Genomic DNA, 57,671 nt, shown 5'->3' on the forward strand with positions numbered 1-57,671 from the left:
AATATCGAGCGCCTGCACCCCGGCACCGGTGAACCAGGTGAACACCGAACCTGCCTTCGTTGCAGGCAGATTGGGTGACTCCTGCTCGGGGGACACAGACGAAGCCAGGTCGAATTCGGATATCCGCGACGCCGAGTTGTCGTACAGTCCCACCCGATCGGGTGCGCCGTTCTCGGCTGGAAGATAAAGCGCTACAACGCTTTCGGTGACGGCAATGATATGTCCGGCACTAGCAGAATCGGGCCCGGGAACGAGCTCGGGCACCACCGTCGACCCGTACTCCTCGGGTTCATTCGCGTCCTTGGGAGCAGGGTTGATCAGAGACAAGCGCGCAGCAGCTTCGCCCGGGCATTGCTCCAGCACGGCGGTCCGCGAGTTCGTCGACGCCGAGGACAGCAGCGTGCACCCGGTTCTCGGCTGACTGCCCGGATTGACCGGGGCATCGACGCGACCGTATTCGAGGGTGCGCACCATGTCCGATCGCCACAGCTCCATGCGGGTGTTGCCCCTCGACGTCACGTAGGTGCCGTCGGACGACAGGCGAACCGCATCGTCGGCATCGGACGTGCGCTGCGCCTTGCGCTGTCCTGTGGATCCGTCGAGTTCGGTCACCTGGGAGCAACCGCGGTCGTCACGGTAGACCGCGATTGCGGTGTTCCATGCTGCGACCACCGAGCACAGCGGGAGATCGCGCGTGTACGACCAAGACTGTTCACCCGACCGCGGATCGCGGCCGAGGACGGAGCCGCCGTCGGCAGTCACCACCGTGGATCCCGCGACGACGGGAGCCGGGGTACGCGTCGAGTCCGTTGCTGCGCTCGGCGCACGCCACAGCTCGATCAGCGCGGTGGGTACCGATGCGGCCGGTTCCGGCAGAGGTAGCGGCTCCGCTGCCGACACCGACGTGGTACCGCGGGCGTCGCCGGTCAACCAGGCAACGCTCGCGGCCACGACCACCACCACTGCAATGACGGCGGCGACGACGAGGTCGTTTCTTGTCCGACGTTCTGGAGCCAACACGAAGGAAGACTATTCCGAAGCGCCCGCAGTCGACGGTCCGGCATCGGCCGAGGATCCGCTGGAGCGACGGCGCCTGCGGCGGCGTGGGGCAGTCTTGGTGGCCGTGTCTGCGGATGCCGCATCGGCCGTATCGGCTTGTCCAACAACTGAAGTGGCGGCAGAGTCGGAATCGTTCGACGCCGAGGCGGAGCCTGTGGTGTTGTCGCCGCCCTGCCCTGCGCGAGTGCGACGGCGACTGCGTGAGCGGCGGGGCTTGGTCGCCGACGACGCGTCGGTGGCAGGAGCTCCCGCAGCGGTCTCGCCGTCTTCCTCCACCTTCTCCGGGGCACGCGAGGGCGCTGTGCGTACGGTGCCGGTGGCGTCGGTGGCGATACCGAGGTCGGTGAACAGGTGCGGTGAGCTCGAGTACGTCTCGACCGGATCCGGCATACCGAGATCGAGCGCCTTGTCGATCAGCTGCCAGCGGGGGATGTCGTCCCAGTCGACCAGAGTGACTGCGATGCCGGTGCGTCCGGCACGGCCGGTGCGACCGATGCGGTGCACGTATGTCTTCTCGTCCTCGGGGCACTGGTAGTTGATGACGTGGGTGACGTCGTCGATGTCGATTCCGCGTGCTGCGACATCGGTGGCGACGAGGACGTCGATCTTGCCGGTGCGGAACGCCTTGAGAGCCTTCTCGCGCTGGACCTGACCGAGGTCACCGTGCACGGCACCGACCGAGTAGCCGCGCTCGGCCAGCTCGTCGGCGACCTTCTGGGCGGTGCGCTTGGTACGAGTGAACACCATCGTCGCGCCGCGACCCTCGGCCTTGAGGACCTTGGCGACCATCTCGACCTTGTCGAGTGCGTGCGCCCGGTAGACGTGCTGAGCGGTGCGGTCGTGGACGGCGGACGACTCCGCTTCCTCGGCCCGGATGTGCGTCGGCTGCGTCAGGAACGTGCGAGCCAGCGTGATGATCGGGCCGGGCATCGTGGCGGAGAACAGCATCGTCTGACGCTTGTCGGGGACCATGCCCAGGATGCGTTCGATGTCGGGCAGGAACCCGAGGTCGAGCATCTCGTCGGCTTCGTCGAGAACCAGCACGCCGACCTTGCCGAGGATCAGGTGATTCTGCTTGGCGAGATCGAGCAGACGACCGGGAGTTCCGACGACGACATCGACCCCGTTCTGCAGCGCGCTGATCTGAGCCTCGTACGGGCGGCCACCGTAGATGGAGAGCACCTTGACGGGGCCGTTGGCACCGCTGAGGTACTTCGAGGCGTTCTCGAGGTCGGAGCTGACCTGGACGCACAGTTCACGGGTCGGAACGATGATCAGAGCACGTGGGGTGCCGTCGAGCGGTGAGGTACCGGAGTTCTCGGTGGCGAGCCGGTGCAGCAGTGGAACACCGAAGCCGAACGTCTTGCCCATGCCGGTACGAGCCTGACCGATGAGGTCGTCGCCCGCGATGGCGAGCGGCAGCGTCAGCTCCTGGATGGCGAAGGTGCGCTCGATTCCCATCTCGGACAGAGCGCGAACGATGGCTGCGTCGACGTTCAGTTCCGCGAACGTGGGAGGTACGTGGGTGTCGTCCAGCTGGGCCGACAACGTCGTGTCGCCGGTCTCGGATTCTTGGTCGATGACTATCTTGCTCAGGGGACTGGCCTTCCTCGTGTTCGAACGCGCGCACAAGGAAGGGCACAGGCCTATTGCCGGCCGAAGTCGATGCCCTCAATCCGATGTGATGTCGCCGTCAGCCTCAGCGCGGCCACGGACTGCGATGTCCGCTGCGGCGAAGCTGTCGAGGCGACCCGGATCAGGTGCGCACACATTATCGATGACCGTCACGTGTTCTTCGGTCCGTTCCATCGGTCCGCGAGCGACGATCGAGCACCATGGTAGCTTGCCGAACCGAATTCACCATCGTCGGCCGGTCACGGCAGGTACGACGCGTGCCGAGGCGGGGTGTGGCGCGCGGGACTACGATTGCCACCCATGGGAGCTCACTCGCCGGAGTCGTCGTCGTCCGTAGATGCATCCACCACGCTCGTCGAGCCGGCCGAGCCGGCCATCGCGCACGATCACCCGGGAGTTCCGGACTTGTTCGCAGTCCTCGCCTACGGCGAGATCTCGGCTTTCTATCGCCTGGCCGAGGATGCGCGAATGGCTCCGTCGATGGAGGGTCGCGTGGCTCTGGCCAGCATGGCGGCGGCGGAGATGAGCCACTTCGAAACACTCGAACGAGCGTTGTCCGTTCGGGGTCTCGACGTGTACGCCTCGATGGCTCCGTTCGTGCGTGCTCTGGACGAATATCACGCATCCACCACCCCCTCGACGTGGCTGGAGTCCCTGGTCAAGGCCTACGTGGGTGACGGAATCGCAGCGGACTTCTACCGTCAGATCGCGCACACCCTCGATCCCGACGTCGCGGAGATCGTGCGCGACGTGCTGGCCGAGACCGGACATTCGGAGTTCGTCGTCCACGAAGTATCCGAGCGGGTTCGGGCGAGCTCGCAGGACAAGGCGCGGCTGATGCTGTGGGGTCGCCGTCTGCTCGGCGAAGCCATCACCCAGGCGCAGTTCGTGCTCGCACAACGCGAGTCGTTGACCGATCTCGTCATCACCGCCTCGGGCGACCTCAACGGGGTGGTCGCACTGTTCGATCGGATGCAGGAACAGCACTCGGAGCGAATGTCCTCGCTCGGGCTGGACTGACACCTTCCACTCCGGTGCTGGATGACCGCTCAGGTCCGTGTTCGCTGACAGCACAGGGCGTCGGGCGGCTGGGCCGACCCCGCTGCACTAGCCTGGCGTGAGCAGAGTTGTCGAGAGTTCGGAGGTTGACCGTGGAGGTCAAGATCGGTGTTTCGGAGAGTTCCCGTGAGCTCGTCGTGAACAGCACGCAGTCCCCGGCCGAGGTCGAAGCGCTCGTATCGACCGCTTTCGCCGGTAAGGACGGAGTGCTGTCGTTGGAGGACGAGAAGGGACGCAAGTACTTGATCCAGGCCGCCAAGGTGTCGTACGTCGAGATCGGTCCGTCCGATGCTCGGAAGGTCGGATTCGCGACCTCCTGAGACCGCCGGGATACACCACACGCCCCTCACTCGACGTCGAGTGAGGGGCGTGTGGTGTAAGCGAACAGAAATTTCTACGGGGCTTGCAACGGCACGTGGGACAGACCGCCCCAGGCCAGCGACACGGTGGTGTCGACCGCGTCTTCCTTCGATATGGGCCGGTCGGCTTCCAGCCAGTATCGGGCGGTGAACTGGCTCGCTCCGACCAGACCGACGGCGAGCACCCGTGCCCGGTACGGATCGAGTCCGGAGTCGTGAGCGACCAGATCGAAGACGGCGTCGACACACGCTTCGGTCGCCTGCTCGACGCGTGAGTTGACCTGAGGGTCGCCCATCAGATCGGACTCGAACACCAGCCGGAAGCCCTGAGTGTCGGTATCTACGAAGTCGTAGAACGCCAGCACCGCGGCGCGTACGCGCTGTCGGTTGTCGGTGGTCGAGCGAAGGGCCTGGCGAACGCCCGCGATCAGCGTGTCGACGTAGCTCTGCAGTACCGCCAGGTAGAGCTCGAGCTTTCCGGGGAAGTGCTGATACAGGACCGGTTTGCTGACACCCGCGCATTCGGCGATCTCGTCCATTCCGGACGCGTGATATCCGCGAGTCACGAATATTTCGCTCGCAGCGGCGAGCAGCTGCGCCCGACGGGCATCGCGCGGCAGCCGTGCGCTGCGTCGATTGCCGGTGGTCGCCGGCCGGTCCGAGGACCTCCGGTCGTCGAGATCTGTCATCAGTTCCGTTCCCATCCGCGTCGCCGACTGCGCTCGTCTTGGTTCGACAGCGAGCGATCCGTCGTGAACTTCCGGCGGGTGGCCATCGGTTCGGATCACTCGTAGCGCAGATCACGGGCAACGATACGCGTGGCGTCCCGCACGGTCGGGATCCTGGGGGACCGGACGCGAATTGCGTCGAAGTCGGATCACGTCCGACGGTTTGTTTGTACGATGTTTCCGTACCGAGAACCCGATAGTTCCAGTCTCGTTGTCGGCGTGCCGAACGGCGAGCGGTGAGGATTGTGAGATCGTGATCGAGTGACTGACCGAGGCGGGCCGCGTACTCGCGGTGGTGTGCAGTCGGGCGGCGTCGACGACGAGTACGACGATCGGTCGGACGATTTTCCACGCACGGTGGGTAGCCGCGGATCTCATCAACCACTGCGCGCGCAGTGGGATCCGACGCAGCGTGAAGTAAAGCAACGCACGCCACGACCTGACCGCGACGTCCGCAAACAGAGCAAGATCGGAAAGTTCGCCTCGACGTACGGCTGGCGGGCATATGCGGTCCCCATCCTGATCGTGGTCACTGCGCTCGTGATTTTCGACGCCGTGCGCACCGGCGACCCGGTCACCGGCAACGTTGCGCAGTCCACCAACGCCGATCCCGGGTTCGGCACTCTGAGCTCCGATACGACGTCGGGGACCGGAGTCATCGGTGTCCCGCCACAGGCGGACGGCAATTTCGCATCGTCGATCTCCTCGGGTGAACTACCGGACGGCGGCCCCTTCGCGGTCCAAGGTGCCGGAACGTGGCACACCGTGGCCGGTTCCACCGAACAGGTGGGCCAGGGGACCGAGCGGGTGTTCACGTACACGGTCGAGGTGGAGGACGGTGTCGACACGGTCGGATTCGGCGGCGACGAGTCGTTCGGCCGTCTGGTGGACCAGACGCTCGCCAATCCCAAGAGTTGGACGAACGACCCGCGATTCGCGTTTCGGCGAATCGATCAGGGTGACCCCGATTTCAGGATCTCTCTGACGTCGCAGATGTCGATCCGGCAGGCGTGCGGTTACGACATTCAACTCGAGGTCTCCTGCTACAACCCGGGCATCGAACGAGTCGTTCTGAACGAGCCGAGATGGGTTCGCGGAGCGATCTCGTTCCAGGGCGACATCGGTTCGTACCGCCAGTATCAGATCAACCACGAGGTCGGCCACGCAATCGGCTACCAGCAGCATCAGCCGTGCGAGGCCGACGGTGGCCTGGCACCGGTGATGATGCAACAGACCTTCGGCACGTCCAACGACGACATCGCGCGCTTGGATCCGGAAGGCGTCGTACCCATGGACGGCAAGACATGTCGATTCAATCCGTGGCCGTACCCGCGAGCGTGAATCGGCTGGGTTTCGGCGTAGCCGGGGATTAGATTCGAACACGGCGATCGGGATCACCGGCCGTCGTGTCGAGTCGAGGAGCGTCGCTGCACCGTGGTCCACCTACCGCCGCTGGTCGAACCTGCGGGCGAGCTGACGCCCGAGGACGTCGCGCGATACAGCCGTCATCTGATCATTCCCAGCGTGGGCATGGATGGTCAGAAGCGCCTGCGCAACGCCCGTGTACTCGTCATCGGTGCCGGGGGACTGGGTTCACCTGCATTGCTCTATCTGGCAGCCGCTGGTGTCGGGACTCTGGGAATCGTCGAATTCGACGAGGTCGAACTGTCCAACTTGCAACGACAGATCATCCACGGCCGATCCGACGTGGGTCGTTCGAAAGCCGACAGTGCCAGGGACTCGATACTCGAGCTCAACGACGGAGTCGAGGTGACGCTGCACCGTGTTCGGCTCGACTCGTCCAACGCGGTCGAGCTGTTCGCGCACTACGACCTCGTGCTCGATGGAACCGACAACTTCGCTACTCGATACCTCGTGAACGACGCGGCCGCGCTGGTGGGCATCCCGTACGTGTGGGGTTCGATCTATCGGTTCGAAGGCCAGGTGTCGGTGTTCTGGGATGCAGCGCCTGGGGGAGTCGGTATCAACTATCGCGACCTGTACCCCGAGGCTCCGCCGCCGGGAATGGTGCCGTCGTGTGCAGAAGGTGGCGTACTGGGAGTGCTGTGCGCTTCGATCGGTTCGATTATGGTGACCGAGGCCATCAAGTTGATCACCGGAATCGGCGAGACGCTGTTGGGTCGATTGATGATCTACGACGCACTGGCGATGAACTACAGAACGGTGCGGTTGACCCGCGATCCGCATCGAACTCCGATCACCGAGTTGATCGACTACGAGGCATTCTGCGGAGTTGTCTCGGCTGCCGAACCCGCCGGCGAGGTAGTTACTCCTGTGCAGCTGCGGGCGATGATGGAGTCCGGGCGCGAGGTAGCTCTGATCGACGTGCGTGAACCGGTCGAGTGGGACATCGTTCGCATCGACGGCGCACGCCTGATTCCCAAGGATCGAATCCTCTCCGGTGCGGCCATGGCCGAGCTGCCGCAGCACGTGCCGATCGTGCTCTACTGCAAAACCGGTATCAGGTCCGCAGAGGTGCTCGATGCAGTGGTCGGTGCCGGTTTTTCCGACGCGTCCCATCTGCAAGGCGGAATAGTGGAGTGGGCCAAGCAAATCGACCCCGGTTTGCCTATCTACTGAGGCGGTGCGCGTGTGCGCGTCGTCCGCAGTGGCGCAGCGATCGGCGGTAGCGTGGCCAGCGTGAGCTCTGTCGAACCCCCTCAGCACGTGATCTCTACGTTCGGGCTGCGCGATGTCGAGCCGGCACCCCTCGGAGCGGACTGGGACGGAGGGTGGCGTTTGGGTGATGTCGTGCTGTCTCCGGTAGCAGACCACGCCCGCGCAGCCTGGTCGGCCAAGGTGCGTGAGACGTTGACGGTCGACGGAGTTCGTCTCGCTCGCCCTGTTCGGTCCACCGACGGTCGGTACGTCGTGTCTGGCTGGCGTGCAGACACGTTCGTCGCCGGCGAACCCGAGCCCCGGCACGACGAGGTGGTCTCGTTGTCGTTGCGTCTGCACTCGGCGACGGCGCAACTCGAGCGTCCTCGCTTCTTGGTTCAGCCACCCGTTGCGCCGTGGGCGGATGTGGACGTGTTCGTCGCGGCCGACAGAGCCGCGTGGGAAGCCGTCCCGCTCCGGTCGGCGCGCGGTGCAGGCGCACCCGAGCCGTCCTCCAGTGACGGCAAAAGCAGTCTCGAATTGGTCAAACAACTTGCGACACTGCGCAAACCCGTCGAGTCGCCGGATCAACTGGTACACGGTGACCTGTTCGGAACGGTGCTGTTCTCGGGCAGCGACGCACCCGGAATAAGCGACATCACCCCGTATTGGCGGCCGGCACCGTGGGCTGCCGGCGTGGCGGTGGTGGATGCGCTGTCCTGGGGGGACGCCGACGACGGCTTGGTGGGTCGCTGGGACGATCTACCCGAGTGGCCACAGATGTTGCTGCGCGCGTTGATGTTTCGTCTCGCCGTTCACGCGCTTCATCCGCGTTCGACGTCGGAGGCCTTTCCTGGTCTGGCTCGAACAGCGGACCTGGTGCGCCTCATTCTGTGAATTCCGCTGCGCCGGCCGGTTGTTCGGACAGTTCGTGGAACAGTGATCGGGCAGCATCCGTCGCTCGAGCGGCGTCACCGTCGATGACTGCCTCGACCAGCGCGGTGTGCTCGGCCACGTAGTCGTCGTCGTGGTCGAGGAAATGATCCGTCATCGCCTCGTGGATGACCGGAAGCAGCGAGTCGTAGAACTCCAGATAGATAGCGTTGTGGCTTGCTGCGACGATGGCGCGATGCAGCTGCGCGTCGATCCGGACGGCGTCCGCGAGAGGAGCCTCGTTCGACCACGCCGCGTTGCGATCCTCGAGTGCGCTCAGCATGACTCGTATATCTTCGTGGTCGCGTCGATCCGCGGCGAGCGCGGCCGCAGTGACTTCGAGTGTCTCGCGGAGTTCGGTGACGTCACGGTGCCGGGCATCGGAGAAGTACTTACCCAGGGTGCCGCCGACGTCCGAGCAGGTCATGACGAACGTGCCCGAACCCTGCCTTCGCTCGACCATGCCGGCGTGTACGAGAGCCTGGACCGCTTCGCGAACGGTGTTTCGACCGGTGCCGGTGATTTCGCAGAGTTCCGGCTCGGTGGGGATGCGGGTGCCCACCGGCCATCTCCGCGACGTGATCTCGTCGCGCAGCTGAGCGGTGACCTGGGTGATCAGGCTCGATCGCTGGACCTGCCGCACGTGGGCTCCTCGGGCTGTGAATGTTTTGCCGTCGATAGTAATGCTTTGCACCCGATGATCCGGTCATCCTATGATTACGTGGTGAGTGCGCCAACCGTGTCCGAGACCACCCCGACCGGCATTTCGCTCGTCCGCGGCCGCATATTGGTGTTCGCCGCCATCGTCCTTTCTGCCCTGACGTTGCGCGCTGCGGTGACGTCGATCAGTCCGCTGTTCGGCAGGATCGGCACCGACCTCCACTTCGGCTCCACGGTGATCGGCGTCGTCGGTATGTTGCCGCCGGCGATGTTCGCCGTGTTCGGATTGGCGACGCCGTTTCTCGCCAAGCGCACCGGCCTCGAGCGAGCTGCGCTGCTGGCCATGGGACTCACCACCCTCGGTATGGCCACTCGGGCGTTTGCACCGAACACCGTCTCGTTGCTCGTGCTGTCCGCAATCGCCCTCGCGGGCATGGGGATCGGGAATGTCGTCATCCCGCCTCTGGTGAAGCGGTACTTCTCGGATCGACTCGCGTTGGTCAGCACCATCTACATCTGTGTCATGCAGGTCAGCACCATGGTTCCGCCTCTGCTGGCCGTGCCTGTGGCCGACGCTCATGGTTGGCGCGTGTCCATCGGCGTCTGGGCTGTCGTCGGACTGGCCGCGGCATTGCCGTGGCTCGGAGTGGTGGTGGCCCGACGCGGCCGCGACGCAGACGACGTGTCGGGCGAGGCCGGATCGGCGGCGGTCCATGTCGAACCGGCCGGTCGAATCCACCGGTCCCCGCTGGCGTGGGGGATGGTGATGATGTTTGCGATGACGTCGCTGATCACGTACTCGATGCTCACCTGGCTGCCGACACTGCTGATCGACTCGGGAATCGGTGAAGGGTTGGCCGGCGCTTCGGTCGCCGCTTTCGGCGCGATGGGCTTGGTCACGTCGTTGGCTACTCCGACTCTCTGCGCGAAGATGCGCAATCCGTTCGGCCTCGTCGTCGTCGCCGCGGTCTGCTATTTCGGCGGCTTCTCCGGTCTGCACTGGTCCCCTTCGGCCGGAACCGTGCTGTGGGTGTGCCTGATAGGGCTCGGCACGATGACTTTTCCGATGTCGCTGACGCTGATCAACCTCAGAACCCGTTCTGCGGTGGGTTCGTCCTCGTTGTCGGGGTTCACCCAGGGGCTGGGTTATGTGGTGTCCTCGACCGGACCGATCCTGTTCGGTGTGTTGCACACCGCATCCGGTGGATGGGGTCTGCCGTTGGCTCTGCTGACCGGATGTGTGGCTGTTCTCCTGGTCGGAGGATTCCTGTGCTGTCGACCGAGAATGCTCGAAGACACCTGGTGACCCGTCCCGGCCGTTGATGCTTCATCTCACGTTCGTCCGCAACCGCGCGTGAGACCAAGTTAATCAGCGAGTCACCGCAGGCAGCGCCGCGGCAACATGGCTTTTCTATGTTCGGTCCACACACCGATCAGGAGGCCACCCGTGACCAGCCTTTCTCGTAGCGCTTCGGCAGACGCCGACTCAGCGACCACCGCGTCCGTTCCCCCCGGAACCGTTCCGGTTTCCGTGAACCATCACATTGCGCACTGGAATTCCGAGGACGTCGAGGCCTGGGAGGCCGGTGGCAAGCAGATTGCCAAGCGCAACCTGATCTGGTCGGTCATCGCCGAGCACGTCGGGTTCTCGATCTGGTCCATCTGGTCGGTGATGGTGCTGTTCATGCCGCTGTCGGTCTACGGCATCGACGCGGCGGGAAAATTCTTTCTCGTGGCCGTCCCCACTCTCGTCGGTGCCATCCTGCGGATTCCGTACACCTTCGCCACCGCCAAGTTCGGTGGGCGTAACTGGACCATCTTCAGCGCCTTGGTGCTGCTGATCCCCACCGTGTTGACGATGTACTTCATGCTCAATCCGGCGTCGTACACCACGTACATCATCGTGGCGGCGTTCGCCGGCCTCGGCGGCGGCAACTTCGCATCCTCCATGACAAACATCAATGCGTTCTATCCCCAGCGTGAAAAGGGATGGGCGCTCGGTCTCAACGCGGGCGGCGGCAACATCGGTGTCCCCGTCATCCAGCTCATCGGCTTGTTGGTCATCGCTACCATCGGCAACACCGCACCCGAGATCGTCTGTGCCGTGTACCTCGTGTTCATCGCGATCGCCGCCGTCGGTGCCGCGTTGTACATGGACAACCTCGACAACCAGAAGACCAACGGCCGCTCCATGATCGACGTGCTGAAGTTCTCCGATGCGTGGTGGATCGCCTTCCTCTACATCGGAACCTTCGGGTCGTTCATCGGCTTCAGTTTCGCGTTCGGTCAGGTGTTGCAGATCAACTTCCTCGCCGGACTCACCGACGGGGCCCCGGCAACCCCCGCGCTGCAAGCGCAGGCTTCGCTGCAGGCCGCTCAGATCGCCTTTCTCGGTCCCTTGCTGGGATCGCTGTCGCGGCCGTTCGGCGGCAAGCTTGCCGACAAGATCGGCGGCGGCAAGATCACCCTGTACACGTTCGTGGCCATGACCTTCTCCACAGGAATTCTGGTAGCGGCCGGCACCTGGGACGATTCGACGCCTGGGGCTGCCAGCGGCACGGTCATGGTGCTCTTCGTCATCGGATTCATCGCGCTCTTCTTGCTCTCGGGCTTGGGTAACGGGTCGGTCTACAAGATGATTCCTGCCATCTTCGCTGCGAAATCGTCTGAGCTGCAGGGAATGACGGTCGACGAGCAGCAACACTGGTCGCGCAAGATGTCCGGAGCCCTCATCGGCATTGCCGGTGCGATCGGAGCTCTCGGCGGCGTCGGAATCAACTTGGTTCTGCGGGCGTCGTACTCCGGCACTGCAAAGTCCGCGACCACCGCGTTCTGGGTGTTCCTCGGCTTCTACATCGTGTGCGCGATCGTCACCTGGGCGATCTACCTGCGCAAAACCAACTCTGCCGACGCCGACGCACCGGTAGCCGTCTGACGCCCCATTGCAGGCGCACTCGAAACACTCTGCACGGCAACGAATATCGGAAGGACCCGCAATGAAGAACGCGGTAGTGGTAGGTCACGGAATGGTCGGACACCGATTCGTCGAGGCGTTGCGTGCGCGCGACGATGCGTCCGAGTGGAAGGTGACGGTGCTCTGCGAGGAGGCCCTTGCCGCGTACGACCGAGTCGGTCTGTCGTCCTACGTCGGCGCCTGGGACCACAAGGAACTGGCGTTGGCGGGAAACGACTATCCCGGCGACACACTCGTCGAGATGCGTACCGGAGTGCGGGCCGATCGCATCGACCGTGACCACCGCACCGTCGTCACTTCCGCGGGGGACACGGTCGAGTACGACGCGCTCGTGCTCGCTACCGGGTCATATCCGTTCGTGCCTCCGATCCCCGGGCACGACCTCCCGGCCTGCTTCGTCTACCGCACCCTCGACGACCTGGACAAGATTCGAGCGCGGGCCGACGCGGCGGGACCGGGTGCCGTGGGCGTCGTCGTCGGCGGCGGATTGCTCGGTCTCGAAGCCGCGAATGCGCTGCAGAAGATGGGCATGACGCCACACGTCATCGAGTTCGCTCCTCGGTTGATGCCGCTGCAGGTGGACGAAGGCGGAGGCGCGCTGTTGGCTCGTCTGGTCACCGAGCTCGGATTGAACGTTCATGTGGGAGTGGGTACGTCGTCCATCACCGAGAACGACAGCGCCGGCTTGGCTGTCGAGCTGAGCGACGGCACCATCATCGACGCCGCGCTGTTGGTGTTCTCCGCCGGTGTGCGTCCCCAGGATCGGCTGGCCCGCGAGAGTGGTCTCGAGGTCGGCGAGCGCGGCGGCATCATGGTCGACATCGGTTGCACTACATCCGATCCCGCCGTCTACGCGATCGGTGAATGTGCCGCGGTCGAGGGTCGGTGCTACGGCCTGGTCGCCCCCGGATATTCGACGGCCGAGGTCGTGGCCGACCGATTGCTCGGCGGCGCAGCACAATTCCCCGGTGCCGACATGTCCACCAAACTCAAGCTCATGGGCGTCGATGTCGCGAGCTTCGGCGACGCGATGGCGGCCACCCCGGGGGCACTCGAAGTGGTGTTCAGCGATGCGCCCAAGGGAACGTACGCCAAGCTCGTCGTGACCGACGACGCGAAGACCCTTCTCGGCGGCATTCTCGTCGGCGACGCCTCCGCGTATTCGCTGCTGCGTCCGCTCGTCGGACGAGAATTGCCCGGCGACCCCGGAGCGCTGATCTCGCCAGTGGCAGAACAGGTCGGTATCGGTGCGCTGCCCGACGACGCCGAGATCTGCTCCTGCAACGGCGTGAGCAAGGGTGCCATCTGCTCGGCGATCGCCGACGGAGCCTGCGACCTCGCGGCGGTGAAGAGTTGCACCACTGCAGGTACGACCTGCGGTGGATGTCTACCGTCGATCAAGTCGTTGCTGGCGGCATCCGGGGTGGTGCTCTCCAAGTCGTTGTGCGAGCACTTCTCTCAGTCGAGGGCCGAGCTGTTCGAGATCGTAAGGGCCACGAATACCCGCACCTTCTCGTCACTGATCGCCAAGTACGGCAATGGAACCGGCTGCGACATCTGCAAGCCCGTTGTCGCGTCGATCCTCGCATCGACGTCCTCCGATCACATTCTGGACGGCGAGCAGGCCTCGCTACAGGACACCAACGATCACTTCCTGGCCAACATCCAGAAGAACGGCACGTACTCGGTGGTCCCGCGGATGCCCGGTGGTGAGTGCACGCCCGAGCAGCTCATCGTCATCGGCGAGGTCGCTCGCGATTTCGGGCTGTACACCAAGGTGACGGGCGGGCAGCGCATCGATATGTTCGGTGCCCGCGTCGAGCAGCTGCCTGCGATCTGGAAGCGCCTCGTCGATGCAGGCATGGAATCGGGTCAGGCATACGGGAAGTCGCTGCGCACGGTGAAGAGCTGTGTCGGCTCCAGCTGGTGCCGGTACGGGGTGCAGGATTCGGTGGGGATGGCCGTCGACCTCGAGAACCGCTATCGAGGGCTGAGGTCCCCGCACAAGATCAAGTTCGGGGTCTCGGGCTGTGCGCGCGAGTGCGCGGAGGCCCGAGGCAAGGATGTCGGAATCATCGCCACGGAGGGTGGTTGGAACCTCTATGTCGGCGGAAACGGTGGACAGTCACCCAAGCATGCTCAGTTGCTCGCCTCCAACCTCGACGACGCCACACTGGTCAGCTTCATCGACCGCTACTTGATGTTCTACGTCCGCACTGCAGATCGACTGCAGCGGACCGCGCCGTGGCTCGAGTCGCTCGACGGGGGACTCGATCATCTCAGAGCCGTCGTGGTCGACGACAGCCTCGGCATCGGTGCCGAGCTCGAAGCCGACATGGAGCGACACGTCGCCGGCTACAAGGACGAGTGGGCAGGCGTGCTCGAGGACGACGAGAAGCTCGGTCGATTCGTCTCGTTCGTCAATGCCCCGAGCGAGGCCGATCCCACCATCGCGTTCGACGAGTCCGGAGCCCGCAAGGTCCCGGTGTTGATGGGAATGCCGCGAGTCGGGGCGTAGGCCGCCGACGAGGTCCTGACAACCGGCAGGTCACAAAACTGAGCGCATGTGCACAGGTGAGTAATCGCGACTTAACGGGCCAGAAACACAGACAACGTGGAATAGCTGACCAGGAGGTACGCCATGACTGTCATCGACTCACGTACAGCGGTACCGAACGACATTGCACGTAGTTGGACCCCGGCCTGCACACTGGACGCGCTGATTCCGGGGCGCGGGGTAGCGGTGCTCCTGCGCGGCGGCACCCAAGCGGCGCTGTTTCTGCTCGACGACGGACGACTGTTCGCGGTGGGCAACATCGATCCGTACGGGCGCGCCGCGGTGATGTCGCGCGGCCTCGTGGGAGACCGCGGGGGCGAGCCCACGGTCGCATCGCCGTTGCTCAAGCAGGTCTTCTCGTTGGTCGACGGGCGCTGCCTCGACGATACGGAGGTCGGTCTCGGATCCTTCGAGGTCTCGTGCGTCGAGGGTGTCGTGCTCGTCCGCGGCGGCTCTACGTGAGCGAAATCGCCGGGGCAGGAACGCCCCTGGCCGGGTTCACCGTCGGGATCACGGCATCGCGTCGGGCCGAGGAGTTCGCAACTCTGCTCGAGCGGCGGGGTGCAACCGTGATGCATGCCGCCGCGATCCGCATCATCCCGCTCGCGGACGATGCCGAGCTGGAACGCGTGACCGCCGCGATCATCGCGCATCCACCCGAAATTACCGTTGCCACAACGGGAATAGGATTCCGGGGCTGGATCGAGGCCGCAGACGGATGGGGGCGGGCAGAAGAACTCGGATCGGCGCTCGGGGCGTCCCGGTTGCTGGCCCGCGGCCCGAAGGCCACCGGTGCGATCAGGGCCGCCGATCTCCGCGAGGAATGGTCGCCCGCCTCCGAATCCTCCGCGGAGGTGCTCGAGCACTTACTTGCCGAAGGGGTCGAAGGCAAACGTATTGCCGTGCAACTGCACGGCGCGACAACCGAGTGGGAGCCGATCCCGGACTTCTGCGAGGTACTGCGCTGTGCGGGAGCCGAAGTGGTTCCGGTACCGGTGTATCGATGGACGGCCCCCGACGAGCAGGGCCCGATGGACCGCATGATCGAAGCCGTCGTTGTCGGCGATCTCGACGCTGTCAGCTTCACCTCGGCACCCGCGGTGGCGTCGATGCTCATGCGCGCCGACGAGAACGGGGTCCTCGAACCCCTGCTGCAGTCGATGCGCACGCGGGTACTTCCGGTCTGCGTGGGGCCGGTGACGGCGGCACCCCTCGAACAGCTGAACGTGGCCACGACGCAGCCGGCGAGAGCGCGTTTGGGCGCACTGGCGCGGCACATCGTCGAGGAGTTGCCGAGGCGGACCGGTCGTCTCCACGCAGGTGGGCATGTAGTGAGTGTGCGTGGCCGGTGTGTGGTGGTCGACGGCGAAGTGCGACCGGTGTCGCCGGCCGGAATGGCATTGATGAAGACGCTGGCTCGCAATCCTGGACGCGTCGTCTCCCGGGAGGATCTGCTTGCGTCCTTGCCCGGTGGCGGAGGTGACACCCACGCGGTGGAAACAGCGATGACCAGACTCCGGTCCTCTCTGGGCGCGCCGAAGGCGATCCAGACCGTCGTCAAGCGTGGGTATCGGATCGCACTCGATCACATCGAGACCGAAACCGACTGCGATTCCGACGAGCCCGCCGTGCACGCGCGTGTGGCCGTCGTCGAAGGAGGGAAGTACTGATGACCCCGACTCTGGTTTTGGTAGCTCACGGCACCCGAAACCCCCGTGGTGTCGAGATGATCGCCGCACTTGCCGATGCAGTGTCGACGCAGATCGGTGCCACTCGTGTTGCATTCGTCGACGTGCTCGGGCCGTCCCCGGCCGAGGTGCTGCGCGACACCCCCGGATCGGCGGTCGTGGTACCGGCATTTTTGGCATCGGGCTACCACGTCCACACCGACGTACCGCGAGAAATCGAGGAGAGCGCCCATGCCTCGGTTGCGGTCACCCGTGCTCTGGGGCCGGACCCCGTACTCGCGGAGGTCATGCTCGATCGACTACGCGACTCCGGTTGGCGCACAGGCGATTCGATCGTGCTCGCCGCTGCAGGGTCGTCCGACCCCCGAGCGCTGGCAGAACACGTTCGAGCCGCGGCGATGCTGGCCGACGTCGCTCGGGTGCCGGTACGCGTCGGATACGTGGCCACCGCTGTGCCCACGGTGGCCGAGGCGGTGTCGGCACTGCGCGACGAGGGGCACACCCGAATCTTCGTCGCGTCGTATCTGTTGGCGCGGGGGCTGTTTCACAACCGTCTGGCCGACGCAGGTGCAGACGGCGTCGGTGAGCCGCTGGGAGTCCATCCGGCAATCGTCGATCTGGTGGTGGACCGCTATTTCGAGGGCGTTCGTTCACTCACCGCGGCAGCGGAAGAATGGTCACCGGCTCGTCGGCGGTGATCTCAGCGGGTACCAGTGCAAGCGCATCCCGTCCGACCAAGTGGCCCAAGTGTGCAGTGCGTACCTCGGTATCGGCCCGCCAGCGCGTGCCGTCGACGGTGACAGGGACGAGGCGTGGGACGGCGAATCGAACGTCTGCGGCGTTGGACAACAGACCCATCCGTGGTGGACGGACCGTTCTGCCGGTGAGCGCGTCCACGATCGCGGGTGCCGTCAGCAGTGTGGTCGCAACGGCCGCAAGCGGGTTGCCGGGTAGTCCGAGCACCACCGTGCCGTCCGGCAGTGCCGCGGTGATCTGCGAACCGCCGGGTCGAACACGCATCCGGCCGACGATGGCTTCCGCGTCGAGTGCTGCCAGCGTCGAGCGCAGTTGATCGGCGGCCCCGCCACCGGTGGCTCCGACCACGATGACGACCTCCAGATCTTGTGTGCGAGTCAGGACGTCTCGAAACTCCGCCGCCGAGTCGTCGAGCAGTGTCACCTCGACGACCGCGATGCCGCAGTGCGCCAGATACTCCGGCAACACCGAACCGAGAACGTCCCTGGTCTCGCCGGGAGCCAGTGGACCGCTCGATCGAATCTCGTTGCCGCTGATCACTATTCGACCACGAACCGGACCGCGCACCGTGACGTCCAACACTTCCGCGCTGGCGGCGAGAGACCGTACCGCCGCATCGATCGGAGTTCCGGCCGCGACGAGTTCGGTGCCCGGCAGCCAGTCCTCGCCGCGTCGACGTGTGTCGTCGGATTCGCCTGTGTTCGACAGTCGACGCACAGACCCGTCCGGATCGCGGGTCACGTGCTCGTCGCGCACCACCGTCGTCGCCCCGGGCGGCAGCGCAGCACCGGTCGCGATGCGCACCGCCGTTCCATCGACGAGTCCGGCGATATCGGCACTTCCGGCGTAAGCGATCTCGGGCCGCAGAGTCCATGGCTCGGAGCCGCAGACGGCGTAACCGTCCATCGCGGAGATGTCGACTGCCGGCAGCGCGGTCTGGGACACGAGGGGTTCCGCAAGGACGGTTCCAGCACTGTGCTGCAGGGAAATTCGAGCGGTCGACAGGGGAGGGAGGCTGCTTCGGATGCGCTCCATCGCCTCGGCGACCTCGAGCGTCTGTGACGGCTGCGCGGCGAGTCGAGCGGCCCGCAGCTCGGCAGGAGTGTCGCAGTCCTCGATACCGGGTAGCGCGATGACCTGATGATCGACCGGAACGATCCGGCGCATCGGTACACCTTCGGCCGAATCGAGCTGTGCCACAGCGGATCGCAGCGTTGCTTGCTGCCATACTCCCAACAGGAATTGCGTGCGGCCCGCACTGTCGCGAGCGAATACCGCATCTGCTTCGGAGTGTGCGATGGAATCGATCAGGGACCTCAGTGCGGCGGAGTCGAGAAATGGAATGTCCGACGCGACAACGGCCACCAGATCTGCGGTGTGCTCTGATCGGGCGTTGTCATCGAGGGATTGCAGTCCTGCGGCGAGAGCAGCAACAGGTCCACCACCGGCAGGAGACTCGCGAGTCTGGACGACGTGATCCGCCACGCCGTCACGTGGTGGACCCACCAGAACCGTTCTACGGCAGTTCGATACGGCGTCCACGGCGATGTCGACCAGGCGACGACCGCCGACGGTCAGAGCCGGCTTGTCGACTTCTTTCGACGCAGGTGAGTGCTCGGGATCGACCATCCTCGATCCGCGACCGCCGGCGAGGACGATCGCATCGCAGACCGGTTGCATCATGTTTCGAGAGCTCTCATGTCGGCAGAGGCACGTTCTGCAGCCGAACCTGCCCACGCGCAATCGTCTTTCCGCTGTCGGAGGCAGTAATCGTGACCAGCCACAATTGCTGAACACGGCCCTGCTGCAGCGGTTCTGCGATAACGTCGACGCGTCCGCCTTTGCTCGCGCGCAGGAAGTCGGTGCCGTTGTGCACGCCGACGGCGAACTCACCACGATCCTTGACCGCTTCACTGGCACCGATACTGGCGGCGCTCTCGACGGCGGTCGTGTAGACCCCGCCGTGTACTACGCCCCAGGGGGTGAAGTGCTCGTCCGTCAAGTCGATGTGACCCGACACCCGGGTGCCCGAGACCTCGTCGACGATGAGTCCGGCAGAGGCGACGAAGGTGCTCGCCTTCGACAGGGCGAACTTCGCCGTGGGGCGTGGATCGAATTGCCCGAGCCCGTCTCTGATGTTCATCCTCCGAGGTTAGTGGTCGAGTCGAGCGGCGATGGGAGCACCCCGAAGTCGAATCGAATCGACTTCAGCGGGACTCTGCCGTCGTGGACTGCCACTCCCTCGCTGCGCAGCGTCTCGAGCTGCCGGGTGGCCAGGTGCGGAGCGGGCCTGCCGCTTGCTCCGAGGACGCGATGCCACGGTAGGTCGGCGGAGTCCGTTCGCATGATCCATCCCACGATGCGTGGGCTCGACAGGTCTGCAGCTGCCGCGATGTCCCCGTACGTGGCGACGTATCCCGGCGGAATGGACGCGACCAATGCGCGAACTCGCTCGACCTGGTCTTCGGTGATCTGTGCCATTCAGAGCACGGATCGCACCAGCTCGGCCACTTCGACCGGCTTGGCCTGGCCGACCATGTGATCGCAGTCCAGTTCGACGGTGCGCAGGTTCTCGCCGAGCTTCTCTCGCAGTGCATCGAGGAATTCGTTTGTGACATAAGGAGGTTCGACACGCATGGCCCGAACCACGATGGTCGGGACGCTCTCGGCGGGAACCACGATCGGTCGAGCCAGCTCGCCCCACGTCGCAACGATCGCCGGAATCGACATTCGCCACGCCACCTTGCCGCCGTCGGCGGGAACCAGGTGGTCGGCGACCTCGCGGTCGAGCAACTCGGTGGGCACGTCCGCCCACGCTCCGTGGATCTTCTCCGACCGCGCCTCGTCGGCGTCGGTGTAATCGGGGGACTTGGCGGTTGCCTCGGCCACCTCGAGCAGCTCGTCCGGCGGCAGAGCGATCGCGGGATCGAGCAGAATCAGCGCCCGCACCGCGTCCGGGAACCTCTGTGCGAGATGGACGGCCAACGCGCCGCCGTACGAATGTCCGAGCACTACGACCGGACCCCGCGCGTGGGCGTCGAGTACTGCTTTCAGGGCTGTGACCTGGGCGTCGATGTCCCAGGGCGGCGTGGCCGGGGAATGGCCGTGGCCGATCAGATCGGGAGCCAGAATTCGGGCTTCGGGCAGGTGATTGTCGGCGAGATCCCACCAGCGGGCACCGTGGCCGGTCACACCGTGAACGGCGAGGATTTCGGGACCGTCTGCGGGTCCGAACGTATGCAAATTCAACTCGGGCACGTCGACCACTATGCCGCATGGAGTGCCGCCGCGGATTCTGCCGGTCCACTGCAGGGGCCTCGATGCTGAGGCGAAGGTTGTCGGTGGTCCGTGATTGCATCTGTACCCATGAGCACGGACGGCAGGCACGGCGCGACGGTCACCCTCGTCCGGGCACCCAAGGTGGATCTTCCCGCCCGCACGTGGGCCGGCGCGGCCGCTCGGCTGTTGTCGTCCCGACCGAATTCGGCGTCGGAGGCGGCGCAGGGCGCGCCCCGGTGGAATCCGTGGCAGATACTCGGTGGACCCGGCACGGGAAAGACATCGCTCGTCGCCGACTACGCGGTCTCGCGCATCGTCTCCGGGGACCCGGAATCGGTTCTGGTGCTCACCCAGTCCAAACGGGCGGCCACCGCGGTGCGTGAGGTGATCACCTCCGGCCTCTTCAGTGGAGACCACGCGCTGAGAGCGACACGTGAACCGTTGGTACGTACGGTGCACTCCTATGCGTTCGCGGTGCTCAGACTCCAGGCGTCTCTCTACGGCAACCCGCCACCGCGGTTGTTGACCGGTGCCGAGCAGGACGCCGTGGTGCGCGAGATGCTGCGCGGCGACCTCGAGGACGGTGCCGCCGAGTGGCCGGACAGATTGCGTCCGGCGCTCGGCACCTCGGGGTTCGTGACCGCGGTGCGAGACATGATGCTCCGGTCTGCCGAACGCGGAATCGGGCCGGAAGACCTGATCAAACTCGGTCGTAAGCACAGCAAACCCGAGTGGATTGCGGTCGGGCGATTCGCCGCTCGGTACGAGCAAGCCATGTTGCTGCGCGGGGCAGTGGGCGTCGAAGCTGCGGGAGCCACGGCACCTGGTCTGGATGCCGCCGAGCTCATCGGTGCCGCGCTGATGGCGTTCGCTACCGATCCGGATCTGCTGCGCAGTGAACGTGCTCGCATCCGCCACCTCGTCGTCGACGACGCCCAGCACCTCGATCCGCAAGCGGCACAATTGGTTCGGCTGATCGGTACCGACACCGAGTCGACCGTCGTCGCGGGGGATCCCGATCAATCCGTGTTCACTTTTCGCGGTGCCGATCCCACATTCGTGGCCGACCTGGTCGAGGTGAACTCGCCACGGCGGGTGGTGCTGATGCGCAATCACCGGTCCGTGCCGGAGGTGGCCGAGTTGACCGACATCGTGGCAAGGCGCTTGCCCGGGCTCGGCCGGCACCGGTGTCCCGAACCGGTGGCCGTTGCCCTATTCGGGAACCCTTCGGGACGAGTGCATGTTGCGTCCTCGCCGGCCAAGGAAGCCGCGATCATCGCCGACGCCATGCGACGGGCCCACCTGATCGACGGGGTGCCGTGGTCCGAGATGGCCATCGTCGTGCGGTCGGTGCCGAGGACCGTCGCACCGCTGCGCCGGGCGCTGCACGCAGCGGGTGTTCCGATGGTCACGCCCACCTCGGAGCTTCCGCTGCATCGCCAGCACGGGGCGGTGGGTCTACTGCTGGTACTCCGTGCGATTTCCGATCCGACGTTCGACGGTGAAGACGCACTGGCATTGCTGTCCGGGCCGATCGGCGGAGCCGACCCGGTCGGTCTTCGTCGATTGCGTAGGGGCATGAGAAGACTCGAGCTCGCATCGGGCGGTGAACGCGACTCCGCCGAACTTCTCAGGGGCGTTCTCACCGACGATTCCCGCGGAAAGAACGAGGGGTTCGGCGGACTGTCGGATGTGGAGTCAGCGCCGCTGCGCAAAGCACTCGGCGTGATCCGGAAGGCCAGGGCGGTTGTCCGGACGGGCCGCGGTGTCGAGGACGTGTTGTGGGCAGCGTGGCAGGCGTCGGGTCTCGAACGTCGGTGGGCCGGCGCGTCGGCGTGGGGTGGCTCGGCCGGTGCCCAGGCGGACCGTGACCTCGATGCAGTGGTTGCATTGTTCGACGCGGCGGCAGCCTATGTCGACAGGCTGCCGCGCGCGCAGATCGGTGGATTTCTCGATTACATTGCGCAGCAGGAGATTCCCACGCTGAGCTCCCATCGAGCCACGGTTCGGGCCGATGCCGTCACCCTGCTCAGTGCGCATTCGGCTGCGGGTCGGGAATGGGAGCTCGTTGCGGTGGCCGGGGTTCAGGAAGGCCTGTGGCCGGGCCTGCGAGCGCGTGGAAGCCTGCTCGGGACCGACACGCTGATCGACCTCGTGTCCGGGAAGTTCGACACCGGAGCAGCACTCGACGGACGTCTGTCGAAATCTGCACCCCTGCTCGCCGAGGAGCGCACGCTGTTTCTGGTCGCGTGCAGTCGAGCTCGATCGACTCTGCTCGTCACTGCCGTCGATTCCAGTACCGGAGACGCCGACCTCGTTCGTTCTCGCTTCGTCGACGAACTGCGCGGGGTGGACGTCGATGGCGAGTCCCTCGTTCCGCTCGAAGCGCCCGAGTCCGCACATCGGGTGTTGGCGCTGCCGATGCTGGTCGCCGAGCTGCGCAGTGTCGTGTGCGATCCAGTCGTTGCCGAACACGATCCGGACAAGCGAGCCCGGGCTGCTCGCCATCTCGCCACTCTCGCCGACGCCGGTGTCCGAGGCGCGCATCCGGACGAGTGGTTCGGGGTGGCAGGGCTCAGTACCGACGCGCCGTTGTGGCAGCTCGGCGACGGTCCGGTGCCGCTGTCGCCGTCGACAGTGGAGCAGCTCACCACCTGCCCGCTGCGGTGGATGCTCGAACGTCACGGCGGCAACGACGGCACCAACACCCATGCGGTCACCGGGACTCTCGTACACACTCTCGTTCAGGCAGTGGCCGGTCGAATACCACCGGACGAACTCCGTCGTGCCCTCGAAACGGCTTGGGATGCAGTCGATCTCGGTTCGCGGTGGTACTCGCGGCACGAATTGGATCGAACCGGGGCAATGCTGGAGACATTCGAGAGTTGGCTGCACGGTAGTCGAGGTGAGCTCACCGAGGCCGGCGTAGAGGTGCGCGTCGACGGCATCCTCGAGGCCCGGTCGGAGAACGAGCCGGCGGTGGCCTTGCGTGGTCGTATCGATCGACTCGAACACGACCCGGACGGTCGGCCGGTGATCATCGACGTCAAGACGGCGAAGACCGTCATGTCGAAGGAGGACGCACGTAATCATCATCAGCTGGCCACCTACCAGGTCGCTGCTGCAGCCGGTGCGATCGAGGGCGAGCCCGCGGGCGAACCCGGTGGAGCCCGGCTGGTGTTCGTTGCCAAACCGCACAACAAGGACGGGGCGACCGAGCGCGTACAGGAAGTTCCGACACCGGAGAAGCTCGAGGAGTGGCGGGACACCGTGCACCAGGCCGCTTCGGCCACGCAGGGGCCGACATTCGAGGCGCGCGTGAACGATGGCTGTAGGCACTGCCCGGTGAAGTCGAGTTGCCCGGCGCACGAGACCGGACGGCAGGTGACCGAGCAGTGACGACATCGACCAAGAAGCGGACCGGTTCGGTGCGGGTGTCGCCCGTCGAGCTCGCCCGGGCCCTCGGCCAGAAGCATCCGCCGACCGACGAGCAGGCTGCCGTGATCGCAGCCCCGCCGGGCCCGATGCTCGTGGTGGCAGGAGCGGGGGCGGGCAAGACCGAGACGATGGCCGCCCGGGTGGTGTGGATGGTGGCCAACGGTTTCGTCGACCCGGACCAGGTGCTCGGGCTGACCTTCACCCGAAAGGCTGCACAGCAGTTGACGTCTCGGATCAGGGCGCGACTGGCGCGGCTGGCCGGATCCGATCTGGTGCGCACACTCGATCCCAGTCTGGCACTTCGGGAGCGGATTCTCGGTGCCGAGCCCGAAGTGAGCACGTATCACTCCTATGCAGGCCGGCTGCTCACCGAGCACGGCTTGTTGCTGCCGATCGAACCGTCCGCGACCCTGCTCTCGGAAACCGAACTGTGGCAGATGGCGCACCGCGTCGTCAGCACCTGGGACGGCGACTTGGACACCGACCGGAATCCCACGTCGGTGACCGAGGCGGTGCTGGCGCTCTCGGGCCAGTTGGCCGAGCATCTCGTCGATCCTGATGAACTGCGTCAGGCACACGTGGAGTTGGAGAACCTGGTACACACGCTCGGGCCCGGCCCGCGGCAGCGCGGCGGACCGACCAAGGAGCTGTTGAACATCCTTGCCGCACAGCATCAACGAATCGGGTTGTTGCCGTTGGTGGAACGGCTGGACCAGACTCTGCGCCGCGAGGGCGCGCTGGATTTCGGCTCGCAGATGTCGATGGCGGCGCGGGTCGCCGCCGAACACGCCGAGGTGGGAATTGCCGAACGGCAACGCTTTCGGCTGGTATTGCTCGACGAATATCAGGACACCGGGCATGCCCAACGAGTCCTGCTGTCGTCACTGTTCGGATCCGGCGGCGATCCGACCTTGGCGTTGACGGCCGTCGGCGATCCGATGCAGTCGATCTACGGGTGGCGCGGTGCCTCGGCCGCGAACCTGCCACGGTTCGCGACCGACTTCCCGCAAGCCGACGGTGGCCCCGCCCCTCGGCTGGAACTACTGACCAGCTGGCGAAATCCGCCCGAGGCGCTGACACTGGCGAACCTGATCACCGATCCGTTGCGCCGCGTCGGTGTTCCCGTACCCACTCTGCGGGCCCGTCCGGGAGCTGTTCCCGGCGACGTGCGTATTGCCGTGACCGATACCGTTCTGGGCGAACGCGAGTGGATTGCCGACCGGATCGCGGGGGAGTATCGGTCGGCCCTCGAGCAGGATCGGCCACCGCCCACCGCGGCAGTTCTGGTGCGACGCAACGCCGATGCCGAACCGATCGCAGAGGTACTGCGCAGCCGCGGATTGCCGGTGGAGGTCGTCGGTCTCGGCGGCTTGCTGCACGTTCCCGAGGTGGCCGACATCATCGCGATGCTGCGACTGGTCGCCGACCCGACTGCAGGCAGTTCCGCTGTGCGCATCCTCACCGGTTCTCGATGGCAGATCGGGCCGACGGATCTGCGGGCCCTCTCCCAGCGCGCCCGAGAACTCGAGATCCGCAGCGGCTACGGCACTACGGGTCGGGTCGACGACTCCGAGACGTTGGATGCCGCGCTCGGCGGCGCACTGCCCGGCGAGCAGTCCGAGCAAGCGGGGCTGGCAGACGCCATAGCCGACCCGGGTGCGGCGGAGCGGTACTCGGAGGTCGGCCACCGGCGGATCGTCGCCCTTGCGGGTGAACTGCACCTGCTGCGCGACCGGATAGGGCAACCGCTGACGGAATTGGTCGGCGACATAGAGCGGATCATGAACATCGGTGTCGAAGCGCAAGCCCGAATACCGATCGGTACCGACGGGGCAGTCGGCCGCGAACATCTGGATGCATTCGCCCACGTGGTGGCCGATTACGCAGACAATCCCACCGCCACAGTGACCGGATTCCTGTCGTTCCTCGCTGCCGCGGAGACGGTCGAGGACGGCCTCGCGCCCGGCGAGGTCGACGTCGCCCCACACCGAGTTCAGGTGCTCACCGTCCACTCCGCGAAGGGCCTCGAGTGGGAGGTTGTGGCCGTGCCACATGTAGCGAAGGGCGTGTTCCCGTCGTCGAACGCGTCGTCGACCTGGCTCGGTGCCATGGCCGAACTACCGCCGTCGCTGCGCGGTGATCGCGCGCTGGACGGTGAGGGCTCCGAGGGCGTTCCGGTTCTCGAGCTCGAGCAGCTGTACAACCGTAAGGACCTGGAAGATGCAGTGAAGAACCACAAGGATGCGCTGGCCCGACGCCGGCTCGCCGAGGACCGGCGACTGTTCTACGTGGCTCTGACCCGAACCGAACGCGTGCTGTTGGTGTCCGCGCACCACTGGGACCAAACGTCGACGAAGTCGCGTGGGCCGTCGGAGTTCCTCGACGAATTGCACAGGCAGGTGAGCGGATCCGACGAGGCCGCAGCTGTGATCGAGCAGTGGGTCCCGGCTCCGGAGGACGGGGTGGAGAACCCACTCGGAGCGGTACCGCACACGGCGTCCTGGCCGCGAGACCCGCTCGGACCCAGACGTGATGCGGTCGAGAGCGGCGCGCAGGAGGTGCTACGAGCACTGTCGGATGGCCCTGCAGCGCAGCTCGATTCGACTGACAGCACTGACGACCCGAACCTGGACGACCCGGAGAACTGGGCTGCCGACGTCCGGACCCTGCTGGCCGAGCGGGCAGCGAGGTCGGTTGCAGGAGTCGACGTGGCCCTACCGGGCAACCTGTCGGTGACCCAGTTGGTGGACCTGGCCGCAGACCCCGATGGCCTGGCATCGCGACTTCGTAGGCCGCTGCCCTTTCCTCCGAACCCGTTGGCGCGCAGAGGAACTGCATTTCACGCCTGGGTCGAGCGGCGGTTCGGCGCAACTCGATTGCTCGACCTCGACGAGTTGCCGGGCTCGGCCGATACCGGTGCGTCGGCCGACGTCGACCTGGAAACGTTGCAGCAGGCGTTCCTGGACTCGGAATGGTCGTTGCGCAGCCCCGTGGAGGTCGAGGTTCCGTTCGAGACGTCCGTGGCGGGCACGGTGCTGCGCGGCCGAATCGACGCCGTGTTCGCAGACCCCGACGGCGGCTGGACCGTCGTCGACTGGAAAACCGGTGCAGAGCCGACGGCGTCGGAACAGCAGGCAGTGGCGATGCAACTCGCGGCCTACCGATTGGCGTGGGCCGAGCTGATGTCGATCGGGCAGGCAGAATCGGTGTCGCTGGACCGCGTCCGCGCGGCGTTCCACTATGTCCGCAGCGGTCACACCATCTCGCCCGAGAACCTCCCGGACGCAACAGCTTTGGCCGAACTTCTCGAGGGTCCGGCCGTGTCGACGCCGATCGACGCTACGGCGCGTTCCGGCGAGCCTTCAGAGCCTCGGTGACCAACGGGATCTGCAACGGGAGGCGGGCGATCATGGCTGCTTTGAGCGCCGGTGACGTCTTGGAGCTCTGCACGTACTTCCAAGCGAGGTTGATGTTGGCGGGGAAGACCGCAATGAACAGAGCGGCCGCCAGCGCGCCGCCCAGGCGGCGGGTGCGAGGCGTGGCAAGTGTTGCGGCCACCGCGAGCTCGGCGACGCCCGAGACCTGGGTGTACGTGCGGGCCGAACCCGGCAATGCCGTCGGAACCTGCGCGTCGAAGAACGTCGGCGTGACGAAATGAAGGATGCCGGCTCCGGTGAGCAGTCCGGCGAGGCGCAGTGCGGCTGCCTGACTTGGTCGCTGTGTCATGCACTTACCGTGCCACATCCCGAGTCGTCGGCACGGATCCGTCGCGCGGGGTTACGCTGCGTGCCGTGAATGATCTCGACTTCTGCGCACACTTCGGCGGGCGACGTGGCAGGTAGGTTGCGTGCGCGCCTGAGCGACAGTGGCGCGCTGACCGACAAGCCCGACTTCGCGCTCGTGGGAGTGCTCCGAGTCCCGGAGCTCGAATCGAGCCCGTGGAGCGCAATCTACAAACGCGTACTGATGGCACTCAGCATCCTGTTTCTCGCCGCATTCGTGGTGTACCTCGACCGTGACGGTTACAGCGACAACCAGAACGGCGAACTGTCCTTTCTGGACGCGTTCTACTACGCCACGGTGTCGCTGTCCACGACGGGATACGGTGACATCGCGCCGATGAGTCCGTCGGCGCGGCTGGTCAACATTCTTGTCATCACACCACTTCGGGTTCTGTTCCTCATTCTGCTGGTCGGAACGACGCTGTCGGTTCTCACCGAGCGGTCCAGGCAAGCATTCAAAATTCAGCGATGGAGACGCAGCGTGCGCAATCACACCGTGGTCATCGGTTTCGGCACCAAGGGCCGGACCGCAGTCGACGCGATGCTCGGAGACGGTGTACCGGCCTCCGATATCGTTGTGGTCGACACCGATCAGACGGTGCTCGATGCCGCGTCGGCCCTGGGCCTGGTCACCGTCCACGGCTCGGCGACCAAGTCGGACGTCCTCAGACTCACCGGAGCCCAGCACGCGTCGGCCATCATCGTGGCGACAAACCGAGACGACACCGCTGTACTGGTGACTCTGACCGCTCGTGAGATCGCTCCCAAGGCCAAGATCGTCGCGGCCATCAGAGAAGCAGAGAACACCCACCTGCTGCGTCAGTCCGGTGCCGATTCCGTGGTCGTGTCCTCGGAGACCGCGGGTCGGTTGCTCGGCATCGCGACCTCCACACCGTCCGTGGTGGAGATGATCGAGGACTTGCTGACGCCGGAGGCAGGCTTCGCGATCGCTGAGCGCGAAGTCGAGCGCGACGAGGTGGGCGGCTCTCCACGGCATCTCACCGACATCGTGCTCGGAGTCGTGCGGGGTGGCAAACTGTTCCGGGTCGGCACTCCGGAAGTCGATGCCGTCGAGGCGTCCGATCGCCTCCTGTACATCCGTCGTGTGGGTGAGTAACGAAGTCCGAGTAGGGTTCCGAGCGTGCCGAAATTCCACCTCGCTCACCCACCTCGCCTCTCTCGGTCACCCCTGAACAGGGCCGAGGAACTACGCCGAGACACCGCCGCGCTTGCAGCCGGCTGGTCGACCGGCCGACTACTGGATGTCGACGGCAGAGGCAGATTCGGCGTGGACGAGGACGGTTTGATCCTCACCCCCGCCGTGGATGTTGCGCCGGAGCCCACGGCCGATGCGGTCTTTCTCGGGATCCACGGGGACCGGTACCTATGGACCAGGCGGGTGGAGATCGTGGACGGCACGCTCGGGGATCTGCGTACCGACGGTGATCGCTTGGACAGCACTGCACTGTCGATGGTGACCGGTGCGTTGGCGATCCTCAATTGGCATGCGAGCGCACAGTTCAGCTCACTCGACGGAGCGCCGTCGGTGCCGTCGAATGCGGGGTGGTCTCGCACCAGTACGTCCACCGGTCACGAGGAATTTCCCCGTACCGATCCCGCAGTCATCTGCCTGGTCCACGACGGCGGCGACAGGGTGCTGCTGGCTCGCGCGCCGGCCTGGCCCGAGCGGCGGTTCTCGGTTCTGGCGGGCTTCGTCGAGGCCGGCGAATCGCTGGAAACTTGTGTGGCACGGGAGATCAAGGAAGAAGTCGGCCTCGACGTCTCCGACATCGACTACCTGGGCAGCCAGCCGTGGCCGTTCCCGCGTTCGGTGATGATCGGGTTCTCGGCCGTCGCCGACCCGGAGCAGCCCTTGCTTTTCCAGGACGGCGAGATTGCCGAAGCCCATTGGTTCGATCGAGCCGAGGTGGTCGCGGCGCTGGAACTGGGCGACTGGGGATCGGAGTCGAACTCCCGATTGCTACTTCCCGGCTCCATCTCGATCGCGCGCGGAATGCTCGAAGCGTGGGCGGCCACGGCCTGACGTCGGATCAGAGCGACAGCGCGCGCTTGACCTCGGCGAGACCGGGATTGGTTGCGGTCGAGCCGTCGGCGAAGAGGACGGTCGGCACCACATGGTTGCCGTTGTTCACGCTTCCGACGAACTCGGCCGCTTCCGGGTTCTGCTCGATGTCGATCTCGGCGTATGTGATTCCCGCCTCGTCGAGCTGAGTCTTGAGTCGGCGGCAGTATCCGCACCACGTCGTGGAGTAGACGGTGAGTGCGGCTGGGGTCTGCTGAGTGTTCTCGGTAGTGGTCACGTCAAGAGTCAACAGGAGCACCGACGCCGTTGTTCCGGCAGGCTCGGGCCCGGGCGGAACTGTCGGTGCGCACTGACACAATGGTCCACATGGCTGACGACGCGATGACCACCGGACTGGATCCGGAGCAATCCGCGGCGGTATTGGCTCCTCGTGGCCCGGTGTGCGTTCTCGCCGGTGCCGGCACGGGCAAGACGCGCACGATCACTCGACGCATAGCGCACCTCGTCTCGGCGGGGCATGTCTCCTCGGGGCAGGTGCTTGCGGTGACGTTCACCGCTCGCGCTGCGGGCGAGATGCGAGGTCGCCTCCGCGAGCTCGGCGTCGGGGGAGAAGGGCCTCCCGTGCAGGCCCGGACGTTCCACGCCGCGGCGATGCGGCAGCTCAAATACTTCTGGCCGCAGGTCGTCGGAGACACCGGCTGGCAGCTGCTCGATCGCAAGTTCACCGTTGTTTCCCAGGCGGCGAATCGCGCCGGAGTGTCGACCTCGACCGACGCGATCCGTGATCTGGCAGGTGAGATCGAGTGGGCCAAAGGATCGTTGATCGCGCCCGAGGACTACCCGCGTATCGCGGCGAGCAATCGCCGCGACGTCCCGATGGATGCCGCCAAGGTCGCTGCCGTGTACGCCGGGTACGAGGAGCTGAAATCTCGAGGCGGGGACGGCATGTTGCTCGATTTCGACGACCTCCTCCTGCACACGGCCGCAGCTCTGGAAGAACACTCGTCGGTGGCCGACGAGTTCCGCGAGCGGTATCGCTGCTTCGTCGTCGACGAATACCAGGACGTGACACCGCTGCAACAACGGGTGCTCGACGCCTGGGTGGGCGATCGCGACGATCTCACCGTCGTCGGGGATGCGAACCAGACCATCTATTCGTTCACCGGCGCGTCCCCCCGCTATCTGCTCGACTTCTCTCGCAAGTATCCCGAGGCCACGGTGGTTCGGCTCGAACGTGACTACCGGTCGACGCCGGAGGTGGTGTCGCTGGCGAATCGTGTCATCGGTGCCGCTCGCGGACGTATTGCCGGCACCCGGTTGCAGTTGATCGGTCAGCGGGAGAAAGGGCCCGAGCCGGAATTCTTCGAGTACGACGACGAGCCGGCGGAGGCCGACGGAGTGGCGCGCGCGGTCAAGAGGCTGATCGCGAAGGGGGTCGAGCCGGCCGAGATCGCGATTCTGTACCGCATCAACGCTCAGTCGGAGGCGCATGAGCAGGCGTTGACCGAGATGAAGATTCCGTATCAGGTGCGCGGCGGCGAGGGCTTCTTCACCAGACCGGAAGTGCGGCAGGGAGTCAACGCGCTGCGGCAAGCAGCCGGTCGTGACGATCTCCCCGACGGCGCACAGTCCGGCGACGGCCTGACGGCTCTGGTGCGGGCCGTGCTTGCCCCGCTCGGCCTGACGGCGGACGAGCCGACCGGTGCACAGGCCCGCGAGAAGTGGGCGTCGTTGGGTGGTCTGGTGCAGCTCACCGAGGAACTTCTCGTTCACGAGCCGGACCTGACCCTCGAGAAGTTGCTGGGGGAGCTGGCTGCGCGTGCCGAGGCGCGGCATCCTCCGACGGTGCAGGGTGTGACGCTGGCCTCCTTGCACGCTGCGAAGGGCTTGGAGTGGGACGCAGTGTTCATCGTCGGTCTCGCCGACGGAACTCTGCCGATCTCGCACGCCATCGGCAACGACTCCAGCGCCAACAACGAGGCCGCGATCGAGGAGGAGCGCAGACTGCTCTACGTCGGTGTCACGCGCGCCCGAGTCCACCTGCATCTGTCCTGGGCGCTCGCCCGCAACGAGGGTGGGCGCAAGTCGCGCCGGCGGTCGAGGTTTCTCATCGGTCTCGTGCCCGAGGATTCGCCCGCCTCGCGTATCGCGGCACCCGCTGCCAAGAAATCAGGACCCAAGTGCCGGTTGTGTGGGAAGCCGTTGATCGGTACGTCCGCCACCATGCTCGGCCGATGCGAAAGCTGTCCGTCGAACGTCGACATCGCCCTGTTGGACGCCCTGAAGTCATGGCGCCTGGACAAATCCCGTGAATTGAAGGTGCCGGCGTACGTGGTGTTCAGCGACAACACGCTTACTGCCATCGCCGAGCAGCAGCCGCAGGACGAGCGGGGACTTGTCGCCATTCCCGGAATCGGTGCCAAGAAGTTGGAGCGGTTCGGCGAGGACGTACTCGCCGTCGTGCGTGAAACGGACAGTTGACCGGGCGGGTAGAAATAGCCGAAAACTGCTGGTCAAAAATAACTTGTGCAGATATCGGCGGGGGGCTTAGTCTGTTTCTCGTGTCGCGGGAGACCGCGCACTGCCCAGTCCGCCTTCGAGACCAGAACAGGAGCTGAAGAGAAATGATCAACATTTTCGACGCCGCCGTTGCCGATGCAACCGTCGCACTCAGCCCTGTCCTCGATACCGCGCCCATCGGCACCCCCGCTGTAGGCGCAGCCGCTGACTCGGTTGATCCGACGTGGATCCGCTCCTCCGCTTTCGGCCCGATGCACCAGACCGCTTCGGCGGCCTACGGGTCGAATTCCGCCCACGACGCCGTGGCACCGGGAGCGAAAGTTGTTCCGGCAACCCGACGTCACCGCGCACCAGGCGCGTCCGTGCTCGACAGCAGATACCCACTTCACAGTAGGTAGCCGCTTCGACAAGCCCCACCAGGCCACGGACCCGCACTCGCGGACCGTGGCCTTTCTCGTTCAGGTAGTTCCTCTACCCGTCCGTGAGGCCGACATGGTTCGCATCATCCCTCGAACCGACAACGACGCCGCACGAAAAGTAGAGGAGACCGACGTGTCAACCGCCACGATCCGGACGACATGCCGACCGGAGTCCGAAAGTGCCTACGCTGCACAGTGTTCCACTGGAATGGGCTCGACCGAACTGGCCCAACTGCAGCTGTCCGTACCCTGCCGAGCCGCGAACCCCGACATGTGGTTCGCCGACACCCCTGCCGAGCTCGAGCAGGCGAAGGCGCTGTGCGCTCAGTGCCCCATCAGGCGTACCTGCCTGGATGCGGCATTGGACCGTGCCGAGCCCTGGGGTGTGTGGGGCGGAGAGATCCTCGATCAAGGAGTGGTCATCGCCCGGAAACGTCCTCGCGGACGACCACGCAAGAACGCAGCATGATCTCCGGAACCGATACCCGGCTTCACCGCATCGTTCAGTCGGTGAAGCCGGGTAACCACTCGGTGAGGATTGCCATGTACGGCGCGTAGGCGTCGAGCTGGGCGCAGATTCCCACCAGTCCACCGAGAACGCGGAAGATCATCACGTATTCGGCGGGCATGTTCAGTGCTCGAACAGTGCGAAACTGAGCACTGTTGAAATCCGCAGCAGTACCCGCAGCCTTCTGCAACCACGCGCGGGTGAAGTGGAACGACTCGGTATGGATCGGGTCGGTGAAGGGGCGTAGGTAGTCCGCGATTTCCTTCTCTGTCACCGTTCGGCCGGGCACCACGAAGCCGCTTTCGGTGAACAACACCACCAGTTCCTCGAACCTCTCGTCCCGCGCGAGTGACACCATCCGGCCCAGAACGGGTGGCAGACCGTCGGGCATCGGAGCGCACGCACCGAAATCGATGACGCCCATGCGGCCGTCGTCGAGCATCATGAAGTTGCCTGGATGTGGGTCGGCGTGCAACAACTTCGCCCGAGCGGGTGAGACGAACGCGAACAGGGCCAGGAGCTCGCCGGCCCGGTTACGTTCCTCGGCCGTACCGCTGGCTATGACGTCGGCCAACGGTCGACCCGTCATCCATTCGCTGACAACGACTTTGGGCGCACTGGCAACAATCTTGGGAATTGCGAATTGCGGATCGCCCGCGAACTCCTTGCTGAACGCCCGCTGATTCGAGGCCTCGATACGGTAGTCGAGCTCGTCCTCGGTGCGGGCCGTGAGCTCTTCGAGCACCGGCTTGACGTCGGTCCCCGCGAGCACGGTGCTGAACAGGTTCGCGAAACGCGACAGAGTCTTGAGGTCGGAGCGCAATGCAGCGTCCGCACCGGGATACTGAATCTTCACTGCGACGTCGCGTCCGTCCGACCACGTGGCCCGGTGCACCTGGCCGATGCTCGCCGAAGCGATCGCTGTGTCGTCGAAATCGAGAAAGCGTGATCGCCACGCTGTTCCGAGTTGTTGATCCAGCACTGTGTGAACCGTCTTCGCCGGCATGGGCGGACCCTGCGCCTGGAGCTTGGTGAGGGCTTCCCGGTACGGCTCGGAATACTCCTCGGGAACTGCGGCTTCCATCACCGAGAGCATCTGCCCCAGCTTCATGGCACCGCCCTTGAGCTCGCCGAGAACGGAGAAGAGCTGTTCCGCAGCTTTGGCGGCCATGTCCGCATCGATCTCGTCGCGATTTCCGCCGGCGAGCTTCTTGCCGAAGCCCATGGCAGCACGCCCCGCCATTCCCAGTGGGATGCTGGCCAGTTTTGCAGTACGAGTCGATCCACGGCGCGGTATGTCAGACACGACTCCATCATGGCTGAACCTTCCGACAATTGCTCGGACCCGCGTATTACGACCTGTATCGACCGAGGTGATCGCCTCGATCAATGCCAGCAATCACAGTGCGGGTGCTTGCGCCACAGTCTTTTGTGCACCGTGGCTGCACGCGCTGCGAGATTCAACTCCATGGTGCAGTCGGCGGTTTCGGGCATCGACCCGTCGGAGCGACCGATGAGCGGTTCGAGCTGGGCGAATGCAAATGCCGCCGTGGCCAGCACCGTCGCGCTGCTGGCATGACCGACGGTACCGAGCAGCTGAGCCGACAGGTGTGGCCATTCGGGGTCGAGGTCGCAGCGAGTCAGATCTGCGCACCGCAGGCAACTCGTTCGGCCTGGCAGGACGAAGGGGCCGACCACACCCTTCCCGTCCCGCAGCCGCACCTGCAGATGTGGGATGCGTAGACGGACAAGATCGGTCACCAATCGCGGCTCGGCGACCAGATCGTCGGCGAGTACGACGATGTCGTAGGTCCACGCATTCACGGTGGACTGTGGGTAGCGAGTAGGCGTCAGGCTCGACCGGCTGACCGCTGCGCTGGTGCGACTCAGGCCCGACGCCAACGCGTCCGACAGCGGTCCACGCCCCACCAGGTGGACGGTCCGCACCGTCCCGGGCGCGTCCGGCGTCACGTGCTGCGACACGGCGGGCATGTTCGTTCCGTGCATCAGCAACCCGGATTCCTCCAACTCGCCGAGCATCGCCGACGTTCGGTTGGCGGAGAGCCCCAATGTCATTGCGTGACAGACGATATGAGGTCTCGACCGGCCGGCAGCGAGGAGCCGAAGGACTTCGAGTATCGAACCCGGCTCGGCCCCGGGAGGCGGAGTGACGACAACGCTGGTCTCGGGGCTCCAGCCCAGTTGAACGGTGCCGTCCCGTCGAGGCAGTATCGCCACCGCGGGATCGAGTCGAACGGTCGGTGTGATCATGAATCACACTCTGACAGCGATCACTTCCGCGAACTCCCGCCCGGGGCACGTTATCCACAGGGGTGCAGTGCCTCCGAGCAGGCGTTCGACGGAGAAGCGGAACTCGAGCGAAAACTGCCCGGTCAGCTTGTGGATGAACCCTTTTCGGGATCGTCGTCGCTGCTCTCGTCGCCCTTGTTGTGGTCGTCCTTGCCCGCGGCCTGTTCGGCTTCTGCGCGTTCTTTGGCCTCCATCGCCTCGAGCTGGGCGATCGGGTCGTCGAAGTTCGACGTCCCACCACCGACTACGCGGTCGATGAACGATGCAGGGTTGTCCAGGTCCGACGAGTCGGGCAGCAGGTCGGGATGCGCCCACACTCCGTCGCGTCCCTCGATGTCGGCTGCGGCAAGGAGTTGGCGCCACAGATCGGCTGCTTCGCGAACCTTGCGTGGGCGCAGTTCGAGGCCGACCAACGTGGCGAAGGTCTGCTCGGCCGGGCCACCGGACGCCCGACGGCGGCGGATGGTCTCGCCGAGTGCCACAGCCCCCGGCAGCCGGTCGCCCAGCGCAGCTGCGACCACGGTCTCGACCCATCCTTCGACCAGGGCCAGAAGTGTTTCCAGACGCTCGAGAGCATGCTTCTGCTCCGGCGTCGTCTGTGGCTCGAATGCGCCCTGCTGCAGAATCGCTTCGATCTTCGACGGATCGGTCAACGCGGACGGGTCGAGGCCCGCCGCTGCCTCCTCGATTGCCGAGAAGTCCATTCGGATTCCGCGTGCATACTCCTCGACTGTGGCCAGAACCCGTTGCCGCAGCCATGGAATATGGCTGTAGAGCCGCTGGTGCGCGGCTTCCCTCGCCGCGAGGAACACCAAGACCTCGCGCTCGGGCTGCTCGAGTCCCTCACTGAACGACGCGATGGCCGACGGCAGCAACGCCGCTGTGCCCGACGGTCCGAGCGGTAGGCCGATGTCGGTGGAGGTGAGTACCTCCTTGGAGAGCTGACCGAGTGCCTGGCCGAGTTGCGAGCCGAAGGCCATTCCGCCCATCTGCGTCAGCATGCCCATCATGGGTCCGGCCATCTGCTGGGCCTCGGCGGGAAGACCCGATGTCCACATCCCCGAAATTTGCTCGGCGACGGGATCGCACAGTCGCTTCCAGGTCTCGATCGTGTTGTCCAGCCAGTCGACCGGTGTCCATGCAGCGGTTTTGGTAGCACCGGCAGGCAGGGTCGTCGCCCCGTCCAGCCACAGCTCGGCCAGGTGTGCGGCATCCGTGATGGCTTCTCGCTCGCCTGCCGATACCGGGCTGAAGTCACCCATCTGCTGACGGGCCAGCTGTTTGGCCAAGTCGTAGTTGACCGGTCCGGAACCGGTCCCGCCGGCAGTGCCCATGCCACTGAGCATCTGACCGAACTGGGTGAGCATCTGGCCCAGCTGGGCAGGGTCGAACCCCTCCGCACCGAAGCCGAAACCGGCGGGGTTGCCCGAACCGTCCGGATCCTTCTTCTTGTCCGGATCGTCGTCGGAAGCACCGAAACCAAAATTGCTCATGTCTCAACGGTACAAGCCATGTGCACGCGGAGCGCGGAAGATCGTCACGCTGACGGCGAACAGATCACGCTCGTCGCTGCGCGTGACAGGCTCCGGCAGGGGCGGTATCGGCGGCCCGGCGCGTTCGGATCTAGTGTCTACCGAGTGAACCGAAGGATCGCCACTCTTGTCGCTGCGCTGGTACCGGTGGTGGTGCTGGGCGTCACCGGATCGGTCGTCACCGTTCCGTTCGCCGCTCTCGGCCCCGGCCCTACGTACAACACCCTCGGCGATGTCGACGGAGTGCCCGTGGTGCAGATCGACGGAACCGACGTCGATCCGACGGCGGGGAATCTGAACATGACGACTGTTGCCGTCCGGGATCAGCTCAATCTGTTCGAGGCCATCGGTTTCTGGGCGAGCGGCCGTCAAGGCCTCGTTCCGCGCGAGGAGGTCTATCCGCCGGACAAGTCCAAGGAAGAAGTGCAGGAAGGCAACCAAGCGGATTTCGAGGAGTCCGAATCCAGTGCCGAACTTGCCGCTCTGCACCACCTGGATCTGCCGGTGTCGTTGGCTGTGGCGAGCGTGGCCGAGGATGGGCCCGCCGCCGGGGTGCTGAACGTGGGGGACACGCTCGTCTCGGTCGGCGGCAGCCCGGTAGCCACCGCGTCGGCAGTGCGTGAGGCCGTCAGCGCCCGAGCGCCGGGCGATTCGCTGGACATCGAGTACGTGCGAGACGGTACGACGCAGACGAGTGCGGTGGTTTTGGGCGCGCGGCCCGACGACGCATCCAAGGGCTACCTCGGCGTTACTCCCGAAGAGCAGCCCGACGTCCCGTTCGAGGTGAAGTTCAACCTCGCGGACGTGGGCGGACCCTCGGCCGGGTTGATGTTCAGCCTCGCCGTGGTGGACAAGCTCAGCCCTGGTGAATTGAGCAACGGGGAGTTCGTCGCAGGCACCGGAACCATCGACGCCGAGGGCACGGTCGGCCCCATCGGCGGCATTCCATACAAACTGATCGCTGCCCGTGAAGCGGGAGCCACCACGTTCCTGGTTCCGGATGCGAACTGCGGTGAGGCACTGCAGAACGTCCCCGACGGACTCCGCCTGGTGCGTGTCGAATCGTTGGACAGTGCTGTCCAGTCGCTGCAGGCGATCGGCTCAGGTGCCGACGCGCCGTCCTGCAGCTGATCCGTCTCTCGGGGTGGACGCCCCGGCTAGTCGTCTTCGAGGGTGTCGAACGTGGCGTAGAGCCCGTGTACGACGTTGGGTGCCAGGTTCTCTGCGATGCGAAGATCGATCGGCGCGAAGGGGTCGGCGTCCTCGTCGGGGTGCAACTGCAGCAGCGTCAGGGAAGGGCCGTCCTTGACGACCGCGACGATCAACCGTGCATCCCGCTTCTCGGGATGGTTCTCGGCGGCCGAGCGCGCCGCCCGGTCTGCTGCGTCCGGATCGGCGAGCAACGGCATCAACGCATCGTCGAGGGTCGATTCGGCGGCCGGAGGAAGTACGACGATCTCTTGCACCAGAGCGCATCCGACGACACCCTCGGGCCACGTCGAAGTGGCAAGGAATTCGTCGAGGGCGGGAGAGCCGCCCGTGATGTCCTCCGGGAGCGAGTGTTGCTGAATCGGAGTCAGGGCAGCGCCGTCGGCCAGATCGTCCAGCAGACCGGGTTCGGCTGCTGCCAGAGTTGCTGTGGGTACCAATGCGAACATCTGGGGGGCCTGGTGCCACCCGCCTGCGTCGACGAAATCCGCCACTTCGCGCGCGCACCGGGCCAAAGCGTCCGACACATCCTGGCCACCGGACTCGGGGTCGAACTCGTCACCGAAATCGTCTCGGCCGGGCAGTCCGTCACTGTCGTTGCTCACGGCACTATCCTCGCATCCGGATCGTTCTACGGATGCCGACCCTCCTGACCTGCGGTCGACAGCGGCCGCGGTACGGGCGTCGCGGCCGTAGGATCAACGTACGTACAGTAGGGCGAAACGGACATGCGGTGCACGGAATGTGCACCGCCTCGGTTATCTGCGGCGCCGTCGGCGTCGCCTGAAGTTGGAGTGTGGCTCGTGGGCATGAGGCCCCCCACCGGTATGCCGTCGTTGTCGCGGCGAAGCCGGATCTTGCTCGTACTGGCCTTGGTAGCAGCAGGTCTGCTGCTCATCGGTCCCCGTCTGATCGACATGTACACCAACTGGTTGTGGTTCGGCGAAGTCGACTTCCGTGGCGTGTACACCACTACTCTGCTGACGCGATTGGTGATATTCCTCGTCGTCGCTCTGGTCGTCGGACTCATCGTGTTCGCCGCATTGTTGTTGGCATACCGCAACCGTCCGGTGTTCGTGCCGGTGGCCGGTCCCAACGATCCGATCGCGCGGTACCGCACGACGGTGATGAGCCGGTTGCGCCTGTTCGGTATCGGAATTCCGGTGGTGTTCGGCTTCCTGTCCGGCATGATCGCCCAGACCAACTGGGTGACCGTGCAGCTCTTCCTGCACGGCGGGGACTTCGGTCAGACCGACCCGCAGTTCGGACTGGACGTCGGGTTCTACTCGTTCGACCTGCCGTTCTACCGATTCATTCTCAATTGGTTGTTCGTTGCCATCGTGGTGGCCTTCTTCGCGAACCTGGTGACGCAGTACGTGTTCGGCGGAGTCCGGCTCGCCGGACGCGAAGGTGCACTCACCCGCTCGGCGCGAATTCAACTCGCTGTCATCGCCGGCAGCTTCGTTCTGCTCAAGGCCGTCGCGTACTGGTTCGACCGGTACACGTTGTTGTCGAGCGGTCGCAAGGAGCCGACCTTCACCGGTGCCGGATTCACCGACATCAATGCAGTGTTGCCGGCGAAACTCATCCTCTTGGCCATCGCAGTGATCTGTGCGATCGCGTTCTTCTCCGCAATCTTCCTGCGCGACCTCAGGATTCCGGCGTTGGCCACGGCGCTGCTGGTGCTCTCGTCCATCCTGATCGGTGCAGTCTGGCCGTTGGTGATGGAGCAGTTCTCGGTGCGTCCGAACGCGGCCGACAAGGAGAGCACGTACATCGAGCGCAACATCGCGGCCACCCGGTCCGCCTACGGGTTGACCGATGACGTGGTCACTTACCGGGACTACTCCGGTGAAGCGGCACTGAGCCCCGGTGAGGTGGCGTCGGAATCGGCGACGATGTCCAACATCCGTCTCCTCGATCCGAACATCCTTGCACCCACCTTCACCCAGCAGCGTCAGATCCGTAACTTCTACGGATTCCCCGACACGCTGGCTGTGGACCGATACCCGGATGCCGACGGCAACCTACGCGATTACGTTGTTGCCGCGCGCGAGATCTCACCGCAGACGCTCGACGCGAACCAGCGTGACTGGATCAACCGCCATACGGTGTTCACCCACGGAAACGGCTTCGTGGCAGCACCCGCCAACTCCGTCGACGAAGCCGTCGCCGACGAATCCAGCGGTGGGCGGGGCGGCTACCCGAACTATCAGGTGAACTGGATCGAGAACGATTCCGAGGGCACGATTCGCAAGGACGGCCCCGGCGACCTCGATCAGCCGCGTATCTACTTCGGACCGGTCATCGCCAACTCCGACGCCGACTACTCGATCGTCGGTTCCACCGGCGAGCCTCGCGAGTACGACACGGACAGCAAGAGCTACACCTACGACGGTGCAGCGGGCGTGGACGTCGGGAACTTCTTCAATCGGTTGGTGTTCGCGAGCAAGTATGCCGAGCGCAACATCCTGTTCTCGAGCGTGATCGGCGATCAATCCAAGATTCTGTTCAACCGGGATCCTCGAGACCGCGTCCAGAAGGTCGCTCCCTGGCTCACCACCGACGGCTCGACCTACCCGGCGATCGTCGAGGGCAAGCTGGTCTGGATCATCGACGGATACACCACGTTGGACAACTTCCCGTACGCCCAGCGGATGTCACTCGAAGACGCCACTGCCGACAGCATCGAGTCGACCACGACGCGTGCGCTGCCGAGCCAGGAAGTGTCGTACATCCGAAACTCGGTCAAGGCCACTGTCGATGCCTACGACGGCACCGTCAAGCTCTACGAGCAGGACGAGAACGATCCGGTGCTCAAGGCGTGGGAGGGCGTGTTCCCCGGGACCGTCATCCCGAAGGACCAGGTGTCTCCCGAATTGCGCGACCACTTCCGTTACCCGGAGGACCTGTTCAAGGTCCAGCGTGAGCTGCTCACCAAGTACCACGTCAACGATCCGCGAGAGTTCTTCACCAACAACGCCTTCTGGGAAGTTCCGACCGACCCGACGGCGGAGAACACCTCGGCCAAGCAGCCTCCGTACTACGTGGTCGCGTCCGATATCTCCAAGGAGGAGAACCAGGCGTCGTTCCAGCTGACCAGTGCATTGGTCGGTTACCGTCGAGAAGTGCTCGGCGCGTACGTCAGTGCGGATTCGGATCCGGACAACTACGGCAAGATCACCGTGCTGAGGTTGCCGACGGATACGTCCACCCAGGGTCCGAATCAGGTGCAGAACCAGATGACGACAACGACGGACGTCTCCGAGAGCTTGGGCATCGTCCGCCGTGAGAACACCGTCGAGTTCGGCAACCTGCTGACCCTGCCGGTCGGCAACGGTGGGTTGATCTATGTGGAGCCCGTGTACGCCTCGCGTACCAACGAGGCGTCGGCGTACCCGCAGTTGATTCGAGTGCTGGTCTCGTACGAGGGTCGAGTCGGCTATGCCGCTACCCTGCCCGAAGCCATCGAGCAGGTGTTCGGAGCAGGTGCCGGACGGACCGTCACCGCACCCGGTGAGACCGACGGCACCACCCAGCCGGGTGCCGTACCGGAGACGGCGCCGTCCGACGGCGGTACTCCGTCGACAACTCCGGCACCGGCCACCGGTTCCTCGACGACTCGGGATGCGGCCGTCTCCGGTTTGAATTCTGCTCTCGCCGCGGTGCGCACCGCGCAGCAGAGTGGAAACCTGTCGGACCTCGGCACTGCACTCGAGAATCTGCAGACCGCCGTCGACGCTTACAACCGCGCAGGTAGCTGATCTCCCGCTGACATGAGCGAAAGAGCCGCCTCACCGTTTCGGTGAGGCGGCTCTTTCGTTGTGCAGCTGCAGCTCGTGTGAACTGCTCGGGATCAGCGTCCGATGGGAGCGAGCACGGGGGCGTTCGCAGCAACGAGGTGCTGGAACTGAGTGCTCAGGCCGTACTGGTCGGCCAGCTTGGATGCCGCGTCGAATGCGCCCTGTGCAGCCTGTGTGACGGCTGCAGCTTCCGGTGCGACGGCCGGTGCGGGTGCCGGAGCCGGTGCTGCCTTGGGAGCCGGTGCCGGCGCGGCCTCGGGCTCAGGAGTCGAGGTGCCGGTGGTCAGCTGCTGACCGCAGACGGGCCATGCGCCCGGTCCCTGGCTCTGCAGGGTGTTCTCCGCGACGCGGATCTGCTCGGCCTTGGAGGCGTTGGCCGGCGATCCGGAACCGCCGTTGGCCGTCCAGGTGCTCTGCGAGAACTGCAGGCCACCGTAGTAGCCGTTTCCGGTGTTGATGCTCCAGTTGCCACCGCTCTCGCACTGTGCGACACCGTCCCAGTTGTGGGGGGCTGCGCTGGCGGTTCCGGCAGAAAGGCCGAGGGGGATTGCTACGGTGGCACCTGCGATGGCGGCCAATCCGAGTGCACGCTTGCCGAAATTGTTCTGTGTGGTCATGCGGGGTGAATCCTCTCCGCGCTCGACTGGCGCGACTGGCCTGCAATCGTTTCGCCGGTGTGATGGCGAGAATGACCAGGCACTTCGTATCGTCGCGGCTCTGCCCCCGTACGTCTTGGGGACCACACCCGCGGGGCAGAGCAAAGGGAGCGGCGGGGTGGTGCAGGCCCAGCGGTTTAGGGCCGTCCGTGAAGGTAGTCGAGGATTCACTCAACGTCACGGAGCGATTTTGGGACGACCTGTGACCACCTGGTGGGAAGGGTGGGGGTCTTTTGCCAGCTCAGTTGGGCTCGTAGCGCTAATGTTTCCCCTTCGTAACCCGACTGTTATGTGAGGTGAAACACGCACGAAAAGAGACGCGGAGCACTATTTTTCACGCGCTTCGCCGTGATAAACGCGGGGAAGGAATGCCTCGAGTGCATGCGTTCGGCGGGCGTAGGGGCACGCGATTGTCACGTGATTTGCATTGGCCGTACGCGCGGGAGTAACTTCGTAGATGCATCGCGGGGTGGAGCAGCTCGGTAGCTCGCTGGGCTCATAACCCAGAGGTCGCAGGTTCAAATCCTGTCCCCGCTACCACTACGAAAAGGCCCGAGACTATCGTCTCGGGCCTTTTTCGTGTTCTTATCTGGGCATGATTCTCCCGGCCGTCAGAGACCCACGGTTGATCACGGTGCACCGCGGTGGCTTGTTGTCCGACGACGACCATCGAAGCCTGGCGCTGTGGGCCGCCGAGTGTGCGGAACACGTGCTGGGCTTGTTCGAGGCGGCGGAGCCTTCCGACCCGCGGCCGCGTGAGGCAGTCGAGGGCATTCGGGCGTGGATGCGCGGTGAACTAGCGATGATGGCGACCCGCGCCCTCGGCGGCCACAGTATGGGTGCGGCACGGCCCCTGAGCGGCGCTGCACGCTTCGCTGCCTACGCCGCCGGCCAGGCCGCGTGTGTGGCACACGTACCCGAACACGACCTCGGAGCGGCTGCCTACGCGATCAAGGCGGTCCAGGCCGCCGCACCTAGCGGCAGGGAGACAGGTGCCGGGCGAAGGGAACTCCGATGGCAGCGGAATCGACTACCGGACAGCGTGCGTGAGTTGGTGCTGGAAGATCAGAAGAAGAGAAACAGTATTTGCTGGTCCGTGTTCGACGACTGATCAACCGAACGTCGTTGCGGATCTCGGCTGTTCCTCGAGGATTCAGTCCGAAACCTGCTCGTGCCCATCGTCACTGGTGACCGTTTCGGTGTCTTCGGTGTCTTCGGCAGTGAGGTCGACCGTGTCGACACCCTCGAGCGCCGTCAATTCCTGCTCTGCCTCTGCGATGAGGCCCTTCGCGTTCTCTTCGATCTTCTTGACCCACTCGGCCATGACGGTCACACCCTTCGCTCGATCGTGTACCACCGGTCTACCAGACTTCGTGCCCCTACGATCCATCGTGTGCACACTCGAACCTCACGCCTCGATCTCGACGTGCCGGTCGCTGCCGATCTCGATGCGCTGTACGGGATCTGCAGCGATCCGCAGTCGTGGACCCACTTTCCAAGCCTGCGGCACACCGATCCCGGCGTGACCGAACGAATGTTGCTGGGCTGGGCGGAACAGTGGCGGCGGGATGGATTGGCCACGTGGATCATTCGTCAGCGCGGCAGCCGCACGATCAGTGGTTACGGTGGGTGCTCGAAGCGGCGGAACACTTTCTGGAATCTCGGCTACCGACTTCATCCGGACGTGCACGGCAAGGGATACGCCACCGAGATGTGCGAGGCCGCCATCGAGAGCGCACACTGAACCGAGCCCGAATTGCCGATCGTGGCGTACCTCCTCGAACACAACGTCGCGTCGGCCCGAGTGGCCCAGCGCGCGGGCCTGGAGTTGATCACCCGTGGGCCCGACGTCGGTAATCCCGACGCCGCCGCAGTTCGCTTGGTGTACGCCGATCGGCCGTTGAGCACACCTCAGGTCGACTCTGTTCTGTCCGCCTGATCGGTACCGTTCACGTCGGCCAATCGACGCTGTAGCAGTCGCTTCTCGGGTGCGGTGCGTGCACGATCCAGAGCCTGTCGATACTGCTCTGCTGCCTCGTCGAGCCGGCCGAGTCGGTGCAGCAGATCCGCTTTCGCCATCGGGTACGGGTGGTAACGACGCAGCGTCGGCTCGTCGGCAAGCAGATTCAGCTCGTGCATGCCCGCCGCGGGACCGTCGCGCATGCCTACGGCAACCGCACGATTCAAGGCGACGATCGTATTCGGGCCCTGATTCATCAATACGTCGTACAGAGCAACGATCTGGTGCCAGTCCGTACTGTCCGTATTCGGCGACTCGTCGTGCAGCGCCGCGATGGCTGCCTGCACCGCATAGGGCCCGCTCGGTCCGCTACGGAGAGCGTCCACCACGAGTTCCGTACCTTCGGTGACGAACTCGGCGTTCCACAATCGCCGGTCCTGGTCGGCAAGCAGCACGATGTCGCCCTGCGCGTCGATCCGCGCTCGGCGTCTGGCGTCGGTCAACAACATCAATGCCAGTAGGCCGGTCACCTCGGACTCTGTCGGCAGGGCAGCGTGCAGCAGCCGTCCCATACCGATTGCTTCGGTGGTCAGGTCGATACGGCCCACTCGATCGCCCGATGTCGCCGAGTACCCCTCGGTGAAGATCGAATAGACGACTTCGAGCACCATCGGCACTCTGCCGCCCAACTCGTCCTGGCCCGGAACGCGGAAAGGTATGTGTGCGACGCGAATCTTGTTCTTGGCTCGCACTATTCGTTGCGCTGCCGTGGCAGGAGGGATAAGCAGAGCGCGGGCCACCTCGGTCGTGGTGAGACCGGCCAGGCATCGAAGAGTCAAAGCGAGGCGGTCGCCGGCAGCAAGTGCCGGATGCGCGCAGGTGAAGAACAATTGGAGTCGGTCGTCGGGTAGATCGTCATCGAGTGAGTTTTCCTGGAATGGTTCGCTCCGATCCGAATCGGCCTGCAGCACCCCGATCTTCGCGGCGAGCCTCTGGTCGCGTCGCAGACGATCGACCGCTTTACGGCGGGCAGTGGTGAGTAACCAGGCGCCGGGCTTGGCCGGTATGCCATCGACCGGCCAATGCTTCATGGCCGCCTCGATGGCATCCGACGTCACCTCTTCGGCAAGATCGAGATCACGATAGCGCTGTACCAACGACGCGAGCAGCATCGAGCGTTCGGCTCGGAAGACCGATTCGACCGCTCGAGGGATCTCGAGCTCACTCACCGAACGATCCCGTACGTCAGAATTCGGCGAGCGGACGAACGATCACGGTGCCGCCGTCCTTCGATCCTGGGCATCGCGTCGCCCATTCGAGCGCGGCATCGAGGTCGGGAACGTCGATGACGTCGTAGCCGCCCAGTACTTCGTGTGATTCGGCGTACGGCCCGTCGGTGACGGTGCGTTCTCCGGTGGCGGCGTCGACACGCACCGCGGTGGCAGTGGTGAGGTCGGCCATCGCATGACCGGAGACGTAGACGCCTGCTTCCTTCATTTCCTTCTCGTAGGTCATCCAGTCCTCCACGCTGCTGCAACCCGGCTCTGCTCCCGGTGCGGTGTTTGCGTTGATCAAGAGGATGTATTTCATGGTGCGCTCCTGGGTTCGTTACCTCGGTGTCGCGGCGCGAGTCGCCGTACACGAAGACGACGCTCGAGAAGACACGATATCGACAACGGCGTCCATAATTTTCGGTGTGCACGAAAAAGCGGCACCGGACCGTGGGTCCGATGCCGCTCTTTCGTTCACTGCGTGGCTCGACGAGCCAGATGGATCACTTCAGTTCTGCGGAAGTCTTTCCGAGCACTCGTCGGGCAACGATGAGCTGCTGGATCTGCTGGGTGCCCTCGAAGATGTCGAGAATCTTGGAGTCGCGGCTCCACTTCTCGAGAAGCGGGCGTTCGGAGTAGCCGTAGGTGCCGGCCAATTCCACTGCCTTGAGCGTGATGTCGACCGCCGAGCGACCGGCCTTGGCCTTGGACATCGAGGCCTGAAGAGAGTTGGGCTCCTTGTTGTCGGCCATCCACGCTGCGCGCAGTGCGAGCAGATGTGCTGCCTCCCAGTCTGCTTCGAGTCGCAGGAACTCTGCGGCGGCCGCGTGCTGGTTGTAGGCAGGAGTCTCGTAGGAGATCTCGACCCCGGCGTCGACCAGGATGGACCGCAACTCCTCGAGTGCCGCGCGTGCGACGCCGATTGCCATACCCGCGACCAGAGGACGCGTGTTGTCGAACGTCTGCATGACGCCGGCAAAACCCTTTTCGACGTTCACCTCGGCGGTGCCGAGGAGGTTGTCCTTCGGGATCCGGCAGTCTTCGAGCAGCAGTGCTGCGGTGTCGGACGCCTTGATGCCCAGCTTGTGCTCGAGGCGTGCGACCGACAGACCCGGAGCATCACGCGGTACGACGAACGACTTGATGGCCGCTCGGCCGAGTGACTTGTCGACCGTCGCCCAGACGACGATGTGTGAGGATCGTTCGCCGGCGGTGACGTAGATCTTCTCGCCGTTGAGCACCCACTCGTCACCGTCGAGCACCGCGGTGGTGGTGACGGCTGCGGAGTCCGAGCCGAAGCCGGGCTCGGTGATGGCCATCGAAGCCCACACCTTGCCGAAGCGCTCGAGCTGCTCGTCGGTGGACACTGCGGCAATCGCCGAGTTTCCGAGTCCCTGGTAGGGGATCGACAGGGTGAGGCCGACGTCGCCCCAGCACGTCTCGATCACGTTCACCAGAGCAGACATGTTGCCGCCGTTGGAGTTCGCGGTCTTGCTGGGCTTCGGAGCGGACTCGCTGTCCTTCTCGCGGCCACCGGCAGCGCCGCCGATTTCGCCACCGGCGTCGGACATGCCTTCGACCATCGACGCCATCGTGTCGAGTTCCACCGGGTACTCGTGCTCGGCGAGGTCGTATTTGCGGGAAATCGGGCGGAAGATCTCGGCAGCGACCTGGTGAGCCTGATTCGCCTGCGCCCGAAGCTTCTTGGGAAGTTCAAGATTGATCATCGTGTGTGTCCTTGGGTGAGTGCCATGGAATTCGGGGCGACGAGCTAGATGAGAACGATGCCCTCGGCGACGCCGACGGACCGCAGATCGCGGTACCAACGCTCGACCGGGTGCTCCTTGGTGAAGCCGTGACCGCCGAGCAGCTGCACGCCGTCGGAACCGATCTGCATCCCCTTCTCGGAAGCGAGCCGGCGAGCCAGCGCAGACTCACGAGTGAACGACAGTCCCTGCTCGGCGCGAGATGCACCACGCAGCGTGACCAACCGCATGCCGTCGAGCTCGATGGCGATGTTGGCGACCATGAAGGCCACGGCCTGACGGTTGCTGATCGGCTCACCGAAGGCAACACGGTCGTTGACGTAGGGAACGACGTAATCGAGCACTGCCTGGCTGGTACCGACGGCCAGCGATGCCCAGCCGAGGCGAGCAAGGCCGATCGCGGCGCTGTACTCGGCGGCCCGCTGATCTGCATCACCGTCACCGAGCAAGGCCGATTCGGGCACTGCGACGTCGGTCAGGATCAGCCGGCCGAGGCCTGCTGCGCGCAGGCCCATGCTCGGGTCTGCTTCGACGACAAGGCCTTTGGAGTCGGACTCGACGATGAAGAATGTGGGGCGACCTTCCAATTCCGCGGCAATGACGAACAGCTCGGAGCTTCCGGCAGCGGGCACGAGGCTCTTGACGCCGTTGAGCTTGTAGCCACTGGGGGAGCGGACGGCCTTCGTCTGCAACGCGTAGGGGTCGAACAATGCGCGTGGCTCGTTGACGACCACGGCGGCATTGGGCACTTTTTCGCCCACGAATGCCGGCAGGTAGGTCTTCTGCTGTGCGTCCGTTCCCCACTGGGTGAGTGCGACGGCTACACCACTGGGAGCCAGAATCGGCAGAGCCAAGCCCATGTCGCCATGAGCAAGAGCTTCGGCGACGAGCGAGTTCGTGACGGCTCCGCGCTCGGTGGCGGCACCGTCGAGTTCCTCGGGGACATTGATCAGCGTGATGCCGAGCTCGGCGGAACGACGCACCAGATCCTCCGGTGAGGAGGCGTTGTGATCTGCGTCGAACGCGGCCGGCCGGAGGATTTCCTCGGCGAACTCTTTGACCGTCTCGACGATCATGCGCTGTTCGTCGTCGGGGGTCAGGTCGAAGTAGCTCAGGTTCTTGGTGGCACCGTCGTCGAGGCGCTTGGGCTTGCCGCCGCCGGTGACCTTGGCGAACGTGCGATTCGCCGCGCCGAGTGTCTTGAACCCGGTTTTGGTGCTCTCGTACGTCACCCGGTCGATCGTTTGGCGGAGGTTGTACTTCTCGACCAGTTCCGATCCGGTGAGGGCGGTCAGAACGCGCATGGCGGTTCCGATCGCATCTCTCTTGAACGGGTTGAGGCCAACCGCAGAAGTATCGCGGGGCACCTTCGGGCGCTTCGCGTCGACCACACTGTCTTGCTTGCTCATGATCACCAGTTCCTCGGCGTCGGTCACGGACTCCACAGATCTTACTCCCGAGTAAGTTAGCTGTCTACTGTCGAGTAAGTACCGGTGGCGCACGACACCCCGGCAGTAGTTCGTATCCTGCGTCGTACCGGTGTGACAGGCTGTTTCCGTGCATCCGACAGCTCAGATCTTCGCGGCCCTCGCCGCAGCCCTCCACGTCGCCATCTTCGTCATGGAAAGCGTGCTCTGGTCCAAGCCGGCCGTATGGGCAAAGTTCGGTGTCGCGAGCCAGAACGACGCCGACATCACCAAGCCGTTGGCCTTCAACCAGGGCTTCTACAACCTGTTTCTCGCCATCGGCATCGTGGTCGGCCTCATCGTGGGCGGCTCGGCCGGCGACGCCATCGTCTACTTTGCGTGCGCGAGCATCGTCGGCGCAGCGCTGGTGCTGGCCACCGGCGGGGCAAAGTACTTCCGGCCTGCATTCGTGCAGGGAATCACTCCGTTGATAGCCCTGGTGCTGGCTGCGGTTCTCTGAGCCGGTTTCAGGTGCTCGGAGACAGGTGGCCGAGAACCTCGTTGTGCAGCAGGCCGTTGGTGGCCCCCGCGCTGCCCCCGTGCGGCCCCGCGGTGCCGTCGAGTGCGCTGAAGGTGCCGCCGGCCTCGCGAACGAGAATGTCGAGTGCCGCCAGATCCCACAGTGACACCTCGGGTTCGACTGCGATATCGACAGCCCCCTCGGCGACCAGGCAGTAGGAGAAGAAGTCCCCGTAGCCGCGCACCCGCCAGACGGCATCGGTGAGGTCGAGGAATTTGTCTCGGATACCGAGATCGGACCAGCCGGAGAGACTGGAGAAGCTCAGACTCGACGACGCCAACGAGTCGACCCGCGAAACCGTGATCCGGCGCACGGTATCCCTGTCCGATGTAGTCCATGCCCCCTGCTCGTGTGCGGCCCACCAGCGTCGGTTCAACGCCGGGGCACTGACGACCCCGACCTGCGGTACACCGTCCTCCAGAAGAGCGATCAGCGTTGCCCACACGGGTACACCGCGCACGAAGTTCTTGGTGCCGTCGATGGGATCCACCACCCACTGTCGGCCGCTGAAGGTCGCGGTGCCGCCGAACTCCTCACCCAGCAACGCATCGTTCGGACGCTCTGAGCCGAGCTCGGCTCGGATCATCGTCTCCACCGCAAGATCGGCGTCACTCACCGGTGTGAGGTCCGGCTTGGAGTCCACCGAAAGATCCAAGGCCAGAAATCGCCGACGGGTGATTATGTCGGCCTCGTCGGCGAGCCGGAGGGCAAGGGCAAGATCGGCGGAGTAGTCGGTCACCGGGTAAGACTAACGACGGGTACCGGTGACCGTGCCCGGTGTTGCTCGGGGGCGGTCGGGCGAGGGTTCGGGTGCCGGTAACCTTGACTCTCGTGCATCCCGACGTTTCTGCAGACCTGGCCGAGCTCGACACCACTCTGTCCACTGTCGAGTCGGTTCTCGACGTCGAGGAGTTGCGGCGACGCATCGACGAGCTGGAACACCAGGCAGCGTCACCTGACCTGTGGAACGACCAGGAGCACGCTCAGCAGGTGACCAGCCAGCTGTCCCACGCGCAGGCCGAACTGCGCCGCGTCGAGGAACTTCGGCAGCGTCTCGAAGACATGCCTGTCCTGTACGAGCTCGCCGAGGGTGAAGAAGGTGAGGCGGCCGCGTCGGCCACCGCCGATGCCGACGCCGAGCGCGCATCCCTGCGTGAGGACATCGCAGCCATGGAAGTGCGAACCCTGCTGTCCGGGGAGTACGACGCCCGTGACGCCCTGGTCAACATCCGCTCCGGAGCAGGCGGAATCGACGCCGCCGACTGGGCGGAGATGCTGATGCGTATGTACATCCGCTGGGCCGAGAAGCACGGCTACGGGGTCGAGGTCTACGACACGTCCTACGCCGAAGAGGCCGGAATCAAGAGTGCGACGTTCGCCGTCAAGGCTCCGTACACGTACGGCACGCTGTCGGTCGAGCAAGGCACCCACCGGCTCGTCCGCATCAGCCCGTTCGACAACCAGGGCCGACGGCAGACCTCCTTCGCCGAGGTGGAGGTTCTCCCGGTCGTCGAGACCACCGACCACATCGAGATCCCCGAGAACGACATTCGAGTGGACGTCTACCGCTCGTCCGGGCCCGGCGGGCAGTCGGTCAACACCACCGACTCCGCCGTCCGGTTGACGCATATTCCGACCGGCATCGTGGTGACCTGCCAGAACGAGAAATCTCAGCTGCAGAACAAGGTCTCCGCCATGCGAGTGCTGCAGGCCAAGCTGCTCGAGGTCAAGCGTAAGGAAGAGCGCGCCGAGATGGACGCGCTCAAGGGTGACGGCGGCAGCTCCTGGGGTAACCAGATGCGCTCGTACGTGCTGCACCCGTACCAGATGGTCAAAGATCTGCGTACCGAGTACGAGGTGAACAATCCGTCTACTGTTCTCGACGGGGACATCGACGGATTCCTGGAGTCGGGCATCCGTTGGCGAATGCGAGGGGAGCAGTAACCGATGACGGCCTGGTTCAACGTGACGCCCGAGGTCAAGCTCAACGGCCTCGGAATCGTGCTCTACATCCTCGGTGGGTTGCTGGCAGCGCGGTTCGTCACCTGGACCGGATCTCGAATCACTGCCCGCATCGATCAGAACTATCAGCACAGCGATGCACTCGTGCGGTCCGAGGCCGCCAAGCACCGGCATGCCCTTGCCCAGGTCATCACCTGGGTGCTGGTCACGCTCATCTACATCCTCGTCACCATCGAAGTGCTGCGTCGCTTCGGATTCGGCGTCGGTGGGCTCGTAGCACCCGCGACGGTCATCGGCGCAGCACTCGGCTTCGGTGCCCAGCGCGTGGTTCAAGACATTCTTGCCGGCTTCTTCATCATCACCGAACGTCAGTACGGATTCGGCGACGTCGTGCAGATCGCCGTCAACGGCTCGAACGAGGACGCGGAGGGCACCGTCGAGGACGTCACGCTACGGGTGACTCGGGTGCGGAGCGTCGACGGCGAGGTCATCACGGTCCCGAACGGGCAGATCGTCAAGGCGATCAATCTGTCGAAGGATTGGGCGCGCGCCGTCGTCGACGTCCCGGTCCCCAGCACCGCAGATCTCACCCAGGTGAACGCGTTGCTCCGTGCAGTCGGCCGTGACGCATTCGCCGACACGCGCTTGCGTCCGCTCCTGCTCGACGAACCGACCGTGATGGGCGTGGAGAGCATCGAGGTGGGGCAGGTCAACGTGCGCTTGGTCGCGCGGACGCTGCCGGGCAAGCAGTTCCAAGTGGGGCGGGAGCTTCGAGTGAGAGTGGCCGCCGCCCTGCAGCCCGAGGGCATCAACGTTGCCCCCGACGTCAGTACGGCCGGAGTTGCACCGGAATCGTCGGGACGAGATCGGACGGAAGAACAGTGAGCACACCCGACACCGGAACCGAACGCTCGCAACGAAACTGGCGACAGTGGCGCATTCCCAACAAGATCTACGGCCGCGTCCGCACGTCGACCGTGGCCTTCGGTATCTGCTTCGTGCTCACCGGCCTGCTGTACGGCCAAGTCAGTGCCGATATCGCCGAGAGGGACAAGCAATCCATCGAGGGCCCGATCGCCGTCGATCCGTCCGAGCTCACCCCATACACCGAGCCGCAGACCACTCGGCCGAGAAATTCGACGACGTCGGTCGCCCCCACTCCTACGGCCACCGCCGATGCGGAGCCGACGGGAAGCGTCGAACAGACCGGCGAGCAGGCGTCGACCACGACCGCACCGTCGACCACCACCGCGCCCTTCGGCGTCCCGATCCCTCCGGCTCTACAGTCGCTGATACCCACCCAGCCTGCGCCGACGTCGTCGCGCTGACGCGCTCTTTACCGTCTCTCGGGACTCGCCGCGGTGCCCGCACGGGTCCGACGGTTACCGGCGGGTAAGGACTACACTGACGACCCGTGATCAGCACCTCGAATGTGTCGAAGTCCTACAAGACCTCCACCAGGCCCGCCCTGGACAAAGTGACGGTCTCGATCGACAAGGGCGAGTTCGTGTTTCTGATCGGCCCGTCCGGGTCGGGCAAGTCGACGTTCATGCGGCTACTCCTCAAGGAGGAGACGCCCACCTCCGGTGACATTCACGTTGCCGATTTCCATGTGAACCGATTGGCGGCCCGTCGCGTCCCACGACTGCGGCAGAGCATGGGCTGCGTCTTCCAGGACTTTCGTCTTCTACAGCAGAAGACCGTGGTGGAGAACGTTGCCTTCGCGCTCGAGGTGATCGGCAAGCCACGTTCGATGATCAAGCGCACCGTCCCCGAGGTGCTGGACCTGGTGGGACTCGGCGGTAAGTCCGATCGTCTGCCGAACGAGCTGTCCGGTGGCGAGCAGCAGCGTGTGGCGATCGCTCGGGCGTTCGTCAATCGCCCACTGGTTCTGCTCGCGGACGAGCCGACCGGAAACCTGGACCCGGATACGAGCCAGGACATCATGCTGCTGCTCGAGCGCATCAACCGAACCGGAACGACGGTTCTGATGGCGACCCACGACAATCACATCGTCGATTCGATGCGCCGCCGCGTCGTCGAACTGGACAACGGACGAGTCGTTCGCGACGAGGCTCGCGGGGTCTACGGCGTCGGGCGCTGACACCGGCCCACGGACAAGACCGCACAGACTTCTCGACCGAACGAATCGAAGGGCTCGGATTCCGCGATGCGCGCAAGTTTCATCTTCAGCGAGGTCCTCACCGGACTGCGCCGCAACATCACCATGACGATCGCCATGATCCTGACGACCGCCATCTCGCTCGGACTGTTCGGCGGCGGATTGCTGGTGGTGCAGATGGCAGGGAAGACCCAGCAGATCTTCCTGGACAGAGTCGAAGTGCAGATCTTTCTCACCGACGACATCTCTGCCACCGATGCGGATTGCGCGCAGGACACCTGCGCCACGTTGCGCTCGGACCTCGAGAGCACACCATCGGTGGTCTCGGTGCAGTACCTCAACCGCGAGGACGCGGTCAAGGACGCAACCGAGCGAGTGTTCAAGGATCAGCCCGAACTGGCCGAGCTCGTCAGTGCCGACAGCTTTCCCGCGTCGTTCAAGGTTCGCCTGAGTGACCCCGAGCGGTTCGGGGTGATCAACGACAACTTCGAGAATCGACCCGGCGTGCAGAGCGTGCTCAATCAGCGCGACCTGGTCGAGCGACTGTTCAGTGTGCTCAACGGCGTGCGCAACGCCGCCTTCGCGATCGCCACGGTGCAGGCGATCGCCGCAATCCTGTTGATCGCCAACATGGTTCAGATCGCCGCGTTCACCAGGCGGACCGAGGTCGGCATCATGCGGTTGGTCGGTGCCACCCGTTGGTACACCCAGCTGCCGTTCCTGCTCGAGGCGGTGGTTGCGGCCCTGATCGGATCTGCGCTGGCGATCGCAGGCCTGTTCACAGCAAAGAACATGTTCATCGATGACGTGCTCTCGGACGTGTATCAGGCCAACATTCTGGCCCGGATTTCGAACAGTGACGTTCTGCTCGTCTCACCGTTCCTGGCGCTGGTGGGAGTCGGCATGGCAGCGGTGACGGCCTACATCACGCTGCGTCTGTACGTGCGCGAATAAATTCGCTTGCCGTTCGGTTCTATGCTGGAGCGGTTGCCCGTGGAACCGATCCATCCGGCGAACGCTCGAGAAAGGGCCCTGCAGTGAGAGAGAAGGGCCGCAAGGCCATCGCGACCAATCGCAAGGCGCGGCACAACTACTCCATACTCGACGTCCTCGAGGCCGGAGTCGCCCTCGTCGGGACCGAGGTCAAGAGTCTGCGTGACGGCAAGGCCTCGCTGGTCGACGCCTTCGCGACCGTCGACGACGGTGAGATCTGGCTACGCGGACTGCACATCGCCGAATACACGCTCGGTAGCTGGACCAACCATGCGCCGCGGCGAAACCGCAAACTGCTCCTTCACCGTCGTGAGATCGACCGCCTGGCAAGCAAGGTCAAAGAGGGAAACCTGACGCTGGTGCCGTTGTCGATGTATTTCTCCGACGGCAAGGTCAAGGTCGAGCTGGCGTTGGCCAAGGGTAAGCAGGATTACGACAAGAGACAGTCGTTGGCCAAGCGCACCGCCGAACGCGAGGTCACTCGTGAGCTGGGGCGTCGTGTGAAGGGCATGCGCTGACCGCTGTTCTGCTCGCTCTGGTAGCTGCCGTCGGCTATGGGGTGAGCGATTTCGTCGGTGGTGTCGCATCCCGCCGGGTAGCGGCATTGCGCGTGGTCATCGTCTCGTACCCACTGTCGCTTGTGATCGTTCTGCTCGTAGCACCGTTCGTCGGCGGCACGATCGAACTGTCGGCGATGCTGTGGGGGCTGGCCTCGGGTGTAGCAGGCGGCGTTGCAGTGTGGTGGTTCTACCTTGCGCTCGCGGCCGGGCCGATGGCCGTGGTCTCGCCGGTCACCGCCGTCCTGGTCGCCGGTATCCCGGTGCTGGTCGGGCTGTCGATGGGCGAGCGTCCCGGCATCATCGCGTTCGTCGGTATCGCCGTCGCCCTGGTGGCCGTGGTGCTTGTCAGCAAAGAATCCCCGGACGAGGTGACCGGTGAAGTCGCAGGCGGACGGAAGATGAAGTTCACCCGAACCGTGGCCTGGTTGACGGTCGGTTCGGGTGTGACCTTCGCTTTTGCGTTCATTTTTCTGCATCGGATCGGCGACGGAAGCGGACTGTGGCCGCTCGCGGCGTCGCGTGCGTCGGCCACCGCGGTGGTCTGGGTCGTAGCTCTGGCGTCCGGGCACTTCTCGCCCCCGCACGGCAGCGTGCTCAAACTTGCGGCATTCGTCAGCGTCCTCGACGTGGTCGCCAACGCCGCCTTGATCTACGCCTATCAGGACGGTCTTCTCTCGTTGGTGAGCGTCATCGCCTCGCTGTATCCGGCGGCGACGGTCCTGCTGGCCATGGTGATGCTCGGTGAACGAGTCGGCGCTCTGCAGAAGATCGGAATGGCGTTGGCGCTCGGCGCGATCGCGATGATTGCCCTCGCTGGTTGAACTGACCCGGTCGGGGGTAATGACCTCGTTTATGACAGCTTCCGATTCGTCGACCGACATCCCCGTGGCTCAGGACGACGGACTGCCTCCTCGCGTTCTCGTGACCGGTGCCACGGGCTACCTGGGCGGTCGTCTGGCCCCGCGCCTGCTCGACGAGGGCTACCGGGTCCGCGTGCTGGCGCGCACCCCCAGCAAGCTCGACAACGTGCCGTGGGCGGCGGACGTCGAGATCGTCAAGGGCGATCTGAGCGACCGAGAGTCGCTGAAGGAGGCGCTGACCGGAGTCGACGTCATGTACTACTTGGTGCACTCGATGGGCACCGCGGGACATTCCGATTTCGCCGACACCGAACGCGACAGCGCCGAGAACGTCGCAGCCGTTGCTGCCGAGTGCGGCGTCGGGCGCATTGTCTACCTGGGCGGCCTGCATCCGCCCACCGGGGAACTGTCACCACACCTGAAGTCACGCGCCGAGGTAGGTCGCATTCTGATCGAGTCGGGCGTTCCCACCGTGGTGCTGCAGGCCGGTGTGGTGATCGGATCGGGTTCGGCATCGTTCGAGATGATTCGCCACCTGACCAACCGGCTTCCGGTGATGACAACTCCGCGGTGGGTGCACAATCGCATCCAGCCCATTGCTGTGCGCGACGTGCTGCACTATTTGATCGGGGCCGCGAGCGCGCCGATCGCCGAATCCAGGACCTTCGACATCGGTGGGCCGGACGTGATGCAGTACGGCGAGATGATGAACATCTACGCCGACGTCGCCGGACTGAGGGAGCGCCGCATCATCGTGCTTCCGGTCTTGACTCCACGGCTGGCCGGCCACTGGATCGGGCTGGTGACGCCCATTCCGCGTGGGCTGGCGATGCCACTCATCGAATCGCTGCAGTACGACGCGGTCGGTCACGAGATGGACATCGACGCCGTCGTGCCGCGCCCGGAGAACGGACTGACGGGCTACCGCGATTCGGTTCGATTGGCGCTGCGCAAAATCGACGACGGCGAGGTCGAGACGAGGTGGACCGATGCCACCGGTACTGCGGCACCGTCGGATCCACTGCCTTCGGACCCTGATTGGGCCGGGGAAGTGGTGTACACCGACACTCGGGTTGCCAGGAGTGCGGCCAAGTCGAGCGCTATCAGACCGGCTCTGGAACGCCTGGCCGACTCCGACGTGCTCACCGGTTGGCATCGTGACGCCACCGGACCCGACGCCTCGGCGTCGGGCACCGAACACACCACGCGGCTCAAGTCCTCGACCCGGCTTCCCGGCGAGGCGTGGCTGGACCTGACGGTCGGCGGAACGGCGAAGCAGCCCACGATCGAGCAGCGTTTGGTGTTCTTCCCACGCGGACTGGCCGGGCGAGCGGTGTGGTACGCCTCGCTGCCGGCGCGACTGGTGATGGCGCGTCGGATGTTGCGGACGGTAGTGCAACGCGTGGACGCCGATGCGGCCTCGAATTCTGCGGATCGCCGGGTCGGCCGTTAATGGAATGAATGTGGCCGGGCGAGGCGTTACACTGAACAGCCCGGGCATGGTGTTCGGGAACATACGGGGCTGAACGGTTTCGACTTTGTATGTTGAGTCAGGGGAAGCGTGTCGGTGCAGGCGAGAGACCACCGTAAGCGTCATCGCAACCTTATAAGCGCCGATTCCAATCAGCGCGACTACGCACTCGCTGCCTAAGTAGCGACTGCGT

At 64.9% G+C, this 57,671-nt stretch carries 53 protein-coding genes, 1 tRNA gene and 1 other RNA gene (2 of these 55 cut by a window edge); 34 read left to right on the forward strand and 21 right to left on the reverse strand.

Features of this window, described 5'->3' with window-relative positions:
- Positions 1-1,020 carry the 5' portion of an Rv3212 family protein gene (locus ASG84_RS12990; RefSeq protein WP_057477483.1) on the reverse strand. It extends 234 nt beyond the left edge of the window, so the window shows 1,020 of its 1,254 coding nt (coding positions 1-1,020); the start codon lies at positions 1,018-1,020; its stop codon lies off the left edge, out of view.
- A gap of 9 nt (positions 1,021-1,029) precedes the next feature.
- Positions 1,030-2,691 carry a DEAD/DEAH box helicase gene (locus tag ASG84_RS12995; RefSeq protein WP_057477484.1) on the reverse strand — a complete coding sequence of 554 codons (1,662 nt, stop codon included), beginning with the start codon at positions 2,689-2,691 and terminating at the stop codon, positions 1,030-1,032.
- A 303-nt stretch (positions 2,692-2,994) separates the two neighbouring features.
- On the opposite strand from ASG84_RS12995, the gene ASG84_RS13000 reads away from it, so the two are divergent.
- Both ASG84_RS13000 and ASG84_RS13005 read left to right on the forward strand, forming a co-directional pair.
- Positions 2,995-3,714 (forward strand): ferritin-like fold-containing protein, encoded by a 720-nt coding sequence (locus ASG84_RS13000; protein ID WP_057477485.1) that lies wholly within the window; start codon positions 2,995-2,997, stop codon positions 3,712-3,714.
- 131 nt (positions 3,715-3,845) lie between these two features.
- A complete protein-coding gene (locus ASG84_RS13005) occupies positions 3,846-4,073 on the forward strand; it encodes a DUF3107 domain-containing protein (RefSeq protein WP_200936588.1) in 228 nt (75 codons plus the stop codon).
- A 74-nt stretch (positions 4,074-4,147) separates the two neighbouring features.
- Here ASG84_RS13005 and ASG84_RS13010 read toward each other — a convergent pair whose 3' ends face one another.
- Positions 4,148-4,801 carry a TetR/AcrR family transcriptional regulator gene (locus tag ASG84_RS13010; protein ID WP_032378141.1) on the reverse strand — a complete coding sequence of 218 codons (654 nt, stop codon included), beginning with the start codon at positions 4,799-4,801 and terminating at the stop codon, positions 4,148-4,150.
- Between the two features lie 300 nt (positions 4,802-5,101).
- Between ASG84_RS13010 and ASG84_RS13015 the strand changes: the two genes are divergently transcribed.
- From ASG84_RS13015 to ASG84_RS13025, 3 genes are all read left to right on the forward strand, one after another.
- Positions 5,102-6,181 carry a DUF3152 domain-containing protein gene (locus tag ASG84_RS13015; RefSeq protein WP_057477487.1) on the forward strand — a complete coding sequence of 360 codons (1,080 nt, stop codon included), beginning with the start codon at positions 5,102-5,104 and terminating at the stop codon, positions 6,179-6,181.
- Positions 6,182-6,274: 93 nt separating this feature from the next.
- The gene (gene moeZ / locus ASG84_RS13020; RefSeq protein WP_057477488.1) at positions 6,275-7,441 is read left to right on the forward strand and encodes an adenylyltransferase/sulfurtransferase MoeZ; all 1,167 of its coding nucleotides are present in this window, start codon (positions 6,275-6,277) and stop codon (positions 7,439-7,441) included.
- 60 nt (positions 7,442-7,501) lie between these two features.
- Positions 7,502-8,356 (forward strand): TIGR02569 family protein, encoded by an 855-nt coding sequence (locus ASG84_RS13025; RefSeq protein ID WP_032403554.1) that lies wholly within the window; start codon positions 7,502-7,504, stop codon positions 8,354-8,356.
- Here ASG84_RS13025 and ASG84_RS13030 read toward each other — a convergent pair.
- Positions 8,346-9,035, reverse strand: a complete 690-nt coding sequence (locus ASG84_RS13030; protein ID WP_057477489.1) for a FadR/GntR family transcriptional regulator — start codon at positions 9,033-9,035, stop codon at positions 8,346-8,348. The genes ASG84_RS13025 and ASG84_RS13030 overlap by 11 nt on opposite strands.
- A gap of 81 nt (positions 9,036-9,116) precedes the next feature.
- Between ASG84_RS13030 and ASG84_RS13035 the strand changes: the two genes are divergently transcribed.
- From ASG84_RS13035 to ASG84_RS13060, 6 genes are all read left to right on the forward strand, one after another.
- Positions 9,117-10,358: an MFS transporter gene (locus ASG84_RS13035; protein ID WP_235581650.1), complete on the forward strand. Its 1,242-nt coding sequence runs from the start codon at positions 9,117-9,119 to the stop codon at positions 10,356-10,358.
- Between the two features lie 225 nt (positions 10,359-10,583).
- Complete coding sequence (locus tag ASG84_RS13040; protein ID WP_057477744.1) at positions 10,584-11,987, forward strand: nitrate/nitrite transporter; 1,404 nt, start codon at positions 10,584-10,586, stop codon at positions 11,985-11,987.
- 61 nt (positions 11,988-12,048) lie between these two features.
- Positions 12,049-14,544, forward strand: a complete 2,496-nt coding sequence (gene nirB, locus ASG84_RS13045; RefSeq protein ID WP_057477491.1) for a nitrite reductase large subunit NirB — start codon at positions 12,049-12,051, stop codon at positions 14,542-14,544.
- Between the two features lie 123 nt (positions 14,545-14,667).
- Complete coding sequence (gene nirD / locus ASG84_RS13050; protein WP_057477492.1) at positions 14,668-15,045, forward strand: nitrite reductase small subunit NirD; 378 nt, start codon at positions 14,668-14,670, stop codon at positions 15,043-15,045.
- Complete coding sequence (locus tag ASG84_RS13055) at positions 15,042-16,253, forward strand: uroporphyrinogen-III synthase (protein WP_057477493.1); 1,212 nt, start codon at positions 15,042-15,044, stop codon at positions 16,251-16,253. Before nirD ends, ASG84_RS13055 begins: the two co-directional genes overlap by 4 nt.
- Positions 16,253-16,969 carry a sirohydrochlorin chelatase gene (locus tag ASG84_RS13060; RefSeq protein WP_057477494.1) on the forward strand — a complete coding sequence of 239 codons (717 nt, stop codon included), beginning with the start codon at positions 16,253-16,255 and terminating at the stop codon, positions 16,967-16,969. Before ASG84_RS13055 ends, ASG84_RS13060 begins: the two co-directional genes overlap by 1 nt.
- On the opposite strand, the gene ASG84_RS13065 is transcribed toward ASG84_RS13060, so the two are convergent.
- The 4 genes from ASG84_RS13065 to ASG84_RS13080 are packed head-to-tail and all read right to left on the reverse strand — an operon-like array spanning position 16,926 to position 20,285.
- Positions 16,926-18,710: an NTP transferase domain-containing protein gene (locus ASG84_RS13065; RefSeq protein ID WP_057477495.1), complete on the reverse strand. Its 1,785-nt coding sequence runs from the start codon at positions 18,708-18,710 to the stop codon at positions 16,926-16,928. The two genes, ASG84_RS13060 and ASG84_RS13065, sit on opposite strands and share 44 nt — an antisense overlap.
- A gap of 13 nt (positions 18,711-18,723) precedes the next feature.
- Complete coding sequence (locus tag ASG84_RS13070) at positions 18,724-19,170, reverse strand: PaaI family thioesterase (protein ID WP_235581651.1); 447 nt, start codon at positions 19,168-19,170, stop codon at positions 18,724-18,726.
- A complete protein-coding gene (locus ASG84_RS13075) occupies positions 19,167-19,508 on the reverse strand; it encodes an MGMT family protein (protein ID WP_057477496.1) in 342 nt (113 codons plus the stop codon). Before ASG84_RS13075 ends, ASG84_RS13070 begins: the two co-directional genes overlap by 4 nt.
- Positions 19,509-20,285 carry an alpha/beta hydrolase gene (locus tag ASG84_RS13080; RefSeq protein WP_057477746.1) on the reverse strand — a complete coding sequence of 259 codons (777 nt, stop codon included), beginning with the start codon at positions 20,283-20,285 and terminating at the stop codon, positions 19,509-19,511. It abuts the gene before it with no gap.
- 108 nt (positions 20,286-20,393) lie between these two features.
- On the opposite strand from ASG84_RS13080, the gene ASG84_RS13085 reads away from it, so the two are divergent.
- Complete coding sequence (locus tag ASG84_RS13085; RefSeq protein WP_057477497.1) at positions 20,394-23,705, forward strand: ATP-dependent helicase; 3,312 nt, start codon at positions 20,394-20,396, stop codon at positions 23,703-23,705.
- On the forward strand, positions 23,702-27,121 hold the full coding sequence (locus ASG84_RS13090; RefSeq protein ID WP_057477498.1) for an ATP-dependent helicase: 3,420 nt from the start codon (positions 23,702-23,704) through the stop codon (positions 27,119-27,121). Before ASG84_RS13085 ends, ASG84_RS13090 begins: the two co-directional genes overlap by 4 nt.
- Here ASG84_RS13090 and ASG84_RS13095 read toward each other — a convergent pair.
- Positions 27,084-27,470, reverse strand: coding sequence for a DoxX family protein (locus tag ASG84_RS13095; RefSeq protein ID WP_057477499.1), 387 nt, complete (start codon positions 27,468-27,470; stop codon positions 27,084-27,086). The genes ASG84_RS13090 and ASG84_RS13095 overlap by 38 nt on opposite strands.
- Positions 27,471-27,575: 105 nt before the next feature.
- Here ASG84_RS13095 and ASG84_RS13100 point away from each other — a divergent pair, with 105 nt between their 5' ends.
- The gene (locus ASG84_RS13100) at positions 27,576-28,643 is read left to right on the forward strand and encodes a potassium channel family protein (protein WP_057477500.1); all 1,068 of its coding nucleotides are present in this window, start codon (positions 27,576-27,578) and stop codon (positions 28,641-28,643) included.
- Between the two features lie 24 nt (positions 28,644-28,667).
- Positions 28,668-29,570: an NAD(+) diphosphatase gene (gene nudC / locus ASG84_RS13105; RefSeq protein WP_057477501.1), complete on the forward strand. Its 903-nt coding sequence runs from the start codon at positions 28,668-28,670 to the stop codon at positions 29,568-29,570.
- A 7-nt stretch (positions 29,571-29,577) separates the two neighbouring features.
- Here nudC and ASG84_RS13110 read toward each other — a convergent pair whose 3' ends face one another.
- Positions 29,578-29,847 carry a mycoredoxin gene (locus ASG84_RS13110; RefSeq protein ID WP_057477747.1) on the reverse strand — a complete coding sequence of 90 codons (270 nt, stop codon included), beginning with the start codon at positions 29,845-29,847 and terminating at the stop codon, positions 29,578-29,580.
- 89 nt (positions 29,848-29,936) lie between these two features.
- Between ASG84_RS13110 and ASG84_RS13115 the strand changes: the two genes are divergently transcribed.
- From ASG84_RS13115 to ASG84_RS13125, 3 genes are all read left to right on the forward strand, one after another.
- Positions 29,937-32,051, forward strand: a complete 2,115-nt coding sequence (locus ASG84_RS13115; protein WP_442970938.1) for an ATP-dependent DNA helicase UvrD2 — start codon at positions 29,937-29,939, stop codon at positions 32,049-32,051.
- A 143-nt stretch (positions 32,052-32,194) separates the two neighbouring features.
- On the forward strand, positions 32,195-32,488 hold the full coding sequence (locus ASG84_RS13120; RefSeq protein WP_057477503.1) for a hypothetical protein: 294 nt from the start codon (positions 32,195-32,197) through the stop codon (positions 32,486-32,488).
- A 229-nt stretch (positions 32,489-32,717) separates the two neighbouring features.
- The gene (locus tag ASG84_RS13125; protein ID WP_200936590.1) at positions 32,718-32,978 is read left to right on the forward strand and encodes a WhiB family transcriptional regulator; all 261 of its coding nucleotides are present in this window, start codon (positions 32,718-32,720) and stop codon (positions 32,976-32,978) included.
- 34 nt (positions 32,979-33,012) lie between these two features.
- On the opposite strand, the gene ASG84_RS13130 is transcribed toward ASG84_RS13125, so the two are convergent.
- The 3 genes from ASG84_RS13130 to ASG84_RS13140 form a co-directional block, all read right to left on the reverse strand.
- A complete protein-coding gene (locus ASG84_RS13130; protein ID WP_057477504.1) occupies positions 33,013-34,323 on the reverse strand; it encodes an ABC1 kinase family protein in 1,311 nt (436 codons plus the stop codon).
- An 80-nt stretch (positions 34,324-34,403) separates the two neighbouring features.
- Positions 34,404-35,288 (reverse strand): hypothetical protein, encoded by an 885-nt coding sequence (locus ASG84_RS13135; RefSeq protein ID WP_057477505.1) that lies wholly within the window; start codon positions 35,286-35,288, stop codon positions 34,404-34,406.
- Positions 35,289-35,410: 122 nt separating this feature from the next.
- Positions 35,411-36,820, reverse strand: a complete 1,410-nt coding sequence (locus ASG84_RS13140) for a zinc-dependent metalloprotease (RefSeq protein WP_057477506.1) — start codon at positions 36,818-36,820, stop codon at positions 35,411-35,413.
- Between the two features lie 144 nt (positions 36,821-36,964).
- Between ASG84_RS13140 and ASG84_RS13145 the strand changes: the two genes are divergently transcribed.
- Positions 36,965-37,990 (forward strand): YlbL family protein, encoded by a 1,026-nt coding sequence (locus tag ASG84_RS13145; protein WP_057477749.1) that lies wholly within the window; start codon positions 36,965-36,967, stop codon positions 37,988-37,990.
- 26 nt (positions 37,991-38,016) lie between these two features.
- On the opposite strand, the gene ASG84_RS13150 is transcribed toward ASG84_RS13145, so the two are convergent.
- Positions 38,017-38,595: a PPA1309 family protein gene (locus ASG84_RS13150; RefSeq protein WP_156399521.1), complete on the reverse strand. Its 579-nt coding sequence runs from the start codon at positions 38,593-38,595 to the stop codon at positions 38,017-38,019.
- A 276-nt stretch (positions 38,596-38,871) separates the two neighbouring features.
- Here ASG84_RS13150 and ASG84_RS13155 point away from each other — a divergent pair, with 276 nt between their 5' ends.
- Positions 38,872-41,832, forward strand: coding sequence for a UPF0182 family protein (locus tag ASG84_RS13155; RefSeq protein ID WP_200936571.1), 2,961 nt, complete (start codon positions 38,872-38,874; stop codon positions 41,830-41,832).
- A 92-nt stretch (positions 41,833-41,924) separates the two neighbouring features.
- Here ASG84_RS13155 and ASG84_RS13160 read toward each other — a convergent pair whose 3' ends face one another.
- A complete protein-coding gene (locus tag ASG84_RS13160; protein WP_057477508.1) occupies positions 41,925-42,488 on the reverse strand; it encodes a transglycosylase family protein in 564 nt (187 codons plus the stop codon).
- A gap of 502 nt (positions 42,489-42,990) precedes the next feature.
- Here ASG84_RS13160 and ASG84_RS13165 point away from each other — a divergent pair.
- Together ASG84_RS13165 and ASG84_RS13170 are read left to right on the forward strand one after the other, a co-directional pair.
- A tRNA-Met gene (locus ASG84_RS13165) sits at positions 42,991-43,067 on the forward strand.
- A gap of 55 nt (positions 43,068-43,122) precedes the next feature.
- Positions 43,123-43,638, forward strand: coding sequence for a putative immunity protein (locus ASG84_RS13170; protein WP_057477509.1), 516 nt, complete (start codon positions 43,123-43,125; stop codon positions 43,636-43,638).
- Between the two features lie 42 nt (positions 43,639-43,680).
- Here ASG84_RS13170 and ASG84_RS27935 read toward each other — a convergent pair whose 3' ends face one another.
- Positions 43,681-43,851 carry a hypothetical protein gene (locus ASG84_RS27935; protein WP_200936572.1) on the reverse strand — a complete coding sequence of 57 codons (171 nt, stop codon included), beginning with the start codon at positions 43,849-43,851 and terminating at the stop codon, positions 43,681-43,683.
- 69 nt (positions 43,852-43,920) lie between these two features.
- Here ASG84_RS27935 and ASG84_RS27940 point away from each other — a divergent pair, with 69 nt between their 5' ends.
- Together ASG84_RS27940 and ASG84_RS27945 are read left to right on the forward strand one after the other, a co-directional pair.
- Positions 43,921-44,271, forward strand: a complete 351-nt coding sequence (locus tag ASG84_RS27940) for a GNAT family N-acetyltransferase (protein WP_200936573.1) — start codon at positions 43,921-43,923, stop codon at positions 44,269-44,271.
- Positions 44,272-44,292: 21 nt separating this feature from the next.
- The gene (locus ASG84_RS27945) at positions 44,293-44,466 is read left to right on the forward strand and encodes a hypothetical protein (RefSeq protein WP_200936574.1); all 174 of its coding nucleotides are present in this window, start codon (positions 44,293-44,295) and stop codon (positions 44,464-44,466) included.
- On the opposite strand, the gene ASG84_RS13185 is transcribed toward ASG84_RS27945, so the two are convergent.
- The 4 genes from ASG84_RS13185 to ASG84_RS13200 form a co-directional block, all read right to left on the reverse strand.
- Positions 44,439-45,716, reverse strand: coding sequence for an RNA polymerase sigma factor (locus tag ASG84_RS13185; RefSeq protein WP_057477511.1), 1,278 nt, complete (start codon positions 45,714-45,716; stop codon positions 44,439-44,441). The two genes, ASG84_RS27945 and ASG84_RS13185, sit on opposite strands and share 28 nt — an antisense overlap.
- Before the next feature lie 16 nt (positions 45,717-45,732).
- Positions 45,733-46,077, reverse strand: coding sequence for a YciI family protein (locus tag ASG84_RS13190; RefSeq protein WP_057477512.1), 345 nt, complete (start codon positions 46,075-46,077; stop codon positions 45,733-45,735).
- Positions 46,078-46,261: 184 nt separating this feature from the next.
- Entirely contained in the window at positions 46,262-47,485 is a 1,224-nt protein-coding gene (locus tag ASG84_RS13195; RefSeq protein ID WP_057477513.1) for an acyl-CoA dehydrogenase family protein, read from the reverse strand.
- A 44-nt stretch (positions 47,486-47,529) separates the two neighbouring features.
- On the reverse strand, positions 47,530-48,939 hold the full coding sequence (locus ASG84_RS13200; protein ID WP_057477751.1) for an acyl-CoA dehydrogenase family protein: 1,410 nt from the start codon (positions 48,937-48,939) through the stop codon (positions 47,530-47,532).
- Positions 48,940-49,081: 142 nt separating this feature from the next.
- Between ASG84_RS13200 and ASG84_RS13205 the strand changes: the two genes are divergently transcribed.
- On the forward strand, positions 49,082-49,450 hold the full coding sequence (locus ASG84_RS13205; protein WP_057477514.1) for a DUF1304 domain-containing protein: 369 nt from the start codon (positions 49,082-49,084) through the stop codon (positions 49,448-49,450).
- A gap of 7 nt (positions 49,451-49,457) precedes the next feature.
- Here ASG84_RS13205 and hisN read toward each other — a convergent pair whose 3' ends face one another.
- A complete protein-coding gene (hisN, locus tag ASG84_RS13210; RefSeq protein WP_057477515.1) occupies positions 49,458-50,249 on the reverse strand; it encodes a histidinol-phosphatase in 792 nt (263 codons plus the stop codon).
- Between the two features lie 92 nt (positions 50,250-50,341).
- On the opposite strand from hisN, the gene prfB reads away from it, so the two are divergent.
- From prfB to ssrA, 9 genes are all read left to right on the forward strand, one after another.
- Positions 50,342-51,454 (forward strand): peptide chain release factor 2, encoded by a 1,113-nt coding sequence (gene prfB, locus ASG84_RS13215; protein WP_027496571.1) that lies wholly within the window; start codon positions 50,342-50,344, stop codon positions 51,452-51,454.
- 3 nt (positions 51,455-51,457) lie between these two features.
- Positions 51,458-52,357, forward strand: a complete 900-nt coding sequence (locus tag ASG84_RS13220) for a mechanosensitive ion channel family protein (RefSeq protein WP_057477516.1) — start codon at positions 51,458-51,460, stop codon at positions 52,355-52,357.
- Positions 52,354-52,800, forward strand: a complete 447-nt coding sequence (locus ASG84_RS13225) for a hypothetical protein (protein ID WP_057477517.1) — start codon at positions 52,354-52,356, stop codon at positions 52,798-52,800. Before ASG84_RS13220 ends, ASG84_RS13225 begins: the two co-directional genes overlap by 4 nt.
- Positions 52,801-52,886: 86 nt before the next feature.
- The gene (ftsE, locus tag ASG84_RS13230; RefSeq protein WP_027496574.1) at positions 52,887-53,576 is read left to right on the forward strand and encodes a cell division ATP-binding protein FtsE; all 690 of its coding nucleotides are present in this window, start codon (positions 52,887-52,889) and stop codon (positions 53,574-53,576) included.
- A gap of 66 nt (positions 53,577-53,642) precedes the next feature.
- The gene (gene ftsX, locus ASG84_RS13235) at positions 53,643-54,548 is read left to right on the forward strand and encodes a permease-like cell division protein FtsX (RefSeq protein WP_057477518.1); all 906 of its coding nucleotides are present in this window, start codon (positions 53,643-53,645) and stop codon (positions 54,546-54,548) included.
- An 83-nt stretch (positions 54,549-54,631) separates the two neighbouring features.
- Positions 54,632-55,105 carry an SsrA-binding protein SmpB gene (gene smpB, locus ASG84_RS13240; RefSeq protein ID WP_032397704.1) on the forward strand — a complete coding sequence of 158 codons (474 nt, stop codon included), beginning with the start codon at positions 54,632-54,634 and terminating at the stop codon, positions 55,103-55,105.
- A gap of 8 nt (positions 55,106-55,113) precedes the next feature.
- Positions 55,114-55,968 carry a DMT family transporter gene (locus ASG84_RS13245; protein ID WP_057477519.1) on the forward strand — a complete coding sequence of 285 codons (855 nt, stop codon included), beginning with the start codon at positions 55,114-55,116 and terminating at the stop codon, positions 55,966-55,968.
- A 31-nt stretch (positions 55,969-55,999) separates the two neighbouring features.
- Positions 56,000-57,460, forward strand: a complete 1,461-nt coding sequence (locus ASG84_RS13250) for an SDR family NAD(P)-dependent oxidoreductase (protein WP_057477520.1) — start codon at positions 56,000-56,002, stop codon at positions 57,458-57,460.
- A gap of 65 nt (positions 57,461-57,525) precedes the next feature.
- Positions 57,526-57,671: a transfer-messenger RNA gene (gene ssrA / locus ASG84_RS26940) on the forward strand; it runs 225 nt beyond the window's last position.

Source organism: Rhodococcus sp. Leaf278, from assembly GCF_001426085.1.
Lineage (GTDB): Bacteria > Actinomycetota > Actinomycetes > Mycobacteriales > Mycobacteriaceae > Rhodococcoides.

What these genes read in the sequence shown, in the direction of transcription:
- ASG84_RS13000 (WP_057477485.1), top strand. Translation starts at nt 2,995, where the DNA reads ATGGGAGCTCACTCGCCGGAGTCGTCGTCGTCCGTAGATGCATCCACC.
- ASG84_RS13010 (WP_032378141.1), bottom strand. Translation starts at nt 4,801, where the DNA reads ATGACAGATCTCGACGACCGGAGGTCCTCGGACCGGCCGGCGACCACC.
- nirB (WP_057477491.1), top strand. Translation starts at nt 12,049, where the DNA reads ATGAAGAACGCGGTAGTGGTAGGTCACGGAATGGTCGGACACCGATTC.
- nirD (WP_057477492.1), top strand. Translation starts at nt 14,668, where the DNA reads ATGACTGTCATCGACTCACGTACAGCGGTACCGAACGACATTGCACGT.
- ASG84_RS13060 (WP_057477494.1), top strand. Translation starts at nt 16,253, where the DNA reads ATGACCCCGACTCTGGTTTTGGTAGCTCACGGCACCCGAAACCCCCGT.
- ASG84_RS13065 (WP_057477495.1), bottom strand. Translation starts at nt 18,710, where the DNA reads ATGATGCAACCGGTCTGCGATGCGATCGTCCTCGCCGGCGGTCGCGGA.
- ASG84_RS13070 (WP_235581651.1), bottom strand. Translation starts at nt 19,170, where the DNA reads ATGAACATCAGAGACGGGCTCGGGCAATTCGATCCACGCCCCACGGCG.
- ASG84_RS13075 (WP_057477496.1), bottom strand. Translation starts at nt 19,508, where the DNA reads ATGGCACAGATCACCGAAGACCAGGTCGAGCGAGTTCGCGCATTGGTC.
- ASG84_RS13085 (WP_057477497.1), top strand. Translation starts at nt 20,394, where the DNA reads ATGAGCACGGACGGCAGGCACGGCGCGACGGTCACCCTCGTCCGGGCA.
- ASG84_RS13095 (WP_057477499.1), bottom strand. Translation starts at nt 27,470, where the DNA reads ATGACACAGCGACCAAGTCAGGCAGCCGCACTGCGCCTCGCCGGACTG.
- ASG84_RS13115 (WP_442970938.1), top strand. Translation starts at nt 29,937, where the DNA reads ATGGCTGACGACGCGATGACCACCGGACTGGATCCGGAGCAATCCGCG.
- ASG84_RS13120 (WP_057477503.1), top strand. Translation starts at nt 32,195, where the DNA reads ATGATCAACATTTTCGACGCCGCCGTTGCCGATGCAACCGTCGCACTC.
- ASG84_RS13125 (WP_200936590.1), top strand. Translation starts at nt 32,718, where the DNA reads ATGGGCTCGACCGAACTGGCCCAACTGCAGCTGTCCGTACCCTGCCGA.
- ASG84_RS13135 (WP_057477505.1), bottom strand. Translation starts at nt 35,288, where the DNA reads ATGATCACACCGACCGTTCGACTCGATCCCGCGGTGGCGATACTGCCT.
- ASG84_RS13140 (WP_057477506.1), bottom strand. Translation starts at nt 36,820, where the DNA reads ATGAGCAATTTTGGTTTCGGTGCTTCCGACGACGATCCGGACAAGAAG.
- ASG84_RS13160 (WP_057477508.1), bottom strand. Translation starts at nt 42,488, where the DNA reads ATGACCACACAGAACAATTTCGGCAAGCGTGCACTCGGATTGGCCGCC.
- ASG84_RS13170 (WP_057477509.1), top strand. Translation starts at nt 43,123, where the DNA reads ATGATTCTCCCGGCCGTCAGAGACCCACGGTTGATCACGGTGCACCGC.
- ASG84_RS27935 (WP_200936572.1), bottom strand. Translation starts at nt 43,851, where the DNA reads ATGGCCGAGTGGGTCAAGAAGATCGAAGAGAACGCGAAGGGCCTCATC.
- ASG84_RS13190 (WP_057477512.1), bottom strand. Translation starts at nt 46,077, where the DNA reads ATGAAATACATCCTCTTGATCAACGCAAACACCGCACCGGGAGCAGAG.
- ASG84_RS13195 (WP_057477513.1), bottom strand. Translation starts at nt 47,485, where the DNA reads ATGATCAATCTTGAACTTCCCAAGAAGCTTCGGGCGCAGGCGAATCAG.
- ASG84_RS13220 (WP_057477516.1), top strand. Translation starts at nt 51,458, where the DNA reads ATGACGGCCTGGTTCAACGTGACGCCCGAGGTCAAGCTCAACGGCCTC.
- ftsX (WP_057477518.1), top strand. Translation starts at nt 53,643, where the DNA reads ATGCGCGCAAGTTTCATCTTCAGCGAGGTCCTCACCGGACTGCGCCGC.
- ASG84_RS13250 (WP_057477520.1), top strand. Translation starts at nt 56,000, where the DNA reads ATGACAGCTTCCGATTCGTCGACCGACATCCCCGTGGCTCAGGACGAC.